Raw genomic sequence first — 57,671 nt, 5'->3', positions numbered from 1 at the left:
ATAACAAAACGGGCTTGGTTCTGGGAATGCTGGCAGGTGCTGCTATTGGAGCGCTTGTAGGGCTCCTATTTGCTCCAGATAGTGGACAGGAAACCAGAAAGAAAATAAAAAAGAAATCAGAGGATTTAAAAGATCAAGCGAAGAATACATATGGTGAAGTTACCGAAGCTGTAAAAGATCAGTATAACAATGTTTCCTCAAATATTAAAGACACGGCAAACAATGTAGCCAGTACGGTAGCCGAAAGTTTCGATAAACTTAAAGGCAAAATGGCATCCAACCTAGAAGATGCTAACGTACAGGCCGGGTCAAAAGAAAATGATCTTAAAAAATAGTATTTACTATATCTGGACAAGTGGATAACGACATCTTATCCACTTTTTTTCCTCGTTCACATGTAAGAATAATCACACGAAGATTCGATACCGTAATGAAATCGCACGCCAGATATCATTGGCCAGCTCCCGGTCATTACCATGTTCAAAACGCCACTTTCCCTCCTCTTTAATCATTTTCTGAACAACACCATCTAAAAGTATGCTTATTTCCTTAAGATCTTTTTTCAGATCCTTTTTAAGTAGAATGACCTGATAATCCTTTAATTTATAAGTTACCCGGAATACCTGTTTGTCAAAATGCTCCTCATATTTGCCAATTGTGTCCTGCATAGAAAAAAAGTTACGTGTAAAATTCTCCCTAATTATATGAATTTTACAGCAAAATATAAATACTTCAATCGATTACTGATTCCGAAAAGTCTATTTTAAAAAATTGGTGTGTAGAAATTTTCAGTGCAACTGCGATATTGTCACATCTCATGTACCTAAAAAAAGAATTCAGCGACTTGTGGCCCGTTATCTTCATGAGGTCAAACGGACTTATTCCAGCGAGATAGCCATTAGTTGCAAAGGTTCTCCTTGCAGTATGACTACTTGTTAATGATGAAAGCTTTACAATTTTTTCCGTTTTCTTCGCTCCTTGCGTTCTAAAAAAAACAACGTCTCTTTCAATTGTAGACTTTTCAACTATTTTCTTTAGCGTAGTATTATAGTGCGATTCCGAAAATCCTTTTTGTAGGGAATTACCGTATTTTCTAAAGATCTGCATAACGATTATTGCGGCCGGAATAACGACAGGACTACCTTTTTTGCCCGTTAATATTTCGAAAAAAACATGCCCATCCAATGTACGTTGCCGTACAGCGATATTTTTTAAAAATTTAAACATATCTCCAACTCGCAGACCTAAGAAACACTGACAAATAAAAATATCGAGGACTTTTTTCTGGCCATTTGGCAATGATAAATTATACAATGTCCTTAATTCCTCAATACTTAAAGCGATTGCCGTGGTAATTTCCATCGGGTATTTTCCACGTTCTCCACAGTAATCAATTAATTTTTCACCGCAGAATCTTCTTATCCAAAATCGAAGTCCGTTAAGTCTTCCTGAAATAGTATTTTTAGCCAGGTTTTTTTCAAGCAAAAATTGATGGAAATCGCCTACAAGTTCTTTATTTACGTCTTCCATTCTAAGTAGACCACGCGTAGCAACTACAAAATTATGTACGACACGGATGTTACTGCGCATACTCCGAATTGTGGATGCACTATATAAATCCCCGTCTTTCTTTTTCACAATTCCCAATTCCATATCATCCATCACATTCCGACAGCGATCAATAAAACATCCCATTATCTTTTATTTAGTAATATTTAACTCCAATAAACGCTTTCTTAAAATTTAAAGGCTCCAAAGATATAACGGTAATACAATATATGCAATGCATAACATCTGATATTAATCAGCTACATATCAATTAACTAATCCCCAGAATTGAGACAATATAGGTCTTTATAGGTTTCTGTAGTTCACATTGAAAAATAGTCATAGCCATCCTTATATCTATGCTGAAAACAGTTTATTATGCAAGAAGACGATTTACGGGGATTAGCCAAGATTATGGCCTTTATGCGCGCAGTAAGTATCTTATTGGTACTGATGAATTTCTATTGGTTCTGTTATTCTTCCTTTCATGAGCAGGGATGGACCCTTGAAGTTTTGGAGAGGATATTGAAGAATTTTCAGAGAACCTCAGGCTTGTTCTCTAATTCTTCTTACAGCAAGTTGTTTGCCCTGATTTTATTGGCGCTCAGCTGTTTGGGCACAAAAGGGGTGAAAAATGAAAAGATAAAATGGAGAAAAATAAATACCTGTCTAATCATAGGTTCAATCTTGTATCTCTTAAATTTCCCCATTCTCCAAATTTCTGCGTCGCTATATATGCTAACAACCTCTGCCGGATTTATCCTACTTATGGTTGCCGGATTATGGATGAGCAGACTGCTTAAAAGCAGGTTAATGGACGACCCTTTTAACAACGAAAACGAAAGTTTCTTACAGGAAACCAGACTTATCGAAAACGAATATTCGGTCAACTTACCTACCAAATTCTACTATAAGGGTAAATGGAACGATGGATATATTAATGTGGTGAATCCTTTTCGTGCAGCAATCGTTGCTGGGACGCCAGGATCTGGAAAAAGCTATGCTATAATCAATAATTATATCAAGCAACACATCGAGAAGGGATTTTCAATGTATGTTTTCGATTTTAAGTTTGATGATCTTTCTGTCATTGTATATAACCATTTGCTGAAGCATTATGATAAATATAAAGTCAGACCACAGTTTTATGTCTTAAACTTTGACGATCCACGTCGCAGCCATCGTTGTAATCCTTTAAGTCCGTCATTTTTGACAGATATATCAGATGCATACGAATCAGCATATACCATAATGTTAAACTTAAATAGAACATGGATTCAGAAGCAGGGCGATTTCTTTGTTGAATCTCCCATAATACTACTTGCTTCAATTATCTGGTTTCTTAAGATTTATCAAGACGGGAAGTATTGTACATTTCCTCACGCTATTGAACTTTTGAACAAGAAGTATGCAGATCTTTTTACCATACTTACAAGTTATCCCGAACTTGAAAACTACCTAAGTCCATTCCTTGACGCGTGGGAAGGTGGAGCTCAGGACCAGCTCCAAGGACAGATCGCATCGGCTAAAATACCATTATCAAGAATTATATCTCCAAAACTCTATTGGGTAATGAGCGGAGACGATTTTAGTCTTGATATTAACAATCCCGACGCTCCCAAGATCTTATGTGTAGGAAGTAATCCTGATCGGCAAAATATATATTCAGCTGCTCTAGGACTTTATAATTCAAGGATTGTCCGTTTAATCAACAAAAAGAAGCAATTAAAGTGCTCCCTAATTATCGATGAGTTGCCACAAATATTTTTTCGGGGACTAGATAATCTGATCGCAAGTGCCAGAAGTAATTTAATATCGGTCTGCCTGGGATTGCAGGACTTTTCAATGTTAACAAGGGATTATGGCGATAAAGAATCTAGAGTAATACAAAACATTGTTGGTAATATATTCGCAGGACAGGTTGTTGGGGACACTGCAAAAACCCTTTCAGAAAGATTTGGGAAAATTGTACAAAAAAGACAGTCCATAAGTATCAATAGAAATGATACAAGCTCATCCATTTCAACGCAGCTGGATAGCCTGATTCCCGCATCTAAGATTTCAACTTTATCACAGGGAATGTTTGTAGGCGCTGTTGCTGACAATTTTGGGGAGAAAATAGACCAAAAGATATTCCATGCCCAGATCGTAGTAGATAATGAAAAAGTTGCCAATGAAACCAAGAATTACATACCGATTCCACAGATTCGCTCCTTTCTTTCAGAGAAAGGAGAAGATAGTATGGAGAAAGAAATTGATGAAAATTACCGCCAGATAAAACTTGATGTTTCAATCATAATTGCGAATGAGATTCAAAGAATTGAAAATGACCCAGAATTGAAACATATAATTAAAAATTCCAAAACCTGACAAAAGATATACTAACATGTAGTATCTACCAGCAGTTTTCTAAATATTATTGAAATGAAATTTTGACAAAACCTATATAAATATTAAAAAAAATACACGATATAGATGTATGTAACAATTTTTATGACGTTTTAAATTTAGTATTAAAAGAGTATCTCGAACCATTATAAATGGTATTGCTACTTATCACACAATTATGACCGACTAAAACATTTTGTTACATAATCAATGACCGCACTTACATATTCTGTGTATGTATAAGGGTTTTCCAGCTTAGGTGATTATGCCATACGTCCTCCATAATAAGACGCATTAAAAGAAACATTATAAATCCTTTCTCAGAAAGTTCTACTGCATAAAAAACGGCTGTCTGTTCATTAATTTCACCAACTTGGATGAGAGACAATGACCGAAGGGTACTTTTTGCTCTTGTCAAAACCTTAGATAGAAAATTAACATTAAGAGCGTAATTCCTCGAACATTTCCGTTTTTAATATTCATCATATTGGTTCTATTTTAGAAAACAAATTACTTAAAAAACGATACTTTTTACGGTTTTTAATATTTTAACTAGCATGGGGAACAATGTTTGTTCTAGTTACTTACGCTAAACTTAAATATTTGAAATTATGGAACAAAAAACAAAAAACATTGGGCAGAATGACGCAAAAGTAACTGACTATATAGGAAACGTAGTAGAAAATATCGCGAGTGTCATTTCACACAAACTGCATCCTATGATCGAGCAATACGCTCAATTATTTGCACACGGCGACAGAACACCTGTATTAAGAAGACCGGACGAATATGGGATGGAATACGAAGATGTATTCTTTCCTTCACTAGACGGAGTACCACTGGAAGGATGGTATATACCAACAAATTCAAATAAGCTTTTAATTATAAATCATCCCATGCCCTGTAATCGATATGGTTATCCAGGTCATTTGCCACCTTGGAATATTATGTTCGGCGGCTTTGAAGTAAACTTTCTTCCAGAGCTAAAACACTTGCACGATGCCGGTTACAACATCCTTACTTATGACTTACGTAATCACGGTTTAAGCGGGCAAGGAAATGGTGGCATTTCAGGCCTAGGACAATTTGAATGCCGTGACGTAGTCGGTTCAGTCCGGTATGCTAAAAGCCGTAAAGATCTTGCTGATATGACAGTTGGAATTTATAGTAGATGTATGGGATCTATTTCGACCGTAATGGCCATGGCTAAATTTCCCGAAGATTTTACTAACATAAAGGCCGCATTGTTCCTAAATATTGTTTCTGCTCGTTCCTTTATTGAAGCAGGTGCGGAAATGATCAATGCTGACCCTGACAAAGCAGCACAACAATTAGATGAACGACTTCATCAACTAACAGGTTTTCACTTAAAAGACGAAACACCAACACCATATGCTAAATACGTTAAAGTACCAACCATGATGGTTCAGCTCCGAAGAGATTTTCTGGTTAAGGCAGAGAAAGACGGTAATGAAATTTTCGAAGCTTTAGGGACAGAAGAAAAAGAACTACTTTGGATCGAAGAAAGTAATCAGCGTTTCTATGCATACAATCACTTCGGTCAACATCCTGAAAAGCTCATAAACTGGTTTAATCGTTACATGAAATAGATTGACCACCAAATCAATAACCCATAAAAACAAGCCGTCATTTCAATTTATGATGATATGTTTTTATGGGTTAATATTACTGGCGTCTGAATACTTTTAGAGAAATTCGCTTTTTGTACGCTTCAATGGGGCCAAAAGTTCTATTAAAACGAATATTTTCAACTCGCTCCGATGATGAAAAATACCGCAATTCCTACAAATATTTGTTCTTCCTAAACATTCCATGTACGAAATTCAAGAGTAGCTATCTACTATTGTTTCTGTGAGAGTTGAGATATATCTTTTACTTCCAGAATATGTTTCGAAGAACCACCAAGCGATACATTGATCATCGCCATTCCTACTTCTTTCAGCGTCAGAAAGAAAGTTTTACTGAACAATCTCAAAAAGGGATAAATAGCATTAATGAATTTATAAAAACCTTTTGCATTCTTTGCTCCAGCTGTAGGCTGCATAAAAGCAGGCCGGAAGTTATATGCATCTAATGACAGCTTCATCAAATCATTTTCGGTCTTTCCTTTTACCCTTGCCCACATTTGCTTTCCTTTTTCGCTGCTATCCGTTCCGCCTCCTGAAACATAACAGAAAGTCATTCCCGGATTAACCAGTGCAAGTGTTTTAGCAAATCCCAGGGTGAGATCATAAGTCACTTTCTTATAGTCTTCTTCTTTCATTCCCACCGATGAAACCCCAAGACAAAAATAACAGGCATCATATCCTTTTATTTTCTCAATTAAACCAGAAATATCACTTAAGTCTGCCTGTATAATTTCTTCAATTTTAGGATGGGTATAACCACTTGGATTGCGGTTGATCAGCAGGATCTTTTCTACTTTTTGATTGACAATGCATTCCTGCAATACTCCTTCACCTACCATTCCAGTAGCCCCTGTAATGATTACTTTTATTTTTGATTTCATCAGTGTTACTGTTTTCTATATATCCCAATATGATTTATCAATGATTTTTCTTACAACATTGAAAAATCACATCAGGAATTTTTAATGATTATACCTTCTGTTTTCTGATTGAATATGAAAACCTGTAGGTTCTTAAAATGTACTATGATCCAAAATGTGTAGTCAATGTTGCGGAACCTAAACTGGTATAATAGATCGCCGCACCCACTGCTGCTCCACTAGAGTTTTCTTTTATATCCAGCTTATCTACACTTAAAGCATGAATAGTGAAAATATAACGGTGGCTCTGTCGTTTTGGCGTTCCTGCCCCGTTATAACCGGAAACTCCAAAATCTGTAATGGTTTGCAAAACACCTGCAGGTAAAACGCTTCCCGTATTTCCGGCACCTTCAGGAAATTCATGAACATTGGAGGGGATATTCGCTACTACCCAGTGCCACCAGCCTGACCCCGTTGGGGCATCAGGATCATACATTGTTATTGCAAAACTACGGGTACCTGCAGGGGCACCATCCCAGGATAAATGTGGCGAACGATTATCACCGCTATACCCCATTCCGTTGATCACTTGCTCGTTAGGGAGTAAATCACCGTTTTTGAAGTTTTTACTTCTTAATGTGAGTGCCATACTATTAAATTTTTAAATGATTGTGTTATTTCAATTGACAGTTCATTTTTAATCAAGATTACAAGATTGGTTTTCCAACAACTGTCATTCTCTATTTAGTTATATCAAATGTACAAACAGCCCGCTCTTTGACACGAAAACATTTCACTTAATAAAAGATACATTTTACTGATTTTTTGTTTTTAGTTTTTCAAAGATTTCATATCAATCACGAAACGGTAGCGAACATCCCCTTTTTCCATTCTTTCAAAGGCTTCATTTACATTTTGGATATCGATCATCTCGATGTCTGATACAATTCCTGTTTTGCCACAGAAATCTAACAATTCCTGAGTTTCTGCAATGCCTCCGATGACAGATCCCACTACAAAACGTCTCATATATAATGGAAGAGTGCTGAATTTCTTTTCAAAATCACCAAAATATCCTACCAATACCAATGTTCCATCGGTTGCCAGAGTGTGCATATAGGGTGTGATATCATGATCGTAAGGAACGGTATCAATAATCAGGTCAAATTTTGCGGCAACAGATTTCATATCCGCTACACTGGTAGATATCACCACATGATCTGCTCCAAGTCTTGTAGCATCGGAAGCCTTCTCAGCACTTCTTGAGAACAGGGTAACTTCTGCTCCAAGCCCTTTTGCCAGCTTAATTCCCATGTGTCCCAATCCTCCAAGACCAATGATGGCTACTTTTGATCCTTCTCCTACTTTCCAGTGTCTTAGTGGTGACCAGACAGTGATTCCTGCACAAAGAACAGGTGCGATAGCAGCTGCATCTACATTTTCAGGCACTTTCAGAACAAAATCCTCATCTACTACAATCTTTTCTGCAAATCCACCATACGTTGAGCCTCCTAGATGCTTATCAACCCCACCATAAGTTACGGTAAAACCGTTCAGGCAATATTGCTCCAAATCTTTCTGGCAATTCGGGCATGTTCTGCATGAATCAACCAGACATCCTACGGCAACAAGATCGCCAATACTATATTTAAAAGCTTCATTACCTACTTTTGTTACCCTTCCAACAATTTCATGTCCCGGGACAACCGGATAGGTAGAACCTCCCCAATCATTTCTGGATTTGTGTAAATCCGTATGACAAACTCCACAATATAAAATCTCAATTTCTACATCTTTAGGTAGAACTTTACGACGCTGAATATGCATTTCTTCCAAAGGAATATCCTGTGCTGCTGTACCATATGCCTTTACTGTAAATGAATCCATATTTTTGTTTTTTTAATTATTCTGATGTCGAAGACATCTTGATTTATACAGGTACAAATCTAAAAGCATTGGCTCTTTGAATGAGTATACAAATTACTTTTTTATAGAAACATTTTACTGTTGCAAAAAAATCCTGTATGGATTACCTTCATTACAAACCTGTAAATTGTTTCGTTCTTACTGTAATAAGTTTCATTACCTCATGAAGTATTTGCTTATTTTTGAATAAATAATACAATGGCGAAATCCTATAACATATCATCCTTTTTAAAGTACATTAATGTACAAGGCTCCAGTAGTGATGCTATCCAAGTCATTCATTATGATGAGCATGAGAATTTACTTTTAAAATCTCCTTCTGTAGAACTGGAATTCTACGTGATTGCCATCAAAAATAATATTGCAGTACAGCCTCCGGTTGAAGAAATGTCAAGCTCCTGTCTTTTCCTGGATAAACCGGGAAATAATATGGAATGGGATCTGGAACATCCTTTTATAGGATATGGAATTTTTGTTAATCCAAAACTGCTAGATAAATATGCAAAAGATTATACATTTACTGGTTATACTCGCCATGAAGCATTATTTCTGACTGATCGGGAAAGTAAAGTCCTGTATGATCTTTTTATAAAAGCTTATGAAGAATATCAGCGGGAAGATTTCTCGCAGGATATTTTGGTATCGTATGCTGTTCTCATTCTTTCCTATACTCAAAACTTTTACGAACGTCAGTTTGAATCGAGAAGTAAAGTTTATAATAAAGTAGTTGCCGATTTTTATAAGGATCTGGATTGGTATTTTGGAAAAGATTATGATATAGATACCTTTCCTACTGTTTCTTATTTTGCAGACAGAGCGCATCTTTCTGTCAATTATTTTGGAGACGTCATTAAACATTTTACAGGGCAATCTCCCATAGAACACATTCATCAGTATATCATACAATCTGCAAAGGCTAAACTTAGAGATACAAAGCTTACTATTAATGAAATAGCGTATAGCTTAGGTTTCGAATATCCCACCTATTTTACCCGGTTCTTCCGGAAAAAAACAGGAATTTCGCCCAAGGTATTCAGAAATCAGTAAAATGTTTCCGTTTTAAAGTATTTTGTTTTCAAATAGAGCATCAACCTCATCATAACTTTGTCTTATCAAAATGAACAAACATTTAATAAGATACAATATGAAACCAGAATCAATATACTTTAAGAATAAGGAACTGAGTATAGCCGCTAATCTCTATACTCCGGAAAACTTTGATGCCACAAAAAAATATCCTGCTATTGTGATAGGTCACCCTGCCGGAGGAGTAAAAGAACAAACCGCAGGAATCTATGCCGAAAAAATGGCTGCGAAAGGATTTATAACTCTTGCTTTTGATGCTTGTTACCAAGGAGATAGCGAAGGAACACCACGCCATCAGGAAAACCCAAATTTCCGAGTAGCGGATATAAGTGCAGCGGTGGATTATTTAACCACTTTACCTTATGTAGATGCTGGTCAAATAGCAGGAATCGGAATCTGCGCCAGTGGCGGATATTTCGTAGCCGCTACGACACAAGACCATCGTATTAAGGCTTTGGCAACCGTGAGTGCAGTTGATATCGGTGAGATGTACCACAAAGGATGGAATGGACAGGGAGGAACAGTGAATATTCCTGAAACACTGAATTCCGCCAATAACCAAAGAACAGCAGAGGCTAATGGAGCTGATCCCATTTATTTAAACTGGGTGGGTGAAAGAAATGAAGCCTGGGGAAAAGAAGCCACTGATGGATATGACTATTACAAAACTCCAAGAGCACAGCATCCTAATTCCACAGGAGAATATCTGTTAACAGATTTACCGGGTCTGATTGCATTCCACGCATTTGACCGTGTAGATACTCTACTTACCCAGCCTTTACTTATCATAGCCGGAAGTAATGCCCTTTCAAAATGGAACAGTGATTTTCTGTATGAAAGAGCTGCCAGCAAAACAAAAGAACTTTTTATAGTAGACGGAGCCAATCATTTTGATCTGTATGACGTATCCACTTATGTAGATCAAGCCGTTGACAGAATCAACACCTTTTTTGAAACTACTCTAAAAAGCAATTCATAAAACAAACAAATTTTATAACAATTAAAAATATTAAAACATGAAAAAGTCAGTAAAATTCAAAGCATTGTATTGGGATATAGCAGCAGATCTAATATTCCCGCCAGATTTCGATGAAAATAAAAAATACCCTACCATCATCAGTACGCACCCTATCGGAAGCTGTAAAGAACAGACTTCTGGAAATGTCTATGGACAGGCATTTGCTGATGCAGGATTTGTAGTTTTAGTTCCAGACGCTTCTTTTCAGGGAGAAAGTGGTGGTGAACCGAAATTTTTAGAAGATCCGTCATTCCGTGTAGAAGATTATAGCTATGCCTGTGATTATCTAGTGACTCTTCCCTTCGTAGATGAAAAGAGAATCGGAGTTTTAGGAATTTGTGGTGCAGGAGGCTACTCTATCAATGCTACAATGAAAGAACGTCGTATCAAAGCTGTTGCAACAGTAACCGGAGCTAATTATGGTCGTGTAATGCGTGAATTCGGTGATCCGATTGCTAATCTTGAAGCGATTGCAGAACAGAGAACAGCAGAAGCAAGAGGAGCTGCTTTAAGAGTGGATCAAGGGCTTTACCCTACTTATGAAATGGCTAAAGCTGACAAGAATGCAGACATTGATCTTCTGGAAGCTACTGAATATTACCGTACTTCCCGTGGAGAAAGCGCCAATGGGGTAAACAAAACATTATTCTCTCATAATGCAGCTGCCCTAACCTGGGATGCATATAACCTTGCTGAAAAATTACTAACCCAACCGTTATTAGTCATTGTGGGACGTAAACCAGGAGCATTCGGAGCATACAGAGATGGATTTGAAATCATCCGCCGTGCTGCTTCTCAGAAGAAAGAATTAGTAGTGGTTGATGGCTGGTCACATTATGATCTTTATGACAAACCGGAACCAGTAAAAATTGCATTGGAAAAGCTTATCCCTTTTTACAAAGAAAATTTATAATTAAATAACTAATGAGGTCAGATGAGTTCTGACCTCATTGTTTAAAACAACATAAAAAATGGAAACAACAAAAGTTTTGGTATTGGGTGCAGGCGGAGCTATTGCTCAACACGTCATTGAATTCCTTATTCCCAATAAAAATATTTCATTAACATTATTTGCCAGAAATGCAGATCACGTGAAGGGGTTTGCCTCATCTTCAAACATCATTCTTGGTGATGTCCTGAATCAGGATGATCTTACGGAAGCCATAAAGAAAAGTGATATTGTATATGCCAATCTTGCAGGACAAGTAGATAAAATGGCTTCAGCAATTGTCAATACGATGGAAGCCAATGCTAAAAAAAGACTCATTTTTGTAACCTCACTTGGTATCTATGATGAGGTTGCTGGTAAGTTTGGAGAATGGAACAACAGAATTATTGGTTCTGAGCTGGTAAGATATAGTAAAGCGGCTCAGATTATTGAGAGATCCAGCCTTGATTACACGATTGTTCGCCCCTCATGGTTAACGGATAAAAATGAAACTGATTATGAAACAACACAAAAGGGAGAGCCTTTTATCGGAACTGAAGTAGCCCGAAAAGCAGTAGCGGCCTATATCGCCAATATTATAGAGCATCCTGAAAAAGATGTCCGGGCCAGTGTAGGTGTCAATAAACCTGGTGTTTATGGTGATAAACCAGCTTTTTACTAACCATAAAAAGCTCAGTTCTTATTACTGATCAAAGTCCTATTTCCCATCTTAATCATTCTCATTCGTAACAAGTATCACAACAAATGAAGCTATACCGAGCTGATAGCTTCATTTTTTTCAAATCTAACATTAATTCCATCCCTAAACCTTTCATCCTGTTATTGTAAACATCCAAGCTCACCATAGAACTAAAGGTTAATTAGATTTTGAATTGATTGCTTTTTCTTGATTTCTCCTCTTTAAGTACTTGAACTTCTTCGCCTTCCGCCTCATCCTTTTTATCTGTTTCTAAAGATAATTGTATTTTACGTTCAACAGAAGCTAATTCCGTCTTAAGCGACGCGAGCTGCTTCTCTTTATTCCAGCTTCCAGAAACAATATCGTTAAGCACAACCTGATCCTCTTTCAGTGCCTTTAACTTTTTCTCTTCTTCCTCGATAAGTCCGGGAAGTTTCTGCAGCGCACTGATAAAATTTAGACTCGCCCGCTCTGGATCGTTTGCCATGATACCATTGTTATGGGTGTATTTGATATTACCCTCACCGCAAATGAAAAACCTGTTATCTCTTTCCACAAGGCTGGAACTGTCTTTTTGGGTCATTTCTGTTTTAACAAGTAAACGGAAACCATATAATGATCCTACTTCCTCATAATCTCCTCCAGTTCTTGATACAGCAGCCAGCTTACTGAGTTTAGCACCTATTTCCTTTACACCCGCATCTTTAGAAAGCCCATCCAGCTGTATTGTATTTAATATATTTCCATCCTTAGACCTCTGTACCCGGTTCTGAAAATTGTTCCAGTCGGCATTGAGCCTTTCTAACCGCGAGGATCTTGTTTCAAGTTCTTCGGTCAGGTTTTCAAGTTTGGAGGAAGAACTCCATTTTGAACGTAAAAATGCATGCTTCTCACTTTCCAGAACAGATATCTTCTTTTCAACCTTTGCCTTTTCCAGCAGATCGGTATTGCCGGAAAGTAAAGCTACATATTCGGAAAAATTCATTCCTGACACTTCATCCATACCTCCTTCATCAAGTGTTCTCACCGCAATCGTATTGCTTTTTAATTGGCCTATAAAGCGCTGTTTATTTGCCAACGTATTAAATTTATACGCATCAAGGGATTTTTCAACAGCATATATAAAGACATCAACCTTATTGCCAGCAAAAAATTTAGCAATCTCATTCCCTTTTCGTACCGCACGGCCATCCCGCTGTTCCAGATCCGACGGCCTCCAGGGAATGTCAAGATGATGTACAGCAACCGCCCTTTTCTGCGCATTTACACCTGTTCCCAGCATTTCTGTCGATCCAAATAGAACCCTGATCCTGCCTTCATTCGTATCCTTTATCAGCTCCTTACGCTGATCTTCGGTCTTCGCTTCCTGAATAAAACGAATTTCATTTGCTGGTATACCATGCTCCTGAACAAGCTTTCTTTTTATTTCACTGTAGATGTTCCATTCGTCTGTCTTATAGGTTCCTAGGTCAGAAAAAACAAACTGTGTCCCCTTTTGCGCATTGTAATCCCTATAATATTTTGCAATATTACCTGCGCAGACCGAAGCCTTGTTTCCTGGGGCGTCAGCATATCGTGGAGAGATCAGACGCATATCCAGAGACATTTTCCTTGCGTAATCCGTTGCAATAAGCATTTTTGCTTTCTGCTCGGTCGGTGACAGAGGCGGCCTCCCCAGTAATTCAGCATTGCCGGTCTTCGCAAATTCCATCAATTTTTTAATAAAGATTTCCTGCTCGGCAGTTGGGGGAATATGATAAAGGATCTCATTTTTTATGGGCCGGTCTATGCCGATATCTGCTGCTGTACGATAATCGGTAATTTCAGTATAGAACTGTGAAAGTTCGGGAACCTTGATAAAATGCCTGAACCTTTCTTTTTGCACAATATTGTTCGCTACCGAGAATTCATAGTCTATGGACTTTCGGGCGTAGATAGCGGCCCAGGCATCAAAACAGTTTATTCCCTGTCGTTCCAGCGCATTGGGTCTTAAAAACTTAAACAGACAATATAGCTCAGTCAGTGAATTTGAAATTGTCGTACCCGAGAGGAATGTGGCCCCGAGATCCTTTCCTGTTCTTTCCTGAATAGTGCGTATCGCAAAAAGAAGGTTGAGCGCCTTTTGGCTTCCCTGAACATTTCCAAGCCCAGCGACACGCTCATGGCGCGTGTTGAACATCAGATTCTTGAATTTATGGCTTTCGTCCACAAACAGGTGATCAATTCCCATCATTTTAAAATCAACCACATCATCTTTACGATTTTCAATGTCATGTTCCAGCGTTTTCAATTTTACGTTCAGGTTTTTCTTTCTAATTTCTACACCTTTTAGCATTGCACCGGATACATCTTTTCCCTGATTACGCAGGGCGTCGAGATTCTGTTCCACAGAATGAAGTTCTGCCTCTAAAATTTCTTTCTGTAACTCGGGAGACTGGGGGATCATTCCAAACTGGTCATGCGTTAGTATGATACAGTCCCAGTCATTATTTTTGATATCACCAAAGATTTTTAACCTTTTCTGTGGTGTAAAATCTTTTTTACCCGGATATAAAATTTTAGCAAATGGATAGGCCTTTCGAAAGGTTTCGGCTATTTCATGGACATTGGCTTTCAGCGCAATGATCATCGGTTTGTGAACAAGACCCAGCCTTTTCATTTCCTGTGCGCCCCCGACCATAATAAGTGTCTTTCCAGCTCCTACCTCGTGGTCGCAGATACCACCATTGTTGCTTTTAAGCATATAGATGGCATCTTTCTGGCTATCATATAGATCCTCAATACCAAGCGCTGCACGGTCCAGTCCTGGAAAGGTCTGGTGACCACCGTCGTAATAAGGTCTTACATGACAGTTAAAAAGGTCATTGTAGCGTGCTGTCAGCTCATTTTTAAAATCATCATTCTGCTGATATAACCAGTCCGTAAACTCATTTCTTATTTCATCAATTTTTCCATTCGCCATCTGGATGGCATCCATATCTTTGACTTTTACAGCAGTTCCGTCCGCGAGATATTCTGTTTTGGTAATGTCGGGGGTCGTATTCACTAAGGCATGACGCAGTAGATTCAGTCCGTCAAATGTTCTGCTCTCCGACTTTATCGCATATTTTTCAGTGATTTTTATATTGCTGGCTTTTGCATTGACCGAAAAGTCATCACTGCTTTCCGAATAGTAAATTTTGATTTCCGTATCAAAAAGGTGGCTGGCAAACCTGTTGTAAATATCACATCCGATCCATCGTTCGCCCAGGTTAAAATCCAGTTCATCAAACTTTATGGGCTCAGGCCGGGCTTTTTCAAGCGCCTCTAGGCTTTTTAGGGATTCTGTGTCTTGTGGATGCAAGGAAATATACTCGGTCAGCTGACGGGCCTTTAACACGACATTTCCAGCCAAAAACTTTTGGGAAACCTCCATTTTGCCTGAAAGCGGATTGTAGAATATCTGATCCTGTAAATTTTCCTGTAGTTCACTTTCAGTAAACCCGCTGATCTCTTCCATAAACCCCAGATCAACACTACCCGAGAGGTTAAGCGAGGCAGATAGAGCTTCAGAAGCACTGTTTACCGTGACTTCTCTTGTCGAAAAGCTGACCGGATGGTCAAAAATATCGGACTTATGTATTACACCGCCAACCACCCGCTCCAGGTACGGAATTTCATTCCCCGAAGCATCCATTTTTATAAATTTAATGTTCTCTGCCGTGTTTAAATTTCCAAACCGAGCCACAAAATCATCATAGGTCTCGTTTAAAAGTTTTCTGGTCTCTACATCCTCCTGCCTGTTATTGGCTTCAAAATCATAAAGTAGTTGATAACTGTCCCGCAGCTTGATATAACTTTGGATACGTTTATTGTCCGTTACGGATAATTCAATCGGCTGAAAAATAAAAGCTCTGTCCCGGCGGTTCATTTGTAGTTTACCTACCCTACCGTTTGAAACAATCAGCGTATTCTCCCGATAAAAAGATTTTACTTCTCCTGTAAAAGTTTCCGGTTCATTTTTGCAAACCTTACTATCGTCGATTTCATGGAACAACGAAAGAGATTCAACCCTTTTCTTTGAGGAATTGGACGAATGTTTTTGACTATTGGCTTTCTTTTCATTCTGATTAAATTCAGTATCCAGTTTATCTTTCTGATCCACCGTGCCGATTTCTCCGGAATCAAAAAAGGAAAGCTGTTTAAATTTTGTAACATCGCTTTTAGACGTCTTTTTACCTCTTCTCTTGGTCTTTTTAACAGACATTTCTCCGAGCACTTGATCGGAAAAAAGATCGAGCTGTATAGCTTTTTCATCACCACTATTATGAATGATATTTTTCTCAGGAATGTTATCAGCAGGCTTTGATAAAACTTTAGTGTCAATCGCTGTTACTTTATGTTCATTAAACAATTTAAGGTCGAAATACCGCTGAAAGTCCTCAGAAAGCTTTCGGTGAAGATCTTCTGCAATTCTTTCAGTCCCACCATCATGTATATGAATGGTAGTTGCCTTGCCATATTGGTCAGTATCCTGGAAAGATCGTGTCGCAACGATGTGATTGGGGTTGTTAAATAGCAGATTACAATTTTCGCTGGTTCCCATAAAATCAAGTGCGCGTCCGGACAATGACCGTGGCCCGCTGCTCTTCTGCAAAACAATCAGGTCTGTTCCTACAGATGTTCCACTTTCTTCGAAAAGATTATTGGGTAAACGTAATGCAGAAACCAGGCGGTGCTCGTTCATTAGTGCCTCCCGGATAGGAAAATTGGACTGACTGTTTAGAACTCCCTGCGATGTTATAAATGCAAGGAGCCCACCTTCCCTTAACTTATCAGTTGCCTTCAAAAAGAAATAATTATGCACGCTCTGTGCAGCAAATTTTCGTGCTTCGTCTTTTCCTCTTGAATAAGAAAGATCAAAAATAGAAGTAGTTCCAAAAGGAATATTACCTATAATCAGGTCGTATCCTGTATCTTCTTCGTGCATATTTTCAAAGCTATCAATGCGGATCTCAGCATTGGAGCCATAAAGGTTTTTCAGGATTTTCCCGGTTAGTAAATCCTGTTCATAAGCGCATATTCTGCGGCCGTCGATGCCAGTAAAAGGCTCGATAAATGCTCCCACCCCAGCTGAAGGTTCAAGTATGCTTGATATAGAAAATCCTGTGTCTTTAATTGCTGTTGCAATACTCTGAGTGATTTCCGTAGGTGTGTAAAACGCATCGAGGATAGAACCTCTAATTTTGGATATATACTCCCTATAACTGTTTTCACTTTCAGAATTGTCCCTGATAAGTGCGAACAATTCCTGTGTAAGCGGAAAATATGGCATATCGGAAGCCTTCCAATGATTGATATCGTCTGGCTGCCCTACTGGATTCAAGATGAACTTTAATCCTCCAAATCCTGAATATTGCTTTAGTATGGATATTTCATCGTTTGTTGCTGTTCTTGCTTCTTTTTCGATGGAGAAAACCGTCCGGATAGCTTCAATGTTCTGGCGGATGTTCCGCTTCTTATCGAATGCCATTTTGCTCAATCCAGATGGCTATGAAACCGGTTAGCTCCGTATACAGCAGATCATAGTCAGTTGTATATGCAAAATCATCAGTCAGCTCATAATGACCAAAGATCTCCTCACATTTTGGAAGGACCTTTAATGCAAAATCACGATAATCAAGCTCATCGAAAACATCCGAAAATTCGTAGGTCAGCACTTCAAATAGTGTATCAAATCTGGAAAAATGCAGTCCTTCATATAAAATGTGATCAGCAATCTCATTACATTTAATGATCGGATTACCTGAGCGGAAAGCTCCCTCATAGGCATTTGCGGCCCACCTTGCACGCTGGCTAATAAATTTAACGTCCCCTGATCTCTCGGGAAAACTGGAATCAATGTGATCCTGCAACTTTAGCTGGTAGTAGGAATAGTCCTGGTTATGATTTTTCATATCGCTATATTTTTTTTAAAACTTTATAGCGGTAAACCTAATCAGCTAATGGAGTAATCTTTGTTTTGATTCCTAAGCTTTCCTATTCTTGCCAAGATATTCCCATTACACAAAAAAGCCCGGAACCATTGCAGGTCCCGGACTTCACCAACCAAAATCACATCATGAACTATTTGTATTTTCCTTTCTTTTTTTGTTCAAACTCAAAGGATGTTGAACCCGACCCGTCCAGCAGTATGTAGGCATTAAAGGATTTCCCATTTCTGCCTATCATCCTTTTTATCAATGGGGTTCTGCCTTTTACAAGAAGGGCATCAATTTCCCGATAACTTAGCTGAACGCCACAGATATTGCGAAATAATACCCAATGACAGGCTTCCTCTCTGCATTTAACAACTTTTTCACGCAGGATCACTTTGCCCTTACATTTAGGACAGCATAGATCCGTATTATCCCCGGAAGCTCTTTTTACGTCCAGTAATTCACTGGTTATTTCATGTACCGCGAGCTCAACCTCCGCATGAAAAAGTTCCGCATCAATCTCTCCATTTTCAATTTTTTCGAATGCAATCTCCCACTGCGCCGTCATCGCAGCATCAGCAATTTTCTTGTCCCCCACTATTTCATAAACAAGCATGCCTTTATCTGTGGGAACAATACTCTTTTTATCCCGAAGGATATATCCCCTATCAAAAAGGGTTTCGATAATAGCGGCCCGTGTGGCAGGTGTGCCGATACCGATGTTTTTTAGGATTTTTCGTTCTTCCTCGTTTTCAACTGTACTGCCTACATTTTCCATTGTCGCAAGGAGATCTGCCTCCGTATAGAGCATCGGGGGTTTTGTTTTTTTCGCAAGTACATTTACAGCATCAATATTCAGCTGCATTCCGCTCTGCAGATCAGGAAAATCAGTGACAAGATCCTCACCTTCCACCTCAAAATTTCCATTGATCAATTTCCAGCCAGCAGAAGTGATCCTGATAGCTTTCAGTTTAAAATGATAGTGAAGTGCTGAGATTCGTATGTCTGTGATCTCCCGGTGGCAGGGCGGGGAAATAGATTCAAGAAGTCGTTTTGCGACCATATCGTACAAAGCATCTTCGCTTCCTTCCAGCCTGGTAGGAATATTTTCAGTAATCAATATGCCGTGATGGTCGGTAACCTTCACATCATTTACAATATGCTTATTATAGCGTTCCCACTTGATTTGATCAACAGCTTCCTTACAGGATGTCCGGGAACCTAAAGCCAGGATTAAAGTGGGTATTTCTGGCCAGATGTCCTCCGGTATGTACTTGGAACCCGTTCTGGGATAGGTTATAAATTTCTTTTCATAAAGCTTCTGAGCAATCTCAAGTGTCCGTTCGGCAGAATAACCCAGCTTTTTATTCGCTTCTTTCTGCAATCCCGTAAGGTCAAAAAGCAGGGGAGCCTGGATCGTACCCGATTTTTTTTCCACCTCTTTTATCTCAGCGTTCCCACAGCGTTCAATTGTCCGCATGATTGATTCGGCCTTTTGTTTATCATCCCACTTATCCTCGGAATGACTTCTGAAACTTATTCCTTCTTTTATAAAGGATAGTTCCAGCTGAAAATAATTTTTGACCTCAAATGCTTTATGCGCAAGAAAACGCTTACAGATCAGTGCGAGCGTAGGTGTCTGCACCCGTCCCAACGAAAATAAGCCATCACCCATCGCAATGGTAAGCGCCTGTGTCGCATTGATTCCTACAAGCCAGTCACATTGTGACCGTTCTCTGCCAGCCGCAAATAGACCATCAAATTCACTTCCCTGTTTTAGATTCTGAAATCCTTGGATTATTGCCTTTTCTGTAAGGCTGTTTATCCACAGACGCTCAAAGGGCTTGGTACAGCCCAGATATTGATAGATAAACCGGAAGATCACCTCTCCTTCCCTTCCAGCATCCGTCGCCACAATGATGCTGTCACTCTTTCTAAATATAGAGTCAATAATTTCAAGCTGCTTCTTTGACTCCTCATCATAGACATAGCCATTCCCAGATTTCACCTTTCTTCCATTCAATTTGAATTCTACGGGGATTATGGGTAGGGATTCCCTGTTGAATCCCTTAATCCCATATTCCTCCGGCATCGCCAGTCCTACAAGATGTCCAAAGGCCCAGGTTACAAAAAAACCTCCACCTTCAAAATAACCGTCCCTCTTCTCTGTCGCCCCAATAATGCGAGCCAGTTCATTGGCTACTGAGGGCTTCTCTGCTATAATCGCTTTCATCAGATCAGGGTTTAATGCATTTTCGGCCCTCTGGCATTTTCCTTTTTAGCAGCATTTTTCTGCGCGTTATTGGCAGTATCATCCTGTTTTTTTGCCTGCCCCTGGTCAGATCCCTGAGTTTCGGCCTGTTTCTGAGTTTTCTCCTGCTGAGGATTGTCAAAATCGAATTCTAGCTTACCGGTTTGCTTATTCTGCCACACATATCCATTGTAAACCTTTGTGGCCTCTTTATTAACAATTCCTTTCATAAAAATAACTTCACCATCTTCCAGACGTTTTCTATCCTTCTCATCCAGGACCTGACCTCTAAATTCATTCGGGATGGCATTATTCTGCCCCTGCTGCTGTCCTTCACTTTGCCCAATAAAGACCAGTTTTTTAGCATCCGCGTTATACTGCAGCTGCTGGTTAAAGACTTCACCTGTCTTTGTATTTACCATGCCTTCGACAAGAACTGGTCTTCCTTCAAGAAGTTCGGCTTTCTGTTCGGGATTTAACTTAACTCCCCCAAACTTTTCACTGATCTTGATACGCTCCACTGGAAATGACACGACCTCATTGGTGAGTTTATCAATGCTGATAAGCGACTTCACTTTAGTACCATCGGAATAGTTTGTGAGTTCTGCAACTCGCCCCATGTTCCCAGTCTTTAAAAGATTCTCTTTATCTTCAGGAGAAAAAGAATGCCCATAAAACTGGTTTTTAAGATCCGGTTCGATTCGGACACCATGCGTCATGACTTTTACCTGATCACTATCTTTTGCTTTTCTTAGTGACAATCGGGCATCTGCTTTCACGACTACACTGTCAAAATTTCCTTCGATCCTGTAAACTCCGTCTGATTTATACCCTTTTAACATTTTGTCCAATTGTCCATTCTTTTCAAGTAGTGCACGATTCAGGTTAAATTTTTCAAGTGTTGTCCAGTCAATATCCTCGACTTTGTATTTGTAAACCGATTTGGTTTCAGTTGCTGGCGCTGCGCCTTCTGAGTTTTGATTTGTATCCATATTTTTTTGATTTAATTTGTTGTCATACTTAATCTCAAGGGCATCCAAAAGTTTATTGCCCTCCGGCGTAGGATGGTCTATTGCTTTCTGCAATTTTTTTGCAACCTCATTCAAGTCAATTTCAGGAGCCCTGAAAAACCGGAATGATATCGGGTCATTAAGCCTGCGCCAGAAGTTGGAAAAGAAATTACTTATTGCATCTCCCTTATCAATTCTCATAAAATCCAGTAGATTTGACTTCTTTGGCTCAGTTGTCTTTAGATTTCCTTCTTCATCCACACCTTTTACTGCCTCAATACGGTTTTTTTTCTTATCAAGTACCAGGAGGATATCCGATAATGCTTCCAGTACCTGCTGTCCGTTTTCTTTAGAAATTGTTTGTTCGCTCATAATAAAAAGTTTTTACATTGTTCGAATCTATACTTTGTTGAATGTCATCTGCGGTAGCAATCCGCTGTTTTCCTACATAGGCGTATATTTGCCACCGTGATAGCTGTCGCGGATAAACTGGTGGACATCGGAACTTTTGTAGAACACTTTGCCGCTTATGGTAAAGTATTTGATCTTGCCGATGGTACGATAGCGCTGCAGACAGCGATAAGTTATCTTTAACATCTGAAGCACATCCTGATTGTCCAGCAGCTCTTCCCCGTCAATACTCAATCGTTTCTTTTCTCTGCTTTCAAGGTCTCCGGCAAGGATATCAAAACGCTTCATAATGCGCTCCATCCAATTCAAAAATTCAACTCTGTCAATATTCATAGCTTTTGCTGTTTGGTTTACAGATCCAAAATTGACCTAGTTTTTCCGGCTATTTCTACCAGTGGGTCTACCCATATTGCAGTCATATTGAATTTTTTTTTCTAATTATAATTGCGAAAAATCATTCATAAATCTATTTTAAGGCTGACTTTATGGGTACAGTATGACTAGATATGGGTAAAAAAAAAAGAGGGGTAATCTAATAGATTACCCCTCTCTGAAAAAATTGGCTTTTTTTAATTACAAATCATTATCCATATACTGTTCAAGTGAATGTTTCAGAAAATGTAAATATCGGGCTCTCTGACCTGCTCTGAATTTCATTTGGTAAAATGCATGATGGATATCCCCAAGACTGACCTCAAAAATATCTTCAAACATTTGGCTGATCTTTCGTAACCCCACCCGTCCATTTGAAACACTTCTTGAAATATGAAGCGCATAGATAAGTTCAATCAGTGCATTTTTTGAATCAGTCCAGGAAAACTCAGCATCTTCATTGATATCAAAGTTAGTATTGTCCGTTGGTTCCTGTCGGTTGAATTTTCCTGAAAGATAGGAATGATAGAGATCATATGCTTTGATCTGTGCAATCTTGTAATCGTAGTAGGTCGAAAACTCACGGTCAACTTCAAAGAAGAAACTGTCCACACCATCGAAATAGTTGATGTTGCCGAGCCTAAAGTAGTATTCATCCTTATCAGATCGACCTGTACGGTAATAACTGTAAAAGTCAGAAGAAGCAATATGCTTTTTGTATTCCTTATTGAGTAACCTTACCTGTTCTGTATAATAAGGCTCCGTGAGCTCTGAATTTATTGGACTATATGCCTCTATTTTTACAACTTTATTGTAAAACATCAGCATGCCCAAAATTTCAGGTTTCACACGTTTGAAAAAGATGATTTCATCAAGGATACTCTCAAATCCTTTAAGATTAATTTGTGCTTTTAATTCCGTTAAAGTTTTGTCGAGAAAAGAGACCATGTGATAAGCTTCATCAATAGCACTTTTCTTGCTTCTCGATACATTTATCTCCTCTTTCTCGATAGATAATAAAATGTTCTTATATGCCTGTTTCATATGATTTTTTTTTAAAGTGATTATGCCCCACACTTTAAAATATATCCCATCATATTGAGATAAAACAAAATTAAATATACACTATAATTTATTTCTTATGTATTGGTTACAAGGGTGCTTAATTATTTGCAGTAACACAATTGGTATCTGCTCGGATTTTGCAAAAATCCGGTTTATCAACAAGTTTAATTATTGCCGCATGGGATTTCATAGTATTAAATAAAATAATATTAATACTACAAAGAAATTAGCCTACTACTCCAATAAAAGATAAGATAAATTTATTACCTGATTTTCTTATTATCATTCCTGGCTGTCAAACATCCTTAAAGACTTTTCTACAAAAAAGCTAATACTTATAATCCTTAATTACAATTTGTGCTAGCTGGCGGAACGATTCGCCCTAATTGAATATTTGGATTGCCTTCCTGTTTCAGATTTGCCAAATAAGTATAAACGCCATCTGGTGTCAAAAAACCATTATTATTTAATTGTCCATTGCTTGGAAGCAGTAAATTAAATACATCGGTAGCATAATGTGTACAGTTATTATCATTGAGGTCATAGGGGACTTTCGATAGGGCAATAGACTGGCTAATAATTGCATTAAATTGTGTCTTGGTAACATAAAGGCTATATCTTGCATCACTTTTTCGGTATTCATCACTCGATTCTTCTCCCATAGCGCTGGGAGTAGGTTGCATGGTAGCCGATGCAGCACCGGATTTTGGGTAGAAGCCATATGATAACCTCTGTAGCTGGTTTCCGTTTGATTTTTCAATAGTAAGATAAGCATGCCCCGGCTTATCAGAATTTAGGTCTATCCTGTGTGCGTTCAAAGTTACTTTATATGTTGTATTTATATTATCTACAACATTGTTGAAACAGTTCAGTCGGTCCTCCAGGTTGATTGTTGATACTGGTGCAATTGCCGAAAAAGATCCACCCGAATTTCCTCCTGTTCCACCCCCGTCAGAACCTGGGTTTGTCCCCGGAGTAGTACCCGGACTACCACCGCTCAGGCGCAGCATAATTGCTTCCGTTGGGCACTCCGGTTCACAGACACCGCACATGATACATGTATCAAGTTGAACATATAATGCCCGGATATTCAATATTTCATTTACATAACCTTCTACAAGTGTCAATGCTTCAACTGGACAGATATTCACACAATGGCTGAATCCTTCGCATCTTTCTTGGGAAATTTGAAATCCATCCTGTTCGTAATCAGGATCGGTTGTTCCATATATCGAGTTATTCATGACTGCGCATTTAGTTGGTTAATATGAATATTTTTATTTTCTTTCAGATCCTTATCAGAAATGTAATAAATCGTTTGTCCACGTCCTGGAGGTCTTGAAAGTGAACTCGGGGTTTTATAACTGATCATAACTATATCATCACTCACTAACTCAAACAGGTGACCAAATCCCCTATTAACTAAAATATCCACATTCACGTTCTTTTTGAATATCAATGCTCCAATGATATCTAAGTTAGTCCTAGCTAATGGCTTGAATGTTTTTTTAGCTTTATTTTCAACAAGTTTAGGATCGAGTTCAACACGAACTATTTTCATATTTTTCCTGGCTTCCCTATGCTTTCTGGGCGAGGTAACGTATATAGTACTATTTGTCAACAATAAGTTGCGAAGATTTCTAAGGTCATTTTCCGGAATGCCATTTCCATGCACAGGCACGAAATCCTCCTCGGCACAGGACAATAGGTTAAAACCTAAACATAAAGAGGCATTGAGTAGCAATACCTTTTTAATAAATGTACTTCTTTTCATAAATAAATTTTTGTAATATGGTTTTCAGAATAACAAATTAAACACTATTTACAGGTAATATTTTTGATAAAAGGCAAAAAAAAGTGTGTTTAATTGAAATTTTTCACGTAAATTCCAATATCGTTACTAACTATACATTTAATCTTTCCAGAAGTAAAATGAGAAATATTGTAAATGCAGTGGAAGAAGATACAGCTAAGGAATCTTTATTGGAATTTCTCGGAATTATCCATTCCATGTCACCAGAACTGCGTGCTGCATTATTTTCAAATACACATTTGGTAAAAGTAAATAAGAAGCATATTCTACTCGACATAGATGAAATCCAAAAATCACTTTTTTTTATTGTTAAGGGGATTGTTAGATCGTACTACTTGGATAGCTATGGTAAGGACACAACTTCTTGGCTTCTTTTCGAGGGTGATCTTGCCATTTCAGTATATAGTTTTTTTAGTCAAAAACGATCTTTTGAGGTATTAGAAACTGTAGAAGATACAAGTCTCTTGGTGCTTAGCTATGATAAATTAATAGATCTCTATCATTCGTTTCCAGAGTTCAATTTTATTGGAAGGATTCTTACCGAAACATATTACATTAAAGCAGAAGAGAAAGCTAACGAATTACGTGTTTTTACTGCGACGGAACGCTACCAACATCTTATTGAAAAATATCCAAATATTATTGCACGTATTCCTTTAGGTATGATCTCTTCATACCTTGGAATCACACAATCAACTTTAAGCCGAATAAGAGCTAAAAAAGAATATTAGAAGGTATTAATGTAGCATAATCAAAAACATTAGTAGGAATTAATAGGAAAGAATAAGACTATGTAAGTTTTACATAGTTTTTTTTCGCTCTAGCCAGCGAATTTTACACAAATACCCTAGATAACAACATCATATATTTTGCAAAAAACTACATATATTCTTTCTGAAAGGGCAAATATTGGTTTTTATAAATTGTTTTAAAAATTAATTCTCAAATTACGCAAAGTAAGTGCTAAACGAAGAAATTATCGGCTTTAAAAATATATTTATCGTTCAGTCACCAATGACCAAATTTATAAACAATTAAAATTAAGAAGATGAAAAAAAGATTAAAAAGGCCACCGCCCGAGAGTTGTGCCATCAAGTTGCCCTTAATAATGGAAACAGTTACAGCCCCACTAAACTGTTAACGAGCAACTACAAAGACGATCAATAAAAAATTTGTAAACAATAAAAAAAAGTATGGATAATTCTTTAAAAATATCATCCAAAAATTTTGAAGATAAAACAAAAATAGAGTTGGCATACCGCCAACTCTACCAACTCATTTGCGCTAATAAAAATGAGTAAATAAGCTAATATTTACAGGATTCGAACTTTTTATCACATTTTTAAATGATTGAAAATCAACAAAATACACGCAAAATCCAATTAAGATCAGCAACTAAAAGGTTCGAGGATAATCCTTTGAAGTTCACTGAAAGACTTACTGGAAACAGTGAGTCTTTTTTGTTTCTATTTACTATCAAACAACCAGTAATTAATCAAATTGGATACAGCATCCCGATTTCAATCGGGACAGCAAAGGTTCGGTTCGAATCCTTTCGCGCTCACTTAATACTGGAAACAGTGAGTCTTTCTGTTATATTCAAGATCTTTGGAACTCATACTCTTAATCATTCATTCTGATATCCTGCTGAAGAAGTTATTATTCTTAGCATTAAATATCATTAGGGAAACCTGTGTCTGCTACTTAGATACTTGTACATTATAATTGAGAAACTTTCATTGAGCAGTACACAATACGATATAATGTTGGAACTTTTATTTTCATTCGTATCCCGATTTACATCTAATAGATTGGAAAAATATTGGTAAAGAAAAAGACATACCGAACATTAAGATTATTTTTTCATTTCTTTTTTTAAACTTCATGCAAAGTAAGCACAACAACAACATCCATTACAAAACCACTATACAATGTATGCAAGCAATGAACCTACACCATACATACAACCTAATAATAACGCTTACACACAGAGTAAAACAACATGATGTACCTATGATGTATTCTATAATTTTCTTATTTCTTTTCTTTTTTTGAAATTGCAGCCAAATATCGATTCTAAAACACAAAATTGATCAAAAAACCTTTATGATGCCTAACGGGTGGGGTTAATAATCCCACCTGTTTTTTCTGATATTAGCCATAATTACAAGAGTTAATAAACAGTAGTTTATATTATAATGAAATTCACTTTTATCTTGCATTATATCTAATTTTTGTAGTATCCTCAATATAGTATTTATTCTATGATGATGAAATCTTTGAAAAATTTTAATAGAATAATCTATTGCCTTGTTTTTACATGCTGTTGTTCAAAACTATTTCCACAACACTATAGTATACAGCAAATAGATACTTTACTTATAAAAACAAATGAAGAACTCAGAACCCAAATATCTAACGAGGATCTGATCATTTGGAATCAAAAAATTATAAAAGAAGCCATTCAAAATAATTACCCTAAAGGAGAAGCTCTGGGATATGCCAATATCGCCAATCGTCTATTGCTGACAGGAGAATTTAAAAAGGCCATAGAATATCTGAACCATGCTGAGGAAAAATCAAAAGATATCAATGATGACTTTCTTTCTGGTAAAATCAATCAGGAATATTCAAAGGTCTACAACAGAATGAATCTCCCTAAAATGGCTTTAGGTTATAATTCAAAAGCCATGAAATTTGCTTTAAGATTGAAAAAAGATAATCAGGACTGCCGATTTTTTTTACGGTATGTTTATTCAAACCGGGCATCGTATTTCAACGGAGTTGAACGGACTGATTCATCACTCGTCTACCTTCATAAAGCAATGAAAATAGATCAGAATCCTTTAGATATAGCACTTATAGCCTATCATTATACAAAGTATGACCGAAATTTAGATTCAGCCAATTATTATTTTAAAAAAAGTCTTGACCTGATAGAAACCCAAAGGTTTAAACATAATAAATACCAGAGAGCAGTTGTTTTATATAATTATGGCTTTTTTCTGTATGTTCAGAAAAAAAATAATGAGGCTATTGATGCCTACCAAGAATCTCTTGAACTGGCAAAACAAGTAAACAGACCTTATCTGGTCTTAGATAATTACAGATGGCTGGCCACAGTTTATAAAGACCTTAAAGAATCTGAGAAAGAATCTGAATATTTAAATAAGGCAACCTTACTGAAAGACAGCTTAGACAATAACCAAAGCAAAGCTATCACATTAGCTTTTAATAAAATTTCCAAAAAAGAAGAAGAAAAACAGAAAAACAAATTCCTGACATTTTTATGGTATGGAGGAGTTTTATTTGTACTTATTTTTTTGCTGTCTCTTTATTTTTATCTACAGTTTAAAAGAAAGAAAAAAAGGCTTATTGAAAGCAAAACAATTATTCTTCGGCAGGAAGAAGAAGCAAAAATTCTAAAAAGAAAGCTCAATGAAAATCATGAGCAGATCATTCAACTGGCAAAAAAAAATGGTGTTGGTTTTTTAGCATTATTTCAGGAGACCTATCCTGAAGTCTGCCAGCAACTTTTAAAAATCAACGTTAATCTTTCCCCCTCTGACTTATCTTTCTGTGCTATGATATGGCTGGGGTTCTCTTCAAAAGAAATTGCACAATATTCTTCTATGGAGCACAGATCTGTACAAACGAAGAAATACCGCTTACGCAAAAAGCTACATCTTGAAGCACACACTGATCTCTATCAATTTATTAGATCAATATCTGAGGTTAAATAATTTTCACGAGCATAATGAATATGATGATGATTTCCCTCTAAAATAATAAGAGTTTAACCCTGACACTATATGTAAAATCCCTCAACCTTAATTGAGGGATTTTTAATTTTCGTCAATACTGATTTTATTTCAGTTTGTAGGTATTTCCATTCCAAAGGTAAGTTCTGGATGAATATTTTTTCTTCTCTCTATCTCTTTCATCCACTTCCATATCTTCCACTTTTAAGATAAATGCATTGGGAATTCCTCCTTTATCATTGGGAAAAACAAACTCTTCACTGTGATAAAAAGCACCGGCATCCCCTACGTTTGTCAATTGCGGAAGGGTAATCAACTTTTTATCTTTGAAAAGAACATACTGATCATAACTTGCTATTCCACAAGCTTCTCCGGAAACCATTGCTTTTAAGGTGAATTCAACATTTTGCAGTTTGTGGTTGCTTTCTATATTGAATGCTGCTGAACTCAGCTCCTCTCCTCTTCCTGTATCAAAATACACCTCATCAATAAGTGTATTTCCTTCCAATACTTTTATTCCGGCAATGTTTTGTTTTTCGATCTCATTGATTTCTTTATTCTTCCGGTCAATTGTTTTGGAAAGCCCAAAGAGGAAATCATACCCATTCTTATTACGGTAGCCTACACAAAGATTGCCACCCCAGATATATCCTTCCAATGTATTCTCTCCTTTCTGATAAGAAATTTTATACCAGTTAGCATTTCTTTCTCCCAGTTTCAGGACTGCATTTTCTTTTTTAAGGATCATTACCTGTTGGTTCACCTGCAATGAATCTACAATCTGAGCATTCACTCCGGGATCTGATCTCACGCGGGTCCAATCCGTAAAGATTTTTTGAGTTTTATTTTCTTCAAAGCTAAAGATACCATCTGCATATACTTCATTTTCCTGTGCTGTAAAAAACTGCAGCATCAGTAAAAATAAAGCTGTCCATAAAGTTTTCATATTCGTATTTTGTTTTTTGGTGTGTTATTTTTCAAGCAGAAGGCTTACCCACTCTTCACGCTGTAATTTCTTTTTAAGCTCCAGACCGCTTTCTTTGCATACTTCCAGAATATCATCTACATCAAAGAAGCATAGTCCTGAAAGCAATAATTTTCCTCCTTCATTCAATACTGAAACGTAAGTCGGGATATCTGAAATCAGAATATTTCTGTTGATATTGGCTAAAATGATATCATAATTCTCTTTGCCCAGGTTTTCAGCAGTTCCCTGTTCAATATCCAGTTCTACATTGTTTCTTACTGCATTTTCTTTTGAGTTTTCCACTGACCATTCGTCAATATCAATAGCTTTTGTATCTCCAGCCCCCTGTTGTTTTGCATAAATGGCCAATACAGAAGTTCCGCATCCCATATCCAATACTTTTTTACCATTGAAATCAATATCCATCATTTGCTGGATCATCAAATGGGTTGTAGGGTGATGTCCTGTTCCGAAAGACATTTTAGGCTGAATAATAATTTCATGCATTCCCGGTACAGATTCATGGAATTCTGCTCTGATCAATACTTTATCATCGATATTGATGGGAGAGAAATTCTTTTCCCATTCTTCATTCCAGTTGATATTCGGCATTTCTTCGAAAGAATATTCGATTTTTACATTTTCGTTTTCGAAGATTGGAAGTGCTTTCAACTGATCTTCGTGAAAAAGTTCTGTCTGAATATATCCTAAAATTCCGTCAATTTCTTCTGTAAAGCTGTCAAAACCTATCTCTATAAGTTCTGCCATTAATATCTCGTTCCAAGGTTGCAATGGAGAAATCTTGAAATTGAATTCTAAATAATTTTGCATGTGACTAATTTGCTGCAAAAATACTAATGTTATTACGGTTAAAAAAATGATAGAGGGATTTTTGGCTGAAACCGGGGATTTTTATGATTTATTATCCCGCAGATTGCACTGATTACGCAGATGATTGCATACAGGATATTCAATAGGGACGGGCTTTAGCCTGTCTTCAAAATCAAGACAAATTCCATTGGCTTTAGCCAAAACGTATTATAAAAAGACCTGGAAATAAATTCTCTATTATTTTTCTTTCCTAAAGGCCATGTAGATTTATTTTGAAATACTAGAAATTCCAGGTTTGGGCTAAAGCCTCAGACGTATGAAAAAAGAAAAAGCGGGCTAAAGCCCGCTCCTACTGAATGAACCTTATATGGAAAGGTTGTTTCTTTTCTATCCCACAGATTGCGCAGATAACACAGATTTTATAAAAAAGAAAGCGGGCTAAAGCCCGCTCCTATTGAATTTTATGATCCAAAGAAAAATAAGAGTTCTTTGCTTTAAACTTTAAACCCAGAACCTTAAACATTCAACCTTGAACTTTAAATTTTAACTCTCTTATGGATTCGTGGAGAAGATAGACCCGTTTGCAATTAATGCTCTTCTGTTCATTTTCAGGATATCTCTTACCCATTCTGCAAAGTCTTCAGGTTGTAATACTTTATCAGGATTTCCGTCTGTAAGTCCTCCCTGGATACTCATATCAGAAGCAATGGTACTTGGAGTCAGTGTGATTACACGGATATTTTGTTTTCTCCATTCTGCCATCATAGATTGAGAAAGAGATACTACGGCTGCTTTTGAAGCGGCATATGCAGACATATTCGGACCACCTTTCAGACCTGCAGTAGAGGCTACGTTGACAATATCACCTTCTCCTTTAGCTTTCATGAAAGGATGAGCTGCTTTGGCTGCATAGTATACTCCGAAAAGATTGGTTTTAATAACTTGCTCCCAAGTTTCAGAAGGCATTTCTTCAATAGAACCAAAGTCTCCGATTCCTGCATTATTGATCAGAATATCAATTCCTCCCAATTGTTCTGCTAAAGATTCTATTCCAGCTTTTACCTGAATTTCATTGTCTACAGAAAATACTGCGTAGGCTGAATGTACTCCTAATTTTTTGATTTCTTCAACCGTCATTTTAAGGTTTTCCTCGTTTCTTCCTGTAATGGCAACGTTTACTCCTTCATTGGCTAAAGCTAACGCTACAGCTTTCCCCAGTCCTCTTCCACCACCTGTTACAATGGCATTTTTTCCGTTTATATTCATAGTAATGATACTTTTCTTGATACAAAGTTACGAAACAACATTTTTATGAGGCGGTGAAAACACAGATTTAACTTATATTTTATTCAACCACAAAAGTCACAAAAGATGATTACTATTGAGAATATTTAAAAGTTACAATCATCCTGTATAAAAGTTAACAAAAGATGAACACGTAGATTATTTTATACAACTTAAGTGTACTTCTTATATCCAAAGTTATGGCTTAAAAAACTTTTGTGACTTTTGTGGTTTATCTAAACCTCGATAAAAATTAAAACCGGCTCATAGAAACCGGTTTCAAAATCTAAAAAAAAGGTATAGTAAAAAAAATAAAAAGCTTAAGGAATCTGAATGGCATTCTGAACTTCAAATTCTTCTGAAGCTGAGAATTCATTTCCGTACATGTCAACAGCTTTCACCTCAACTTTGTGTTTTCCTAATGATAATTTCTTAGGGAAATCTGCTTCCCAGATATGTTTTGACATTTCAGGATTGGAAGGTCTTCTTCCTTGAAGAATTTTCTCTGTAGAATCCCATTTGAAAACAGAAAGAGCAAAATTCGGGTCTATGGTTTCATCGTACTTCATTTCTTCCCATTTTCCACCATCTATTCTGTATTCTACTTTGTCTTTTTTGCTTCCCATGAAGAAATTAGCCAGCACTTTTGCTGAGGTTCTTGAGGAAGAAATCACTTTTGGAACATATAATTTGATCTGATAGTCTTCCGGTTTTCCAGCTGTTCTGTACTTAACTTTATACTGATTGTCTGTAAAACTGATGAAAGAATAACCTTTTGCAGTTCCGTCTCTCATGGTTGAGGTAGGAAGTCCGGCATCATCAGGAGTTCCTGAGTACCAATCCCCGCAGGTGGTTCCTACGTTATATTCATGAAGTTCTTTGATTCCGTTCCAGCCTGCTTTTTTGCCGTAGAAAATCTGCTGCTGGATGTGAGTATGTGCTGATAAAAGCAATACATTCTGGAAAGGATTTAAGAAATCAAATAATTTCTGACGGTCCGCATTTCTGAAGTTGTCTTCATTATTATGTTCCAACGGAATGTGGAAAGAAATAACGATCAGTTTATTCTTGTCAACCAGTTTCAAATCATTTTCGATAAACTGAAGCTGATCTTCGCGGAAACCTCCCCAGTATCCTTTACCATCCCTGGGATCGGGATAAAGGATATCATCCAGAATGATAAAGTGTACATTTCCATAATTGAAAGAATAATTGGCAGGACCAAAATTGGATTCAAATGTTTCATCGGAAAGCTTGTCTTCCTTTGCATCATAATTCATATCATGATTCCCCATTACATTATACCACGGCAATCCTACTTCTTTCATTACATCCGCATACGGCTTCTGAAGGCTTAAGTTGTCTCCTACCAAATCTCCCAAACTGATTCCCATCACTGCATTTTTCTTCGTGTTTTTCACTTCATTTACGATTCCTCTTTTGAAATAATAGAGTTCTTTTTCTGTGTAAGGTTGCGGATCACCGAAAACCAGAATATCAAAGTTCTTGTCTTCGTTTTGTTGATAAAGTGGGAAGTTCAGTTCTTTGGGAAGATCTCCTGTGGGAGCAATTCCTTTGTATTTAAAATCTGCCGGAGAACCTTTTGGTTTATGGTGATAATAAAATTGTGGCAAATTATTAGCATTTAAAGCCGTCTGATATCCTGAAGGTTTAATAACAAAAATAGTCTGATCTTCCTGAACCGGCAGACTGTATCTTCCATTTTTATCGGTAAGAACTACCTGAATACCATTGGAAACAGCTACACCTTCTATTCCCTTTTCACGGTTTTCTTTCTTTTGGTTTTTGTTGTTGTCTTCGAATACATATCCGGAAACAGAAGCCTGTGAGAAAGCCATTGCTGAAACCAGCATACATGGCATTACAAATTTTATATTGATACTCATAGTTTTTTAAATCTTTAAATTATTTTTAAATCTTTCAATTAAAATTATTATTTATTCCACCACATTTTCACATTGATATTATCACCTCCCATGGATTGTACAGCTGCATTATAATTGTCTGTATTCATCACTTTGGTAGCAGTAGGATACATAAATCTTACCGGCATCTGTCCACCGTTCTGAAGTCCGCCATTATTAGGCAATACCGGAAGCTTAGTACGTCTGAATTCATACCACTGCTGATGGTCTACAAAAAACAGAGAAATGTATTTCTGAAGCATGATTTTTTCCAGAGAACCATCATATGCTACTTTTGTATTACTGAAATAATTAGCAGGGACTGTTGCTCCCCATTGTTCGATTATAGATTTTACTCCTGTTTCATAGTAGGTCTGCTGGTTACCTGCAATAATTCCTCTGTTGACAAGCTCTGCCAGAATAAACTGAACTTCAGAATAGGTCATGATTAAAATCTTTAAAGGTGCTTTTGCAAGATTTTGGTTAAGGTTAGAAGGCTGATAGTTGAAAGATGTTCCCAGAGCATATCCTGACGGAGCTCCTTTATAACCAAGATCTTCTCCTGATGTTGCTTTAGCTTTAGTAAAAAACATGCTAAGCCTTGGATCATTATTATCTTTCATCGCATTTACAAAGAACTCCCCTGCTGATCTGTAAGCCGTAAAATCCTGTGGACGGGCTATGGGAGGTAAGTATGGAGATATTCCCGAAATCGGAAGTACTGCGCTGTCCGTATTATTTTGGAAAACAGGATACTGAGCAGGATTATTAACAATTTCCTGAATACGCTCATATACATTCACTTCTCCGTTTCTACTCAAAATTCTGGTGAGTAATCTTAATGAAAGTGAATTACAGAATTTTTTCCACCCTAAAATTCCGGTCTGGCTATTGGTATTGGCATTATAAAAAAGATCGGTTTCCGTAAGTGTCTGGTTTGTATTAAATAATGCGTTGGCTGTTTTCAGATCATTTAAGAGCTGGATGTAGATATCTTTCTGCTTATCATATTTTGGTTTCAAAATATTTTCTTCAATCTTCACGGCTTCCGATAATGGTACGTCTCCGAAAGCATCGGTAAGGTTAGAGGCAATCCATGCATTTAAAACCATTGATATGGCCAGATAGTTATTATTCTGTTCTTTAGTAGCATATTTTTTAAGGTCACTTACCTGTTTAAGCCATTTATAAGATGTGTTCCAGTAACCGTTGCCACTTTTTTCATCCATATAATATCTGCTGTAGGAGTTTCCTTCATTGGGAAAATCTAAAGCAATCTGCATCATATCAAAAGTGAAATCGTCGGCTCTGTTATATCCGTAGCTTCCCATTTCATATTGAATAGGGGCAAGAAGGCTTCCTACCGACGGATCTTTGATCTTACTGGTATCAGTATTAATTTCTTCGAATGTTCTGTCGCAGGACTGAAGCGTGAAAACAGAAGCAGCCAATGCCAGATGTATGATTATTTTTTTCATTTTTTTAAGATTTTAGAATTTAAGATTTAACTGGAAACCCACTGTTCTTGCCGATGGAAGTTGTCCCATTTCCACTCCCGGAGTAATGGTCGCATTATCCAACGTAGCTACTTCAGGATCAAATAGCGGGAACTTGGTCCACATCCACAGATTTTTTCCGAAAATGGCAATAGTAAGATCATCCAGACCTATAGATTTGATGGTTTCTTTCGGGAAAGAATAGGCAATTCTGGCATCTCTCAGTTTAATAAAATCTGTACTGAAGCTGTTGGTTTCTACATTAGCTCTTCTGTAGTAATCTCCGTAATAAGAAGATACCAGTACTCCTTTTGTGTTCGGACTGAAAGATCCGTCAGGATTCTGAATAACACCATCTCCTACAATCATTCCTCCAGGATTATCTCTTCCCGGAAGGGTAGATTTCAGCTTACCCTGTTCAGACATTTTATGATGTGATTGTGAGTAAGCGATACCTCCATATTGACCATCAAAAGAGAAACTGATTGTAAAGTTTTTAATCTTGAAATCATTCTGAAGGCCGGCTCTCCATTTCGGAAATGCATTTCCTACTTTTTCAATATCTGCAGGTCTGGCAGGGAGCCCGTTGTCTCCGTAAATTACTTTTCCGTCCGGAGTTCTTAATAGTTTAAATCCATACATATCTCCCAAAGATCCTCCTACTTCCATTTTATAGAATACCACATCACCTACGTTGGAAACAATTCCGTCAAATCCTTCAGGTAGGGTCATTACTCTGTTTTCGTTAGTAGACCAGTTTCCTCCTACTTTCCAGGAGAAATCTTTACCTTTTATAGCCAGGATATCTGCTGAAAGTTCAAGACCTCTGTTTCGGATTTTTCCTGCATTAATGATCCTTTTGGAATATCCGGTTTCAGTTGGCAACGATACCGGGATAATCTGATTTTCACTGAAATTCTGGTAAGCAGTAAAATTAAGGTTCAATCTGTTTTTGAAAAGGCTGAAATCCATACCGGCTTCAATATTGGTATTTTTTTCAGGTTTAAGGGAAGGATTATTAAAAATGGTAGGTGCTACTACACTTCCTGTAATGTTGCTGGCTGTATAATAGTTATCCAAAAGATAAGGATCACTGTCTATCCCTACTTTCGCCCATGAAGCTCTCAGTTTCCATAAGTTCAGGTTATTACTTTTCAGATTAAATAGATCCGAAAGAATGAAACTGGTACTCACTGAAGGATAAAAGAAGGATCTGTTCTGCTTTGGAAGTGTAGAACTCCAGTCATTTCTTCCTGTAAAGTCTACAAATATTTTATTGTCATATCCCAGTGTCAATAATCCGTAAACACTGTCTACATGTTTATCTCTTGGAGCGGGATATTTAACCGGAATATTAAGAGCATTGGTAAGGCTGTATTCGCCGGCAGTTTTCAATCCTATGGCCTGATAATCGTTCTGCAGATATTCATTGTAACGGATACTTCCTCCTGCTGATGCTGAAATACTGAATTTATTCCAATCGGCTTTATAAGAGATTAAAAGGTCGTTGTTATATTCCTGATTTTTGATGAACTGTTCTCTGTAGAAACCTTTCAGGTAGTTGGCAGAACTCCATGGCCTTTTGGTCGTTCTTTTTTCATTCAGAATTTCAATTCCTGACCTCAGCATTAAACTGAAATTCTTATTAAACTGATAATCTGCCGTGATGTTTCCTGTAATGGTTTTCTTTCTTACCCCATTTAGCATTTCATAGGCAATCATATATGGATTATCAATATAAGAACTGAACGGATGGATTTGATCAACCTGCTCCTGTCCGGGTTTCCAGATGGGTTTATACCATTCCAGATCCACGTTGGGATTCTGGAAGATCATGAAATAGGAAATCGACTGATTGTTGTATCCTGTCGCTGGAAGGTTATCACTGGTCGTCGTGTTATAAGCAAATTTTGTAGAAATTTTTAATTTTTGGGTAAACTGATGCGCAAAAGACAACGCAAAATTGAATCGGTCAAAGCCTGTATTTGGCATCATCCACTCATTATTAAGGTAAGTAAGTGAAGTTCTGAAGCTAGTTTTTTCATTGGAACTTTCTACGGAAATACTGTTGGAGTAGTTAGAACCAGTTCTCCAGAAGCCTTTTATATTATTTTCATAGGGTTTCCACAACTGTCTTTCTTTACTCTGTCCCATTACAGTAGGATCATACTGGAAATAATACTGCCCGGCAAATTTTGGTCCGAAAGCACTACTTGTGCCGCCCGTACTTGGCCCATCAGGAGAAAGACCATATGAGTAATAAAAACTACCATTGTTTGTTGCCAGTGTTCCCTGTCCGTATTCATATTGCCAGTCCGGCCACTTCAAGACGGTATCAAAACTTGAAGAAGAGTTAAAAGTTACTCTTAATTTTCCATTCTTTGTTTTTCCTGATTTTGTGGTGATCATTAAGGCTCCGTTGGCAGCACGTGATCCGTATAATGCAGCTGCAGAAGCTCCTTTTAAAACAGTTACAGATTCAATATCATCAGGGTTGATGCTGTTCAATCCGTTTCCAAGGTCAATAGGAACATCACCTCCGGAACCTGCTCCATAAGCTGCAGTATCAGTACCTGTGGTAGAATTTCCCATTGGAACTCCATCTACAACGATCAGAGCGTAGTTATGATCCATCATAATGGATTTTTCTCCTCTCAAAGTAATTCTGGAAGTTCCAAGCGGTCCTGCTCCGGCCGTCTGGATTTTAAGACCAGCCACTTTTCCTTCCATCGATTGTGCCCAGTTGTTGTTCTGGGTTTCTTCAAATGTTTTGGCATTCACTTTCTCAGCAACATACCCTAAAGCTCTGTCATGCCTCTTAATCCCCAAAGCAGTCACTACTACTTCATCAAGTCCTTTAACGGTATCTTTTTTAGCTTTCTGCTGAGCTGCCAGATTGACGCTGACAAATCCTAACAGCGACAAAACCAACAGTTTTTGTGTCTCTTTACGCATTTCCTTTTTGTTTGCGCAAAATTAAAACGACATTACCAGGATGGTCTTAACATTATTTTAACGTTTCTTAAAAATTTATTAAACAGTATATTAATTCAAACTTAACAACATTACATAAATATCTAATTAATAAACACTTAAGCAATTAAGTCTTTTTAATACCATTCTACAGCCATATTTATGTATCTTTATTGTCTTGTCTTGGGATAATATTACATAAAACACACAACAAACTCATAATCAACTTATTAATTCAAACCTCATCATATTCTTTCTTTTAATATTCTTTAAAATATAGACTAGGCTTATAAAAAGAAACAGTCTGACCCATTTTAAAAGTCAGACTGTGTAAATTATGATTGTAATTGATTTAACGGGTATATCTTTTCAACCACCCCGTCAAAAATTCTTTGAATTTTTGCCACCCCTCCGGAGGAGGGGAATATTTCGTCCTTCGGTTGTAGTATTAGTGAAGAATAATCAATCGTTATTTATTTTTTAACTGGTCAGGAATATTGGTTGTTACGAAGCCAATTCCCTGCTTTTTCAGTTCATCGTATACGGCAACATCATTCACTGTCCAGGCATTGGTAATTAATCCTAATGTTTTTGCATCCGCAATCCAGGTTGGGTTTTTCTGGAAAACACTGTAATGGTAATCCATTCCGTCTAATCCTTCTTGTTTGATCTGCTCAGGAGACAGTTCACCGTTCAGATACTGTACTTTAAAGGCAGGAGCCAGTTTTTTGATCTCTTTACAAATATTAAGACTGAAAGAAATAAATTCACTCTGAGATTCCAGCTTCATATCTTTAATCATTTTGATCGTTTTCTGCGTGATCTCATTTTCAATTTCCGGAGTCTTAGCTGGTTTAATCTCAACAATCAGTTTCAGAGATTTATCTTTTTTTCCCTGTTTTAAATAATCTTTTAAAGTAGGAAATTTCTCTCCGTTGGATAATTTCAAAGCTTCCAGTTCTTTGAAACTTGTTTCTGAAATTTCCATTTTACCGTGATGCTCATCGTGGTTAATCACCAATACACCATCTTTTGTCATTCTCACATCAAATTCAGACCCATAAACTTTCAATTTTTGAGCATTCTCAAGGGATTGAAGTGAATTTTCCGTTGTAGGAGGCTGAGCCTGGAAATATCCTCTATGGGCAATGATCTGGGTTTGTGCTTTCATCATAACTGTACTTAAAACTGCTAACCCTAAGATAAAATTTTTCATAATATAATTTAGATTATTAAAAAGAAAGTCCTGAAACTTCTGATAAAGGTAGTTATTAAAAAATGGAAACCACAAAGACATAAAAGATTTTCTGGCTAAAACTAAGGTTTCCCCATTAATCTGCCGCTTTAATTTCTTTTATGTCTTCTGTGGTTTAAAAACAGATATTAGAAGGAGTATTTCGCTCCGATCTGAATCTGATATGGATTTCCGGATAGAGGAACCAGTCCACCTCCACTTACGTTTTTAGTGTATTCGTACTGCATGGTGTCTTTATTGAACTTGGTTACTTTATACAAAGATGTATTATTATATGATTTGTTTACCCCCCATTCTTTGTTAAGAAGATTGGCTACGTTGAAGATATCTACAGAAAGTTCAAAAGCTCCTACTTTATCAAATTTTATTTTCTTAGCTACACGTACATCCCACACGCCATAGAAACCGTTTTTCCCTCCGTTACGTTCAGCTATTTTACCATTATATTCGTTGATATAATCTTTCAGAGCCTGTCCCACCTGTGGATCATCCAGAATGGCTTTGGTAAGGTTCGGGAAGATAAAAGCAAGGTCATTGGAATCTACAAAATCACCATTGATATTCCCTCCGGTTGTCGCTGAGAAACGCGTTCCTCCAATCCCTGAGTATCTGATCCCTAAGGTAAATCCAGCAATCGTAGGCGAGTTACCATAAATAACGACTTTATTACGGAACTGGTTGTCTGAATACGTCATTCTTAAATCTCTCGGATCACTCTGAATCATGGTGGACAATGTTGCAGAGTTGGCTACGTTTCCGTTGTATGAAGTATTGTCTTTGATATCAGACCATGTATAACTTGCTGTGATTTCCCCATCTTTCCAGTAACGGTAACTTGTATCCAATACGAATGAGAACTGGTTTACTTTACCATCACTTACCAATTCCAGTACTCTACCGAAATTATTATTGATTCTTCCCTGTTTCCAGTCGAAACTTACACTGTTATTGGCATTATTGGTAATGGCACCTGTAGGGATAAATACTCCTCTTCCTCCTTCATTAGCTAAAGTAAAGAAAGGATTGGCTACCATGTTTCTGTCGTAGTAATAGTAGTTATTTCTACCTAAAGCCATATATCCTGCAATGCCTGCTCTGAACCTTTCATTGAAGAAGTGCGTATAAGAGATATTCGCTTTATAAACGATTGGAATTTTTGTGTCTTTACCCGTATAGTTGATGGTTGGCATCTGCTTCTGGGAAAGTGTAGGAATCGTATTATAATTATCTCTATAACTGTTAAAATCCGGGAATGGAACATCTTTACCCGTTACATCCACGGTAGCTAGATGATTACCGTCAAATACAAGGTTGTTGATGATCATATAATTGTTGATATCGGAAGAGAAAATCCCGGCACCAAACTTAAGGAAGTCTTTATTTTCTTCATTGATGTTCCAGTCAAACTGGAATCTTGGTTGAATAACAAATGATTTGAGCTGATTATCTGTTCTGATTCCCATTTCATCAAACAATTTCTGATTGAATTTTGCTTTTGGGTAACCACCGTAATCTAATCTTAAACCAGCCATTAAATCCAGGCCTTTTGCTACTTTGGTCTGAAACTGTCCATACAGACCAATATTCCAAATGTTTGATCTAACAGATGGATCATCCACCAAAGGAACTTCTCTGTAGAATCGGTAAGGAGTCATAGTGTCAAAGTTGCTCATTCCCTGGAAATAGAACTTTCCGTTCACCTCACTTCCGTATACCGATTTTGCTGTTGTATACATTAAATCAGCACCAAAAGTATATTTTACCTTATCGGTATTGTAGTATAGGTTGTCAACTATCTGGAATACATTATTTCTAAAACTTTCCTGAGCAAAACGGTGCCCTCCGATCTGAATATTGGTAGATCCGGCACTTGAAGCTACTCCTTCCACAATAGCTCTCGGTACAGGTTTTCCTAATTGATTGTTCTGATAACTGTCCTGGAATGTGTAAAGGTACTGCGCCTTTAATTCATTGGTTAAATTAGGTCTCAAATTCGATCTTAAAGTCAATAACAAACTGTTGTCAATGTTTTTATCATTTCCGTAAGACTCAAAGAAGTTGATATTGGTATTATCACCCAATCCGTTTTTATTAAGATCGTAGGTGAAGTTATTTCTAAGCGTTAATAAGTTTTTTTCATTGATCTGCCAGTCTAAACGTAAAAATCCGGCATCAGAATTTCTCACTTTATCAAACGTTCCGAATTGCGGGCTGTTTCCTACCCCATATTTTACTCTTGCAATATCCAGAAACTGGTTAAGCGTCTGAGTGGTTGTGTTGAATCTCTTCTCATCATCCGGAGATTTGATATCAGCAATCACCAACGGTCTTGAATCCAGCTGGTGATCCCATGCTACGAAGAAATGCAATTTATTTTTAATGATCGGTCCACCCAATGAAAAACCGAATTGGGAAGTAGAGAAATCGTTATCTCTTTTGTTTCCTCTGATATCATACGGGCTGGAAAGCCAGTTGGTTCTTAAATATTCCCAGGCACTTCCGGAAAATTTATTCGTTCCTGATTTGGTAACAGCACTTACTGTTCCTCCTCCGCTTCTTCCCAAAGTAACGTCATATTGGTTGGTGGTAATTTTGAATTCACGCACAGCTTCAATGGAAATGGAGAATGGTGCACCGCTTCGACTGGTAGTAGATCCTGCAGAAGTAGGATTTTTTGCTGTCATCCCGTCAATAGTAAAGTTGGTAGAAGAACCAAGTTGCCCGGAAAGGTTTCCTCCTTTTCCACTTAATGGAGATAGTTCCGTAAGATTGGTAAAGTTTCGTCCATTCACCGGAAGCATGCTGATGTTTTTCGCAGAAATTGCTGTAGCTGCACCAAGGTTTCCGATCTTGTTTTTAAGGTTTCCGGTAATTTTTACTTCTTCAATAGTCTTTTCATTCCCCAGATCCATATTTACTGTAACCTGATCTCCGAAGTTGACACTGTAACCTTCTTTTTTATCATCGTTTACAATGACAGTATAAGGTCCTCCCAAAGGAATTTCTTTAAAAATATATTCCCCTTTTGAGTTGGTTTCCGTTTCCGTTCTGAATCCGGTGGACTCGTTCACAATCGTCACTTTCACTTTTTCCTGAGCCGTACTTCCCGGTCCGGTAACTTTCCCTACAATAGAAGCCTGCGTGGTCTGTGCATAAGCCATTGTCCCAAGCCCTAAAAACAATAATCCCAGTACAATCTTTACTTTTTTCATTTCTTCCGAAGATCTATATTATTAATTTTTTGATTTTCTCCAGGAAACCTCTTTGATTTTCATACTGATAGATCATTTTGAGGTTTCTTTCAATTAGATGTGCAAAGGTATTTTGACTTTAACAGCGGGGTGTTTAAGAAAGTTTTAACATTTTTTTAATTAAATCAGAACGATATGTTAAATTACTTTAAACACGTGTTTTATTTTCTGCAAAACCAGTCAGTTAAGGTATATTACGCATTCTTAATTTTCCTGTACTATTTTATTCTGTTATTTTTTAAATGCAATTACTTTAGTTATTTTTGCTCAAAAGATAGAAACCCAATGTCTGAAAACATTCAACAAAAGATAGAACAGCTCCGCAAGGAACTTCACCAGCATAACGAAAATTACTACCAACTGGATACTCCCACCATTACAGATTATGAATTTGACATGCTTCTGGAGGAGCTCCAGGATCTGGAAGCCAAGTATCCCGAATTCTATGATGAAAATTCTCCTACCGTTCGTGTAGGTGGTGGTGTTACCAAGGTTTTCCCTACGATTCAGCATAAGTTCAGAATGTATTCTCTGGACAATTCCTACGATTTTGACGATCTGGAAGACTGGGAAAAACGAATCATCAAAACCATTGAAGATCCCGTAGAGTTTGTTGCTGAACTGAAATATGACGGAGCATCCATTTCTATCCTTTATGAAAACGGAAAGTTATCACAGGCAGTTACCCGTGGTGATGGTTTCCAGGGAGATGAAATTACCCCGAACGTCAGAACTATATCAGATATTCCTTTGACTTTGAAAGGTGGTTTCCCGAATCATTTTTTCATGCGTGGCGAAATTTATCTGACCAGAAAAAACTTTGATAAGCTGAATGTACTGCGTGAGGAAGAAGGTCTTGATCCCTTCATGAATCCAAGAAATACCGCCAGCGGAAGCTTGAAAATGCAGGACAGCGCTGAGGTAAGAAAACGTGGGCTTTCTTCTGTACTGTATCAGTTTATCTCTGAAGATATTCCTGCAGAAACGCATTGGGAACTTCTTCAAAAAGCTCAAAGCTGGGGCTTCAAAACCTCTCAACAGGCCAAATTATGCAAAACGATGGCTGAAGTACAGGAATTTATCACGTTTTGGGATACTGAACGTCATAATCTTCCTTTTGAAATTGACGGGATCGTTTTAAAAGTGAATTCATTACAGCAGCAGAGACAGCTTGGATATACAGCCAAATCTCCACGTTGGGCAATGGCTTATAAGTTTAAAGCAGAAAAGGTAGAGACAGAACTTCAGAGTGTTTCTTATCAGGTGGGAAGAACCGGAGCTATTACTCCTGTTGCTAATCTTAAACCTGTTTTACTGGCCGGAACCATTGTAAAAAGAGCTTCTCTCCATAATGAGGATATCATCAAGAAACTGGACCTTCATGAAAATGATTTTGTGTATGTAGAAAAAGGAGGTGAAATCATTCCGAAAATTGTAGGGGTAAACACAGACAAAAGAACGGAAGAAAGCAAAGAAATTGAATATATCAAACATTGCCCTGAATGTGGCACTGAGCTGGTAAAAATTGAAGATCAGGCGATTCATTTCTGTCCTAATGAGCTTCACTGTCCGCCACAGGTAGTAGGAAGAATGATTCACTATGTTTCCAGAAAAGCTTTGAATATAGATAATCTTGGAAGTGAAACCATAGAACAGCTCTACAGAGAAAAACTGATTGAAAACCCTGCCGACTTCTATGTTTTAACGAAAGAACAGCTTCTTCCCCTGGAAAGAATGGCCGAAAAATCTGCTCAGAATATCATCACAGGAATTGAAAAATCTAAAGAAATTCCTTTTGAGAAAGTATTATACGGAATCGGGATTAAGCATGTAGGAGAAACAGTGGCCAAGAAACTGGTTAAAAACTTCCCAACGATTGAAGACCTGAAAAATGCAACTGTAGAAGAGCTTTGCCAGGTTGAAGATATTGGGGTTAAAATTGCAGTCAGTATTGTTGATTTCTTCCAGAATTCTGAAAACCTGTTGATGATCGAGCGTTTAAAGTCTTACGGAGTACAACTTGAAAAAGGAGAAAGTACCAACGAAGTTTTATCCAATGTTCTGGAGGGAAAAACATTCCTTTTCACCGGAAAACTGTCTTTATTCACGAGAGAATCAGCCGAGGAAATGGTAGAAAAGCATGGCGGAAAAAATATTTCTGCGGTTTCGAAAAACCTCAACTATCTTGTGGTAGGTGAAAAGGCAGGAAGCAAGCTGAAAAAAGCTCAGGATATCGGAACAATTGAAATCCTGGATGAGCAACAGTTCCTGGATTTGATTGAAAAACAATAAGTTTTAACAATATTTTCACAAAAAAACCATTGAAAGAAATCAATGGTTTTTTTATTATCATGAAGTGAGTTAAATTAACAATTTCTCACTTTTTATTTTCTCTTCTTCCATCCCAAACAGAAAGGATGATCAGTTCAGAACTTGAGAACTCATAAAAGATGAGATAATCTCTCACTATTTTTACTCTTACCCTTTCAATATCTGTTTTCCTTCCAATTGTAGGGTGATCAGCTAGTAATCCAACATTATATAAGATCAACTTGTTGAGTTTTATACTAAATGTTTTAGATTTATTTCTGACAATCCAATATTCAAGAATATCTTTTCTTTCTTTATTGGCTTTAACAGTCCAGATTACTTTTCTTTTAGCCATTCTTCAATATCCTGGTTGGCCTGATCTTCTGTAAGGTATGCTTTATTCTTATATTCTTCTCTTCCTTCAGCAACTCTTTCATTTTGCTCGGTAGTAAGAGTATACTCATTCTGATCCAATTCAAAATCCAGAATCTTTTGAATTTCTTCAATAATTCTGGCTTCTTTTAATTGGGTTATCCTATTAATTAAATCAATTTTTAAATCTGATGTGTTCATCTTATGTGATTTAAGACCAAATTTAGAAAAATTAAGTATTACTTTAATAAACAAATCTTAATTCTTACAAATAATAGTTCTTCTGCTATTTAAAATCTCCAATAAAGCACTTGCTTTCACATTCAACAGGTCTGTGTTTATAACATTTCCTTTTCTGCCAAAAGGATCTGGATTACTCTTTATGTTAATATAAATAGACTCACTTGTTTTTATTCCCCGGAATGTTGTATTTGAAATATAAAATGATGAAATATCTTCAAAATTAATTGTTGTTGGTTTTCTCAATAGGTTATAAATGATGATCTGCTTATCAGTAACTGTTAATAAAGGTTTTGTTCGAAATAATAACAAAATTGAATAGACAACTCCGAATAACGAAAGTAAAAATCCAAGATAAAACATGACTATAAGGCCCAGACCTGCATTTCCCAATTTTTTATTAAAAAAAAATAAAATGAAAATAAATGCAATAACCAATACTATAAGACTTTTTATCTTACTAGAATAAAAGTGAACCTCTTTAGTAATCATTGAGTTTTTATTAAATATTACTTAAATACAATAATGGTATACGGAATACTTTCTCCTGCTTTGGGCAAGATCAGCCTGATATGTTCTTTATTCCTGTAGTAATCTGTGTAAGGCTCTTTGGTGATAATCTTTCCTTTCTCAGTTTCCTTATATCCTGCTGCTAATATCAGTTTAAGGTATTGTTCATATTCTTTTTTGTCCTTAAACTCAAATTCAATTCTGTCTTCTGATTTTTCTTCTTTGTATTCAAACTTTCCGATTTTCGAGGAATAGTCTGGAGCTTCGTATTCGGTTAAAAGAAAGCTTAAGCCTTCTGTTCTGTCATAAAACTTGAACTGAAGCTGTTTCATTTCCTTTTTAAACTCATCCATGGTAAGCTTGTTGAATCCTTTAAGCTGTTCTACTGTGAATGTCTGTGCAGAAATCTGGATACTCAGTACAATTGAAAATAATAAGAGTCCTAACGTTTTTCTCATTGTTATTTTTATCACAAATATAAAGAATAGGATTACATTTTTTAATTGGAAGGATCTGATATTTCTTATTCTAATAGATGAATACACCTTATAGGTTTATAAAACCTATAAGGTGTTTAAATACGTAATTTAATCCTTATGAAACCGGCAATCTGAAGTAAAAAGTACTCCCATTATTCAAGGAACTCTTCACTCCTATTTCTCCGTGTTGTTTTTCAATGAAATTTTTGGAGATGGCCAACCCCAATCCTGTCCCGTTCTGATGTTCTCCGGGAACCTGGAAATAACGGTCAAAGATCTGGCGGTGGTATTTTTCATCAATTCCGCTTCCGGTATCAATAATACTGAACTGAATGAATGCATTCAGCTTTTCTACCACAATCTTAATATTTTCATCCTGAAAAGAGTGCTTTACCGCGTTGGTCAGGAAATTATTCATCACCCAGACTGTTTTATCAAAATCTGCGGTTACCGCATCACTGTCTTCCAGAAGATATTCTGTGCTGATGGAGATATTTTTCTGCTCCGCCAGTTTCTCAACATTTTTTACAGCCATCTGTACAATTTCTTTAGGAGAACATTTTTCTACGGTCAGTCTGATATTTCCGGATTCTACCTGAGAAAGATTCAGCAATTCTCCTGTGATATCCAATAAGCGCTGTCCGTCTTCATTGATGCTCTTCAACAATTCCTGCTGCTGCTCGTTCAGTTCTCCGAACTTTTGATTTCCAAGAAGCTGAACACCCATTTTGATCGCAGAAATCGGGGTTTTCAATTCATGGGAAATGGTTGCAATGAAGTTGGTTTTGGCAAAATCAAGCTCTTTAAAAGGCGTAATATTTCTTAATAGAATTACCTTTCCAATATATTTTTTTTCTTTTTCGCCTGTCTTTACAATATTGATGGGAATAATATCCTGCTCGAAATAATTTTCTTTATTATCACGAACAATTTTAATCGGATCTTTCACCGGATGGTCTATATTTTTCAGCAGTTCGCGCATCAAATCGTTGTTAATAGCTACTTCATGAGCTGTTTTTCCGATAATATCTTCCTTATGGAGATTGGTGATCTTCAAAGCTTCATCATTGATCATATAGATAAAATGGTTCTCATCCAGGCCAATCACCGCATCGTGCATATTGTTAACCAGTGTTTCGATACGTTTTTTATCCATCAACTGCTTCGAAAGCGTGCTGCTTTCGTACTCCTGAAGTTTTTCTGCCATACTGTTGAATGAGTCTGCCAGGCTGTTGAACTCTTCACTTCCTTTGAAATGAACCCTTTCACTATAGTTTTTATCAGCAATCTGTTTGATACTGAAAGTTAGCTGATTAATAGGCTCCGCAATGGTTTGTGGCAAATTAAAAAGCAGAATAAAAGCAATCAGAAAGCATACAGTTCCTAAACTTACAATCCAAAAAGTGGCATTTTCTGCTGTAATAATCGCAATATCACTTTTACGTTCTATCCCTTTCATATTCAAAGACATGATCTTCGAAAGATCTTCACGGATGAGCTTTTCTTTATTGATATCGGGAGCTTTCAGGTAGCTGTTGAAATGAAGATTCAGGTTCTGTGTGGCTTCTTTTTCTCCAAATTCTGTAAGGTTTTTTTCCTGAAGCTTGTTATTTTTTTGAAAATCTGCTACGGCAACGGTGCTGTCTGTACTGATATTATCCAGTGCCAGAAGCATATTTTTGGAAAATTCCAGACTGTTGTAATTGGCCGTAAGGATCTTTTCAGTATCAGATTTTAATTTATTGATGTATACAGAACCTATCACTGAAAGCAGAACAATCAGTAGAAATAAAAGGCCCACGCCTAAGGTAAGTTTAGTTTTAAGTTTCATTACTTTTAAGATAAAATAATAATATCTATCTGTCTTTCATTCAGCCTGTTCATAAGAGTATAGATCCAGCTGTATCCCAACATTCGCTGCCAGAAACTGGCGTGAGGTTTTCCAATACAGACCGTAGTGATGTTATGAGCAATCACATATTCCAGAATCCCGTTGTGAACACTGCTTTCTTTAATCCGGACTACTTTGGCACCTAATTCCTGTGCTAAATTAAAATTATTAATTAAATACCGCTGTTTATCCAATGCAATTTTTTCCGGATTTTCAGAAGGTTTCTGAACGTACAAAACAGTCCATGGACTGTTATAATAGCTGGCTAATCTGGCTGTCTTACGAATAATAGTTTTCGCGATCTTCTCATTACTGCTGATGCAGGCCAGGAATTTTATCGGTTTAAAATTTTCGGTTTTAATTTCTGTTTCTACTTTCCTTTCCACATGGGTGGCTACTTCTTTTAAAGCCAGTTCACGAAGTTGCAAAATATGTCCGCTTTGGAAAAAATTGCTCAGAGCGGTCTGAATTTTTTCCTTTTTATAGATTTTTCCTTCTTTTAATCGGGTCAGAAGCTCATCCGCAGTAAGGTCAATATTCACGACTTCATCCGCCAGAGCCAGAATCTTATCCGGAACCCGCTCTGCTACCTCTACTCCAGTAATTTTCTTTACCTCTTCATTCAGGCTTTCGATATGCTGGATATTCATGGCACTGATGACATTGATCCCGTTATCAAGGATTTCCAGCACATCCTGCCACCTTTTTTTATTTTTGGAACCTTCCACATTAGTATGTGCCAGTTCATCTACAAGAACCACTTCAGGATGTTCATTGATAATAGCCTGAAGATCCATTTCTTCAAGATTTTTTCCTTTATAAAAGACTGATTTTCTTTCAATCTCAGGAAGACCTTCTACAAGGGCTACCGTTTCTTCTCTGCCATGAGTTTCAATATAGCCAACCTTTACATCAATGCCATTTCGCAAAAGAGAATGAGCTTCCTGAAGCATACGGAAGGTCTTTCCTACACCTGCACTCATCCCGATATAAATTTTGAATTTTCCTTTACGGGATTTTTGAATCAGTTCTAAAAAATCTTTTGCTGATGACATTGATTTTATTCTTTTTAATTTTACTTTAAGCACTATTTTCTGTGACTAAACCGATTTTAAAACCAGACTGCTAAGCTTGATGTTATATAGAAATTTCCTTTTTTAAAATCATCATTCCTGGCAAAAATGGCATCTTTGGAAGTAAAACCTCTCGCTTCTGTACGGAAAACTACATTTTTGAATATGGCATAGTCTACATTGAGAGAATATCCGAAGGTCTGAAATCCATTGGGCGTTTCTGTACTGATAATCACACCGTTTTTATCATTATAATATTCCAGTCTTCCTGCCAGTGCCCATTTGCTGTCAAACTGATACTTCATCTGAACATTCGGGCTGTACCAGATGTTATACTGCTCGCTTCCTTTTGATTTCTGCTCAGCTCCTATATCAAATCCCAATATAGCCGAAAACTGATCTGTCAGCTGAAAGCTTCCGTACAAATCATGGAAATAACGCATTCTTTTATCCTCTTTTGCTTTATCATTTCCTATGAATGAGCTGCTGTTCAAAGTAATTTTATCATTAGGCTTATACGTTATCTGATGTCCGAAAGAAATACTCTGGTTTCCTTCAGGTTTGGCAATTCTCTGCCATCCGTTCAATACCAGTCCGCTTAAAAACCATTTCCCGTTATCTGAGGTGTAGGAAATTTTGGCTCCTGTTTCGAAATATGGAGAGTTCTCAGCGGCTAAACTTCTTGTCAGATTCACATTATCCTTTCCTATGGCACTTTCCCATCCAATATGGGAAGGCATGATCCCTGCATCAATCCATAAATTCTTATTCTTTGATATTTTGATTCCAACATTGGCTTCGTTTACATAACGCAGTGCATTTTGTTCTGCTGCCATATTATCCTGGGCATAGGTTCCGGCCATTAAAGCAACATTGGCACGGATATTTTCACTCTGGTAATTGGCTTTCACTAATCCCAGATTAAGATTCATTTCATTATGTCTGTTATATGAGTATAAAAAATTTTGACGTATATGATTGCCCGGCTCATTAAAATCATAGGTATAAAAAAGTTCTGCATAAGCGGAAAATGTCACTTTATTACTTGTTTTTAATGAATCTGATGACTGGGCTTTTGAGAAAAACATTCCCAATACGGCTCCTATAACTAAATATTTTTTCACGTTATTTTTATATTATTTAAGAGTATAAGAAGAATTTAGCTATTAAGAAAAGATAAGGATTTACCCTCGAATTATAAATGAGAAATATTTTGAAATCGTAGATTTTTTTAATGTAGCTCCTTCAATCATCTTAATGGCTTCAATTCTTCTTTTTATCATTGTATGAATTGAATTATTTTAATTGATCTAAAGCGATATTAAGCTTCAGAACATTTACTTTTGATGGACCGAAAAGTCCTAAAAAAGGCTTTTCAGTTTGATTATTAACTAAGCTTTTGATCTGTTCCTCTGAAAGACTTCTCACTTTTGCAATTCTCTTTACCTGGTATAAAGCTCCTTCTTCAGAAATATCAGGATCCAGTCCGCTTCCGCTGGCAGTTACCAATTCTACAGGAACTTTAGCATTACCCATTTCAGGGTTGTCCATTTTTAAAGTATCAATTCTTTTCTGTACAATTTCCAGATATTCTTTATTGCTTGGACCTTTATTACTTCCTCCGCTTCCTGCTGCGTTATAATTGACTGAAGAAGGACGGCTATGGAAATATTTTTCAGACTTAAATTCCTGCCCGATATTAGCATAAAACTTCTGCCCTTTGTTGTAAACAATTTCTCCGTTTCCTTTGTTAGGAAGTATTTTAGAACCTCCATAAACAACTGCCAGATAAATACCTGTAACGACCAACATTACAAGAGTTAATCTGAATGCTGAAACAATATGATTTTTCATTTTTTAAATTTTAATAGAATAAACTGATTACCAGATCAATAATTTTGATCCCGATGAACGGAACGATTACTCCGCCTAAACCATAGATCAAAAGGTTTCTTCTTAATAATGCACTTGCACCAATCGGCTTGTAAGCCACTCCTTTCAACGCCAGCGGAATCAGAAACGGAATGATGACCGCATTGAAAATAACTGCTGATAATATGGCTGTTTCAGGACTGTGAAGGTTCATAATATTCAGCTTCTGAAGAGAAGGAATAAAAGTGATAAACAGTGCCGGAATAATGGCAAAATATTTCGCAACGTCATTCGCAATACTGAAAGTGGTCAATGTTCCTCTTGTCATCAGCAGCTGCTTCCCGATTTCCACAATTTCGATCAGTTTTGTAGGGTCGTTGTCAAGGTCTACCATGTTACCGGCTTCTTTTGCGGCTTGAGTTCCACTGTTCATCGCTACCCCAACATCGGCTTGTGCCAGTGCCGGCGCATCGTTGGTACCGTCTCCCATCATGGCAACCAGCTTACCTTCCTGCTGTTCTTTTTTGATGTAATTCATTTTGTCTTCAGGTTTAGCTTCGGCAATAAAGTCGTCTACTCCCGCTTTTTCTGCAATGAATTTTGCCGTCAGAGGGTTATCTCCGGTTACCATTACCGTTTTCACACCCATTTTTCTCAGTCTCTGGAAACGTTCCTGAATTCCGGTTTTAATAATATCCTGAAGTTCAATAACGCCCCATACTTTTTCGTTAACGGCTACTACTAAAGGAGTTCCTCCGTTTTCAGAAATTTTGGTTACCGCATCCTGGGTTTCCTGTGGGAAGATATTCCCGGCTTTTTCAGTCAGTTTTTTTATCGTATCATAAGCTCCTTTACGGATTCTTGTTTCATCAAAATCAATTCCTGAAGTTCTTGTTTCTGCAGTAAAATTGATATAAGTAGGATTGGCAACCAGTAAATCTTCAGATTTCAAAGCACTCAGTTCAATAATGGATTTTCCTTCCGGAGTTTCATCCGCTACAGAACTTAATGCTGATGCTTTAATAAATTCTTCAATCTGAATTCCATTAGCAGGGTGAAATTGGGTTGCCTTACGGTTTCCGATGGTAATTGTTCCTGTTTTATCAAGCAGCAAAACATCAATATCTCCAGCTGTTTCCACTGCTTTTCCGCTTTTAGTAATCACATTTGCTCTTAATGCTCTATCCATCCCCGCAATTCCGATTGCAGAAAGCAGACCTCCGATAGTTGTCGGAATAAGACAAACGAAAAGAGATATAAATGCCGCTATGGTAATCGGAGTCTGCGCATAGTCTGCAAAAGGCTTTAAAGTGAGGGTAACAATAATAAATGTAAGCGTGAATCCTGCTAAAAGTATGGTTAATGCGATTTCGTTGGGTGTTTTCTGTCTTGATGCTCCTTCTACAAGGGCAATCATTTTATCCAGGAAGGATTCTCCGGGTTTTGTAGTTACTTTTACTTTAATTCTGTCCGAAAGTACTTTTGTCCCTCCGGTTACAGAACTTTTATCTCCTCCGGCTTCACGAATCACGGGAGCACTTTCTCCGGTAATAGCAGACTCATCAATGGTAGCAAGACCTTCAATAATCTCCCCATCCATCGGAATCTGATCTCCCGCTTCACAAAGGAAAATATCGCCTAATGTCATTTCAGCAGACATCTTCAGTCTTGTTTCTACCTGGAATCCCGGCTTGTTATCAAGTACCAATTTGGCCGGTGTCTCCTCCCTTGTTTTTCTGAGGGTATCAGCCTGCGCCTTTCCTCTTGCCTCTGCAATAGCTTCTGCAAAATTGGCAAACAGAACGGTGAAAAATAAAATAATAAATACTAAAAAGTTATAGGAAAAGCTTCCCTGGGATTTATCACCAGTAAGACTGAACATGCTTACGATAAACATGACAATGGTTCCGATCTCCACCAGGAACATTACTGGATTTTTAAACATAATTTTCGGATTCAGTTTTACGAAGGACTGTTTGATCGCTTCATTGACCAAATCTCTTTGAAACAATGTTTGTGACTGATTTTTCATTTTTTGAAAGAGTTTATATCATTGTAAATCAATAATCACCATCAAGGTCTGCCAAATAATAAGGATAGATATGGATAATAGTAAGTGAACGTTTCAGTAAGTGTCAGACTAGCTTCCTCAAACTCTTCAGCATCCTTAATGGTTGAATATTGATTTTAAATTTTAATGTTCATATTTATTTTGAGAAATACTGAATCTGCTCTGCAATAGGCCCTAGAGTCAATGCAGGGAAGAAAGATAATGCTGCAATCAGTAAAATCACTGCCAGTGTCATAAATCCGAAAGTAGCAGTATCTGTTTTCAGTGTTCCTGAACTTTCAGGGATATATTTCTTCTGTGCTAATAACCCAGCAATCGCTACCGGTCCTATAATCGGGATAAATCTTGATAATAACAGTACAATTCCTGTTGAGATATTCCACCAAGGAGTATTATCTCCAAGTCCTTCGAATCCTGATCCGTTATTCGCTGCAGAAGAAGTAAACTCGTACAACATTTCACTGAAACCATGGAAACCTGGGTTGTTCAATGTCTTTGCTCCAAACTCAGGTAAGTAAGCCATTAAAGCTGTTCCTGCAAGAATTAAGAAAGGATGAAATAAAGCCACAATCATTGCGATTTTCATTTCTTTGGCTTCAATCTTTTTACCCATAAATTCTGGGGTTCGTCCCACCATCAGACCACTGATGAATACAGCAAGAATGATAAAGATGAAATAGTTCAGGATTCCGACTCCACAGCCTCCGTAGAAACAGTTAATCATCATCGCAAGGAGCTCGTTCATTCCAGAAAGAGGCATCGTACTATCATGCATTGCGTTTACAGAACCTGTAGAAATTACCGTTGTCGCAATACTCCAATAACCGGATGCTGCACTTCCGAAGCGGATTTCCTTCCCTTCCATAGCTCCCAGGCTGTTGTCTGCTCCCATTTGTGTAATCAAAGGATTTCCTCCTGTTTCATTCACGATATTCGGAATGGTAAGTGCCAGAAAACCGACCGTCATTACCGTAAAGATCACCCATGAAAGTTTTCTTTTTTTCAGATAAAAACCCAGTGCAAATACCAAAGCAAACGGAATAATCATCTGAGTGACCATCTCTGTCATATTGGTAATATAATTAGGGTTTTCTAGCGGATGCGCTGAGTTGGCTCCAAAAAATCCACCTCCATTAGTTCCTAAGTGTTTAATCGCAACAAATGCAGATACAGGACCTCTTGAAACATCAGCTTTCTGTCCTTCCAGTGTAATGATATGATCTTTACCTTCGAAAGTCATCGGACTTCCGTTGATGGATAATATTAATGCAACAATCACACTGATCGGAACCAGAATTCTGATCATTGATTTAGTAAAATAATCGTAGAAATTCCCAAGTTCAGTACTTGTTTTTTCTTTAAAAGCTTTGAAAAGAACAGCCATAGCTGCCATTCCCGTTGCAGCTGTAACAAACTGTAAAAACATCAGATAAAGCTGGCTCAGATAACTTACCCCTGTTTCTCCTGAATAATGCTGTAGATTACAGTTCACTAAGAATGAAATGGTTGTATTAAAAGCCAAATCGGGTGACATATTCGGGTTTCCATCGGGATTTAAAGGGAGCCACGCCTGATTCATTAAAAGAAGGAAACCTATGATGAACCAAACCAGATTGATGGCCAGCATGGCATACATATTCTGTTTCCAATTCATCTGGCGGGCAGGATTAATTCCCGAAACTTTATAAATTAACTTTTCAATGGGTTCAAAAACCGGATCCAGAAAAGTTTTTTTGTATCCATAAACATTAGCAATGTATTTTCCTAAAAAAATTCCGATAACTAACGTGATAGCAAACATTGCTATAATGCCTAAAATTTCTGTATTCATGACTAATTAAAATTTTTCAGGTTTAATTAAAACATAACAGATATACACAAAGGCAAGTATTGAGAGGAAAAATAAACTCCACATAATTTATATTCTATCAAAAAATTCAACTGATTTACATAAAAGCCAAAACAACACTGCAAAAAGCAGAATTAAACTTATAAGCATCATATCTTAATCATTAGGGTTAAAAGAGTCAACAATACGTACGATACAATCAGCAGACTAAAAGTAGAATGCTCCCGTTTTTTAAACGTTTTTCTTGAAATTGTCATTTTTAAATATTTTATTCAGAGACTATATGCCAAAAGAAAGTCCATTTTGAAAAAATAGCATTTAAAACATTGAATAACAAACAATTAAATCAAAATACCAAACTATATAAAAACAGAAAAGCCTATCAAAATGATAGGCTCTTTATTAAAATGATAAACGATTTATTTTAATCCGTACTCTTCCAGTTTTCGGTATAATGTAGCAATACCAATCTCAAGTAAACGGGCAGCTTCCGCTTTATTTCCTTTTGTATATTGTAAAACTTTTTGGATATGTATTTTTTCCAATGACCGGATACTCAAAGAGTCACTTTCAGGAACTGTTTTTTCAGAATAATGAGGAAGACTTTCAGCATCAAGAATATTGTTATCCATTAAAATTAAACTGCGCTCCACTGCGTTTCTCAACTCACGGATATTTCCTTTCCAGTCATTTCTCTCTAAAACTTTATAATATTCCGGATCAACCTGAACAGAGGACAAGTGAAGTTTATTTGAAAAAATATCTACAAAGTTTTTGGCAAGAGCTTTCAGGTCTTCTTTTCTTTCTCTTAATGCCGGGAGTGTAATCTCAAATACATTTAGTCTGAAATAGAGATCTTCTCTAAAATTACCCTGCTTTATTTCATCTTCCAGATCTCTGTTAGTCGCTGCAATCAATCTGAAGTCTGACTTTGAAACTTTAGTTTCCCCCATTTTGATAAATTCCTTGGTTTCCAAAACCCTGAGCAGTTTTGCCTGAAGTTCTATAGGCATCTCACCGATTTCATCCAGAAACAGAGTTCCTCCGTTTGCTTCTTCAATCAATCCTTTCTTATCTTTAACAGCGCCGGTAAAAGCACCTTGTTTGTGACCAAAAAGCTCACTTTCAAGTATCTCCTTACTGAATGCAGAACAATTGATAGCTACAAAACTATTTTTCTTTCTGTCACTTCCTTCATGAATAGCACTGGCAAAAACTTCCTTTCCTGTACCGGTTTCACCTGTAAGAAGGACGGCAGCATCCGTTAAAGCCACTTTTTCAGCCAATTTCTTAGCCTGCAAAATTAGAGGTGATTTACCAATAATCTGGTCAAATCCCTTCACAACCGTCTGCTGAACAACTTTTGATTTGTTATCCTTTACCTTATCCAGAGCTTTATACACCAGCGGAATTATTTTCTCATTATCATCTCCTTTCACCAGGTAATCATACGCTCCATTCTTCATGGCCTGCACTGCATCGGTAATATTGCCGAATGCTGTCATCAGGATAATTTCAATTTGAGGATATTTATTCTTGATAGACTTTACCAGTTCTACTCCAAACGCATCAGGCAGACGCACATCGCTCAAAACAACATCAAATTCATATTGCTCCAGCATCGTCATTGCTGAACGTGCCGTAGAAGCTTCTTTTACATTAAAATTTTCTTGGGAAAGGATCATTCCTAACAATTTAAGGAGTTTGATCTCATCATCGATGATCAGAATATTTCCTGACATTATAATTATTTTTGGAAAACTAGTACAAACTTATTGAATTTATTCGAGGAAAACGGGTTAATAGAAGGAAATAGTTTTGTGAATAGCTTGATGGTGATTAATAGGTGATGGTTAATTCGGGTTGCGAGTTCCGGGGTTAGGACCTATTATCATTATAGAGTTTTCAAATTCATGATTTCTATAGAAAAAGGATACTGTACAGATACACTTTTATTCCAATTGCATCATTCCCTAGCAATCAAGGTTTATGTATGAGAGGTTTAAAGGATGTAAGATGACAGGATAATGTCTACGTTTTTTCAGCAGTCAGTATTAGCAAGTGTCATGCTGAGCGGAATCGAAGCATTTTAATTAACAAGAACTCTGCTTAGACTCCTACGGAGTGACAATGCTGTGGGATAAAGAACAGTAATGAAGGTAAAGACTACTACCAGGTATAAAGAATTGATGGAGGAATTCAGAAGCCGGAGGCTGGGAGCTGGAAGGAAAGAAAAAGATCCAAATAATTGGCTCATTACTCATTATTTATAAGTTCAT

At 37.1% G+C, this 57,671-nt stretch carries 43 protein-coding genes (1 of these 43 running past the window's edge); 10 read left to right on the top strand and 33 right to left on the bottom strand.

All coding sequences use genetic code 11. From position 1 onward, the window contains the following. Positions 1 to 335 carry the 3' portion of a YtxH domain-containing protein gene (locus tag ACMA47_RS22950; protein WP_413931639.1) on the top strand. Its footprint begins 16 nt before the window's first position, so 335 of the gene's 351 nt are visible here — the last part of the coding sequence; its start codon lies off the left edge, out of view; its stop codon occupies positions 333 to 335. Between the two features lie 72 nt (positions 336 to 407). On the opposite strand, the gene ACMA47_RS22945 is transcribed toward ACMA47_RS22950, so the two are convergent. Together ACMA47_RS22945 and ACMA47_RS22940 are read right to left on the bottom strand one after the other, a co-directional pair. Further along, a complete protein-coding gene (locus ACMA47_RS22945; protein ID WP_413931638.1) occupies positions 408 to 668 on the bottom strand; it encodes a hypothetical protein in 261 nt (86 codons plus the stop codon). Positions 669 to 732: 64 nt separating this feature from the next. Beyond that, positions 733 to 1,653: a phage integrase SAM-like domain-containing protein gene (locus ACMA47_RS22940; protein WP_413931677.1), complete on the bottom strand. Its 921-nt coding sequence runs from the start codon at positions 1,651 to 1,653 to the stop codon at positions 733 to 735. A gap of 270 nt (positions 1,654 to 1,923) precedes the next feature. Here ACMA47_RS22940 and mobC point away from each other — a divergent pair, with 270 nt between their 5' ends. Next, a complete protein-coding gene (mobC, locus tag ACMA47_RS22935) occupies positions 1,924 to 3,918 on the top strand; it encodes a conjugal transfer protein MobC (protein ID WP_413931676.1) in 1,995 nt (664 codons plus the stop codon). Between the two features lie 629 nt (positions 3,919 to 4,547). Continuing rightward, positions 4,548 to 5,546 carry an alpha/beta hydrolase family protein gene (locus ACMA47_RS22930; protein WP_413931637.1) on the top strand — a complete coding sequence of 333 codons (999 nt, stop codon included), beginning with the start codon at positions 4,548 to 4,550 and terminating at the stop codon, positions 5,544 to 5,546. Between the two features lie 251 nt (positions 5,547 to 5,797). Here the strand turns inward: ACMA47_RS22930 and ACMA47_RS22925 are convergent, their stop codons facing one another. From ACMA47_RS22925 to ACMA47_RS22915, 3 genes are all read right to left on the bottom strand, one after another. Beyond that, positions 5,798 to 6,466, bottom strand: a complete 669-nt coding sequence (locus tag ACMA47_RS22925) for an NAD-dependent epimerase/dehydratase family protein (protein ID WP_413931636.1) — start codon at positions 6,464 to 6,466, stop codon at positions 5,798 to 5,800. Between the two features lie 142 nt (positions 6,467 to 6,608). Next, positions 6,609 to 7,094: a kinase inhibitor gene (locus tag ACMA47_RS22920; RefSeq protein WP_413931635.1), complete on the bottom strand. Its 486-nt coding sequence runs from the start codon at positions 7,092 to 7,094 to the stop codon at positions 6,609 to 6,611. Between the two features lie 182 nt (positions 7,095 to 7,276). Further along, on the bottom strand, positions 7,277 to 8,332 hold the full coding sequence (locus ACMA47_RS22915; protein WP_413931634.1) for an NAD(P)-dependent alcohol dehydrogenase: 1,056 nt from the start codon (positions 8,330 to 8,332) through the stop codon (positions 7,277 to 7,279). Between the two features lie 237 nt (positions 8,333 to 8,569). On the opposite strand from ACMA47_RS22915, the gene ACMA47_RS22910 reads away from it, so the two are divergent. The 4 genes from ACMA47_RS22910 to ACMA47_RS22895 all read left to right on the top strand — a co-directional run bounded on the left by ACMA47_RS22910 (position 8,570) and on the right by ACMA47_RS22895 (position 12,085). Then, positions 8,570 to 9,418, top strand: coding sequence for a helix-turn-helix domain-containing protein (locus tag ACMA47_RS22910; protein ID WP_413931633.1), 849 nt, complete (start codon positions 8,570 to 8,572; stop codon positions 9,416 to 9,418). 97 nt (positions 9,419 to 9,515) lie between these two features. Next, complete coding sequence (locus tag ACMA47_RS22905; RefSeq protein WP_413931632.1) at positions 9,516 to 10,436, top strand: alpha/beta hydrolase; 921 nt, start codon at positions 9,516 to 9,518, stop codon at positions 10,434 to 10,436. 37 nt (positions 10,437 to 10,473) lie between these two features. Beyond that, the gene (locus tag ACMA47_RS22900; protein ID WP_413931631.1) at positions 10,474 to 11,388 is read left to right on the top strand and encodes an alpha/beta hydrolase; all 915 of its coding nucleotides are present in this window, start codon (positions 10,474 to 10,476) and stop codon (positions 11,386 to 11,388) included. A 58-nt stretch (positions 11,389 to 11,446) separates the two neighbouring features. Then, on the top strand, positions 11,447 to 12,085 hold the full coding sequence (locus tag ACMA47_RS22895; protein ID WP_413931630.1) for an NAD(P)H-binding protein: 639 nt from the start codon (positions 11,447 to 11,449) through the stop codon (positions 12,083 to 12,085). Between the two features lie 199 nt (positions 12,086 to 12,284). Here ACMA47_RS22895 and ACMA47_RS22890 read toward each other — a convergent pair whose 3' ends face one another. From ACMA47_RS22890 to ACMA47_RS22855, 8 genes are all read right to left on the bottom strand, one after another. Next, entirely contained in the window at positions 12,285 to 17,615 is a 5,331-nt protein-coding gene (locus ACMA47_RS22890; protein ID WP_413931629.1) for an N-6 DNA methylase, read from the bottom strand. Continuing rightward, a complete protein-coding gene (locus ACMA47_RS22885; RefSeq protein WP_413931628.1) occupies positions 17,602 to 18,039 on the bottom strand; it encodes a DUF1896 domain-containing protein in 438 nt (145 codons plus the stop codon). The genes ACMA47_RS22890 and ACMA47_RS22885 overlap by 14 nt, the downstream gene beginning before the upstream one ends. A gap of 169 nt (positions 18,040 to 18,208) precedes the next feature. Beyond that, on the bottom strand, positions 18,209 to 20,293 hold the full coding sequence (locus ACMA47_RS22880) for a DNA topoisomerase (RefSeq protein ID WP_413931627.1): 2,085 nt from the start codon (positions 20,291 to 20,293) through the stop codon (positions 18,209 to 18,211). A gap of 11 nt (positions 20,294 to 20,304) precedes the next feature. Continuing rightward, complete coding sequence (locus tag ACMA47_RS22875; RefSeq protein ID WP_413931626.1) at positions 20,305 to 21,693, bottom strand: DUF3945 domain-containing protein; 1,389 nt, start codon at positions 21,691 to 21,693, stop codon at positions 20,305 to 20,307. A gap of 72 nt (positions 21,694 to 21,765) precedes the next feature. After that, positions 21,766 to 22,065, bottom strand: a complete 300-nt coding sequence (locus tag ACMA47_RS22870) for a helix-turn-helix domain-containing protein (protein ID WP_002981567.1) — start codon at positions 22,063 to 22,065, stop codon at positions 21,766 to 21,768. A 240-nt stretch (positions 22,066 to 22,305) separates the two neighbouring features. Then, a complete protein-coding gene (locus ACMA47_RS22865) occupies positions 22,306 to 23,148 on the bottom strand; it encodes an RteC domain-containing protein (RefSeq protein WP_002981569.1) in 843 nt (280 codons plus the stop codon). 365 nt (positions 23,149 to 23,513) lie between these two features. Beyond that, on the bottom strand, positions 23,514 to 24,413 hold the full coding sequence (locus tag ACMA47_RS22860) for a ferredoxin family protein (RefSeq protein WP_413931625.1): 900 nt from the start codon (positions 24,411 to 24,413) through the stop codon (positions 23,514 to 23,516). Further along, complete coding sequence (locus ACMA47_RS22855) at positions 24,410 to 24,943, bottom strand: hypothetical protein (RefSeq protein WP_413931624.1); 534 nt, start codon at positions 24,941 to 24,943, stop codon at positions 24,410 to 24,412. The genes ACMA47_RS22860 and ACMA47_RS22855 overlap by 4 nt, the downstream gene beginning before the upstream one ends. A 158-nt stretch (positions 24,944 to 25,101) precedes the next feature. On the opposite strand from ACMA47_RS22855, the gene ACMA47_RS22850 reads away from it, so the two are divergent. Together ACMA47_RS22850 and ACMA47_RS22845 are read left to right on the top strand one after the other, a co-directional pair. Next, positions 25,102 to 25,713 carry a Crp/Fnr family transcriptional regulator gene (locus tag ACMA47_RS22850; protein ID WP_413931623.1) on the top strand — a complete coding sequence of 204 codons (612 nt, stop codon included), beginning with the start codon at positions 25,102 to 25,104 and terminating at the stop codon, positions 25,711 to 25,713. Between the two features lie 1,548 nt (positions 25,714 to 27,261). Beyond that, positions 27,262 to 28,725 (top strand): hypothetical protein, encoded by a 1,464-nt coding sequence (locus ACMA47_RS22845; protein ID WP_413931622.1) that lies wholly within the window; start codon positions 27,262 to 27,264, stop codon positions 28,723 to 28,725. Between the two features lie 124 nt (positions 28,726 to 28,849). On the opposite strand, the gene ACMA47_RS22840 is transcribed toward ACMA47_RS22845, so the two are convergent. From ACMA47_RS22840 to ACMA47_RS22805, 8 genes are all read right to left on the bottom strand, one after another. Next, entirely contained in the window at positions 28,850 to 29,689 is an 840-nt protein-coding gene (locus ACMA47_RS22840) for an SH3 domain-containing protein (protein WP_413931621.1), read from the bottom strand. Between the two features lie 24 nt (positions 29,690 to 29,713). After that, complete coding sequence (prmA, locus tag ACMA47_RS22835; RefSeq protein WP_407845838.1) at positions 29,714 to 30,541, bottom strand: 50S ribosomal protein L11 methyltransferase; 828 nt, start codon at positions 30,539 to 30,541, stop codon at positions 29,714 to 29,716. Between the two features lie 552 nt (positions 30,542 to 31,093). After that, positions 31,094 to 31,807 (bottom strand): 3-ketoacyl-ACP reductase, encoded by a 714-nt coding sequence (locus ACMA47_RS22830; protein WP_413931620.1) that lies wholly within the window; start codon positions 31,805 to 31,807, stop codon positions 31,094 to 31,096. A 338-nt stretch (positions 31,808 to 32,145) separates the two neighbouring features. Beyond that, the gene (locus ACMA47_RS22825; RefSeq protein WP_413931675.1) at positions 32,146 to 33,708 is read right to left on the bottom strand and encodes a calcineurin-like phosphoesterase C-terminal domain-containing protein; all 1,563 of its coding nucleotides are present in this window, start codon (positions 33,706 to 33,708) and stop codon (positions 32,146 to 32,148) included. Positions 33,709 to 33,779: 71 nt separating this feature from the next. Next, a complete protein-coding gene (locus tag ACMA47_RS22820) occupies positions 33,780 to 35,228 on the bottom strand; it encodes a SusD/RagB family nutrient-binding outer membrane lipoprotein (RefSeq protein ID WP_413931619.1) in 1,449 nt (482 codons plus the stop codon). A 12-nt stretch (positions 35,229 to 35,240) separates the two neighbouring features. Then, positions 35,241 to 38,201: a SusC/RagA family TonB-linked outer membrane protein gene (locus ACMA47_RS22815; RefSeq protein WP_413931618.1), complete on the bottom strand. Its 2,961-nt coding sequence runs from the start codon at positions 38,199 to 38,201 to the stop codon at positions 35,241 to 35,243. A gap of 487 nt (positions 38,202 to 38,688) precedes the next feature. Next, entirely contained in the window at positions 38,689 to 39,435 is a 747-nt protein-coding gene (locus ACMA47_RS22810) for a glycerophosphodiester phosphodiesterase family protein (RefSeq protein WP_413931617.1), read from the bottom strand. A gap of 167 nt (positions 39,436 to 39,602) precedes the next feature. Beyond that, entirely contained in the window at positions 39,603 to 42,686 is a 3,084-nt protein-coding gene (locus ACMA47_RS22805) for a carboxypeptidase regulatory-like domain-containing protein (protein WP_413931616.1), read from the bottom strand. 324 nt (positions 42,687 to 43,010) lie between these two features. On the opposite strand from ACMA47_RS22805, the gene ligA reads away from it, so the two are divergent. Next, positions 43,011 to 45,017: an NAD-dependent DNA ligase LigA gene (gene ligA, locus ACMA47_RS22800; RefSeq protein ID WP_413931615.1), complete on the top strand. Its 2,007-nt coding sequence runs from the start codon at positions 43,011 to 43,013 to the stop codon at positions 45,015 to 45,017. A gap of 85 nt (positions 45,018 to 45,102) precedes the next feature. On the opposite strand, the gene ACMA47_RS22795 is transcribed toward ligA, so the two are convergent. The 12 genes from ACMA47_RS22795 to ACMA47_RS22740 all read right to left on the bottom strand — a co-directional run bounded on the left by ACMA47_RS22795 (position 45,103) and on the right by ACMA47_RS22740 (position 57,134). Next, positions 45,103 to 45,390, bottom strand: coding sequence for a type II toxin-antitoxin system RelE/ParE family toxin (locus ACMA47_RS22795; RefSeq protein WP_047374194.1), 288 nt, complete (start codon positions 45,388 to 45,390; stop codon positions 45,103 to 45,105). After that, positions 45,372 to 45,608, bottom strand: a complete 237-nt coding sequence (locus ACMA47_RS22790; RefSeq protein WP_047374061.1) for a hypothetical protein — start codon at positions 45,606 to 45,608, stop codon at positions 45,372 to 45,374. The genes ACMA47_RS22795 and ACMA47_RS22790 overlap by 19 nt, the downstream gene beginning before the upstream one ends. A gap of 57 nt (positions 45,609 to 45,665) precedes the next feature. Beyond that, entirely contained in the window at positions 45,666 to 46,139 is a 474-nt protein-coding gene (locus ACMA47_RS22785) for a hypothetical protein (RefSeq protein WP_413931614.1), read from the bottom strand. 17 nt (positions 46,140 to 46,156) lie between these two features. Beyond that, positions 46,157 to 46,615 (bottom strand): hypothetical protein, encoded by a 459-nt coding sequence (locus ACMA47_RS22780; protein WP_413931613.1) that lies wholly within the window; start codon positions 46,613 to 46,615, stop codon positions 46,157 to 46,159. Positions 46,616 to 46,751: 136 nt separating this feature from the next. Further along, positions 46,752 to 48,467 carry an ATP-binding protein gene (locus tag ACMA47_RS22775; RefSeq protein ID WP_413931612.1) on the bottom strand — a complete coding sequence of 572 codons (1,716 nt, stop codon included), beginning with the start codon at positions 48,465 to 48,467 and terminating at the stop codon, positions 46,752 to 46,754. A gap of 5 nt (positions 48,468 to 48,472) precedes the next feature. Next, positions 48,473 to 49,582 (bottom strand): histidine kinase, encoded by a 1,110-nt coding sequence (locus ACMA47_RS22770; protein ID WP_047383121.1) that lies wholly within the window; start codon positions 49,580 to 49,582, stop codon positions 48,473 to 48,475. Positions 49,583 to 49,638: 56 nt separating this feature from the next. After that, positions 49,639 to 50,688, bottom strand: coding sequence for a porin (locus tag ACMA47_RS22765; RefSeq protein WP_413931674.1), 1,050 nt, complete (start codon positions 50,686 to 50,688; stop codon positions 49,639 to 49,641). Between the two features lie 208 nt (positions 50,689 to 50,896). Further along, positions 50,897 to 51,454 (bottom strand): K(+)-transporting ATPase subunit C, encoded by a 558-nt coding sequence (locus ACMA47_RS22760; RefSeq protein WP_413931611.1) that lies wholly within the window; start codon positions 51,452 to 51,454, stop codon positions 50,897 to 50,899. 10 nt (positions 51,455 to 51,464) lie between these two features. After that, positions 51,465 to 53,504 carry a potassium-transporting ATPase subunit KdpB gene (gene kdpB, locus ACMA47_RS22755; RefSeq protein WP_413931610.1) on the bottom strand — a complete coding sequence of 680 codons (2,040 nt, stop codon included), beginning with the start codon at positions 53,502 to 53,504 and terminating at the stop codon, positions 51,465 to 51,467. A 175-nt stretch (positions 53,505 to 53,679) separates the two neighbouring features. After that, positions 53,680 to 55,374, bottom strand: a complete 1,695-nt coding sequence (gene kdpA, locus ACMA47_RS22750; RefSeq protein WP_413931609.1) for a potassium-transporting ATPase subunit KdpA — start codon at positions 55,372 to 55,374, stop codon at positions 53,680 to 53,682. 6 nt (positions 55,375 to 55,380) lie between these two features. Beyond that, positions 55,381 to 55,458, bottom strand: coding sequence for a potassium-transporting ATPase subunit F (locus tag ACMA47_RS22745; RefSeq protein ID WP_077415921.1), 78 nt, complete (start codon positions 55,456 to 55,458; stop codon positions 55,381 to 55,383). A gap of 353 nt (positions 55,459 to 55,811) precedes the next feature. After that, positions 55,812 to 57,134 (bottom strand): sigma-54-dependent transcriptional regulator, encoded by a 1,323-nt coding sequence (locus ACMA47_RS22740; protein ID WP_413931608.1) that lies wholly within the window; start codon positions 57,132 to 57,134, stop codon positions 55,812 to 55,814. Positions 57,135 to 57,671: the final 537 nt, after the last annotated feature.

Origin of the sequence: Chryseobacterium sp. T20, assembly GCF_047345655.1 — a bacterium.
Classification (GTDB): domain Bacteria; phylum Bacteroidota; class Bacteroidia; order Flavobacteriales; family Weeksellaceae; genus Chryseobacterium.
Note: the sequence above shows the minus strand (reverse complement) of the source record. Positions and strands in the feature narration are given on the sequence as shown.

Excerpts from the sequence above, each read along its gene's own strand:
- ACMA47_RS22900 (WP_413931631.1), top strand. The coding sequence starts at position 10,474 with ATGAAAAAGTCAGTAAAATTCAAAGCATTGTATTGGGATATAGCAGCA.
- ACMA47_RS22875 (WP_413931626.1), bottom strand. The coding sequence starts at position 21,693 with ATGAGCGAACAAACAATTTCTAAAGAAAACGGACAGCAGGTACTGGAA.
- ACMA47_RS22785 (WP_413931614.1), bottom strand. The coding sequence starts at position 46,139 with ATGATTACTAAAGAGGTTCACTTTTATTCTAGTAAGATAAAAAGTCTT.
- ACMA47_RS22915 (WP_413931634.1), bottom strand. The coding sequence starts at position 8,332 with ATGGATTCATTTACAGTAAAGGCATATGGTACAGCAGCACAGGATATT.
- ACMA47_RS22780 (WP_413931613.1), bottom strand. The coding sequence starts at position 46,615 with ATGAGAAAAACGTTAGGACTCTTATTATTTTCAATTGTACTGAGTATC.
- ACMA47_RS22790 (WP_047374061.1), bottom strand. The coding sequence starts at position 45,608 with ATGAACACATCAGATTTAAAAATTGATTTAATTAATAGGATAACCCAA.
- ACMA47_RS22870 (WP_002981567.1), bottom strand. The coding sequence starts at position 22,065 with ATGAATATTGACAGAGTTGAATTTTTGAATTGGATGGAGCGCATTATG.
- ACMA47_RS22840 (WP_413931621.1), bottom strand. The coding sequence starts at position 29,689 with ATGAAAACTTTATGGACAGCTTTATTTTTACTGATGCTGCAGTTTTTT.
- ACMA47_RS22795 (WP_047374194.1), bottom strand. The coding sequence starts at position 45,390 with ATGGCTAAAAGAAAAGTAATCTGGACTGTTAAAGCCAATAAAGAAAGA.
- ACMA47_RS22745 (WP_077415921.1), bottom strand. The coding sequence starts at position 55,458 with ATGTGGAGTTTATTTTTCCTCTCAATACTTGCCTTTGTGTATATCTGT.
- ACMA47_RS22820 (WP_413931619.1), bottom strand. The coding sequence starts at position 35,228 with ATGAAAAAAATAATCATACATCTGGCATTGGCTGCTTCTGTTTTCACG.
- kdpA (WP_413931609.1), bottom strand. The coding sequence starts at position 55,374 with ATGAATACAGAAATTTTAGGCATTATAGCAATGTTTGCTATCACGTTA.
- ACMA47_RS22930 (WP_413931637.1), top strand. The coding sequence starts at position 4,548 with ATGGAACAAAAAACAAAAAACATTGGGCAGAATGACGCAAAAGTAACT.
- ACMA47_RS22855 (WP_413931624.1), bottom strand. The coding sequence starts at position 24,943 with ATGAAAAGAAGTACATTTATTAAAAAGGTATTGCTACTCAATGCCTCT.
- ACMA47_RS22895 (WP_413931630.1), top strand. The coding sequence starts at position 11,447 with ATGGAAACAACAAAAGTTTTGGTATTGGGTGCAGGCGGAGCTATTGCT.
- ACMA47_RS22945 (WP_413931638.1), bottom strand. The coding sequence starts at position 668 with ATGCAGGACACAATTGGCAAATATGAGGAGCATTTTGACAAACAGGTA.
- ACMA47_RS22940 (WP_413931677.1), bottom strand. The coding sequence starts at position 1,653 with ATGGAATTGGGAATTGTGAAAAAGAAAGACGGGGATTTATATAGTGCA.
- ACMA47_RS22740 (WP_413931608.1), bottom strand. The coding sequence starts at position 57,134 with ATGTCAGGAAATATTCTGATCATCGATGATGAGATCAAACTCCTTAAA.
- ACMA47_RS22920 (WP_413931635.1), bottom strand. The coding sequence starts at position 7,094 with ATGGCACTCACATTAAGAAGTAAAAACTTCAAAAACGGTGATTTACTC.
- ACMA47_RS22850 (WP_413931623.1), top strand. The coding sequence starts at position 25,102 with ATGAGAAATATTGTAAATGCAGTGGAAGAAGATACAGCTAAGGAATCT.
- ACMA47_RS22810 (WP_413931617.1), bottom strand. The coding sequence starts at position 39,435 with ATGAAAAATTTTATCTTAGGGTTAGCAGTTTTAAGTACAGTTATGATG.
- ACMA47_RS22825 (WP_413931675.1), bottom strand. The coding sequence starts at position 33,708 with ATGCCATGTATGCTGGTTTCAGCAATGGCTTTCTCACAGGCTTCTGTT.
- kdpB (WP_413931610.1), bottom strand. The coding sequence starts at position 53,504 with ATGAAAAATCAGTCACAAACATTGTTTCAAAGAGATTTGGTCAATGAA.
- ACMA47_RS22830 (WP_413931620.1), bottom strand. The coding sequence starts at position 31,807 with ATGAATATAAACGGAAAAAATGCCATTGTAACAGGTGGTGGAAGAGGA.
- ACMA47_RS22910 (WP_413931633.1), top strand. The coding sequence starts at position 8,570 with ATGGCGAAATCCTATAACATATCATCCTTTTTAAAGTACATTAATGTA.
- ACMA47_RS22770 (WP_047383121.1), bottom strand. The coding sequence starts at position 49,582 with ATGTCATCAGCAAAAGATTTTTTAGAACTGATTCAAAAATCCCGTAAA.
- ACMA47_RS22885 (WP_413931628.1), bottom strand. The coding sequence starts at position 18,039 with ATGAAAAATCATAACCAGGACTATTCCTACTACCAGCTAAAGTTGCAG.
- ACMA47_RS22775 (WP_413931612.1), bottom strand. The coding sequence starts at position 48,467 with ATGAAACTTAAAACTAAACTTACCTTAGGCGTGGGCCTTTTATTTCTA.
- ACMA47_RS22765 (WP_413931674.1), bottom strand. The coding sequence starts at position 50,688 with ATGTTTTTCTCAAAAGCCCAGTCATCAGATTCATTAAAAACAAGTAAT.
- ligA (WP_413931615.1), top strand. The coding sequence starts at position 43,011 with ATGTCTGAAAACATTCAACAAAAGATAGAACAGCTCCGCAAGGAACTT.
- ACMA47_RS22760 (WP_413931611.1), bottom strand. The coding sequence starts at position 51,454 with ATGAAAAATCATATTGTTTCAGCATTCAGATTAACTCTTGTAATGTTG.
- ACMA47_RS22925 (WP_413931636.1), bottom strand. The coding sequence starts at position 6,466 with ATGAAATCAAAAATAAAAGTAATCATTACAGGGGCTACTGGAATGGTA.
- ACMA47_RS22890 (WP_413931629.1), bottom strand. The coding sequence starts at position 17,615 with ATGGCATTCGATAAGAAGCGGAACATCCGCCAGAACATTGAAGCTATC.
- ACMA47_RS22880 (WP_413931627.1), bottom strand. The coding sequence starts at position 20,293 with ATGAAAGCGATTATAGCAGAGAAGCCCTCAGTAGCCAATGAACTGGCT.
- prmA (WP_407845838.1), bottom strand. The coding sequence starts at position 30,541 with ATGCAAAATTATTTAGAATTCAATTTCAAGATTTCTCCATTGCAACCT.
- ACMA47_RS22805 (WP_413931616.1), bottom strand. The coding sequence starts at position 42,686 with ATGAAAAAAGTAAAGATTGTACTGGGATTATTGTTTTTAGGGCTTGGG.
- ACMA47_RS22905 (WP_413931632.1), top strand. The coding sequence starts at position 9,516 with ATGAAACCAGAATCAATATACTTTAAGAATAAGGAACTGAGTATAGCC.
- ACMA47_RS22865 (WP_002981569.1), bottom strand. The coding sequence starts at position 23,148 with ATGAAACAGGCATATAAGAACATTTTATTATCTATCGAGAAAGAGGAG.
- ACMA47_RS22815 (WP_413931618.1), bottom strand. The coding sequence starts at position 38,201 with ATGCGTAAAGAGACACAAAAACTGTTGGTTTTGTCGCTGTTAGGATTT.
- ACMA47_RS22860 (WP_413931625.1), bottom strand. The coding sequence starts at position 24,413 with ATGAATAACTCGATATATGGAACAACCGATCCTGATTACGAACAGGAT.